This is a genomic window from Delftia sp. S65, assembly GCF_016516495.1.
Classification (GTDB): Bacteria; Pseudomonadota; Gammaproteobacteria; order Burkholderiales; family Burkholderiaceae_C; genus Comamonas; species Comamonas acidovorans.
The window spans coordinates 1-57142 of sequence record NZ_JACVUR010000014.1; the positions used below are offsets into that span (position 1 = coordinate 1).

Sequence of the window (57142 nt, forward strand, 5' to 3'; positions counted from 1 at the left end):
TACAGCCCAAGAAACCCCGTAGCCCAAAGCTACGGGGTTTTTTGCATTGGGATGCAGGAAACGGGGAAACAGGCTGAACAGCCAAAACGGACAGCCAAACGGACAGCCAAACGAACATCCAAAACGGACATCCCAGAAAAAGAGAGCGCTGACGCGCTCTCTTTTTATTCCTGCCGGGCTTCTTCGTCGCACCCGGATGCAACATCCGGCGCAGTTTCCTGGGGCCAATTCCGCTAGCATTGACGTTAACGTCAACGTCGCATTCCCATGGCCGCCGGCTGTGGATGCTGGCGGACTCTCCAGCCATGTCGACTACCTACACCATCAGCGATCTTGCCAAGGAGTTCGATCTCACGACCCGGGCCATCCGCTTCTATGAAGACATGGGCTTGCTTGAGCCCGAGCGCGCCGGGCCTGGCGGGCGCAATCGCGTCTACAGCGCGCGTGATCGCACACGTCTTCGCCTGACCTTGCGCGCCAAGCGTCTGGGGCTGTCTCTGAACGAAGCCAAGGAGATCATCGATCTCTACGACAGCCCCCGCGACACGGGCGTGCAACTGCGCAAATTCCTGGAAGTGCTGGCTGTGCATCGCCGCCAGCTCGAGGACCGCCTGGCCGATCTGCAGGCCAACCTGGCCGAGGTGCGAGAGCAGGAATCCGAGGCCCGCACTCTGTTGAAGCACCTGGATGGGAAAAATGCTTCATAATTGACGTTTACGTAAACGTAATTTGTGAGGCTTGCCTTGACCGTGCCCCGCCTGGAACCTGCCAACAGCGACTTTGCCCGCCGTGTGCGAGACAGTTTTGCACGCCAGGGCGCGATGCACACCCTGGGCGCCGAGCTGTCCCTGCTGGAGCCCGGCGCCGCCGATGTCTGCCTGGCCTGGGCCCCCGGGCTGACGCAGCAGCATGGCTTTTTGCATGCCGGCATGGTTTCCACGGCGCTGGATTCCGCCTGCGGCTATGCAGGGCTGACCCTGATGCCGGCCGATGCTGCCGTGCTCACCATCGAATTCAAGATCAATCTGCTGGCCCCCGCCAAGGGCCAGCGCTTTCGCATGGAAGGCCGGGTGATCAAGCCGGGCCGCACGATCATCGTGACCGAGGGGCGCGCCTATGCCATCGACGAAGGCCGCGAGAAACTGATTGCCACCATGGGCTGCACGCTGATGTGCGTGCAGGGCCGCGATCTGGCCGACTGAGCCGGGCGGCGTTCTTTCACCAAATTTCCACAGGAGACACGAGATGAGCCTTTCCAACCTGCCGGGCCTGAACTTCCAACTGGGCGAGGACATCGACGCGCTGCGCGATGCCGTGCGCGAGTTCGCACAGGCCGAGATTGCACCGCGCGCCGGCGAGATCGACCGCGACGACCAGTTCCCCATGGACCTGTGGCGCAAGTTTGGCGATCTGGGCGTGCTGGGTATCACCGTGTCCGAGCAGTACGGCGGCGCCAACATGGGCTACCTGGCCCACATGGTGGCGATGGAGGAAATCTCGCGTGCCAGTGCCTCGGTGGGCCTGTCCTATGGCGCGCACAGCAATCTTTGCGTGAACCAGATCAACCGCAACGGCAACGAGGCGCAAAAGGCCAAGTACCTGCCCAAGCTGATCAGCGGCGAGCACGTGGGCGCGCTGGCCATGAGCGAGCCCGGCGCCGGCTCGGACGTGATCAGCATGAAGCTCAAGGCCGAGGATAAGGGCGGCTACTTCCTGCTCAACGGCACCAAGATGTGGATCACCAATGGTCCCGATGCCGACACCCTGGTGGTCTACGCCAAGACCGAGCCCGAGCTGAACGCCCGCGGCGTGACCGCCTTCCTGATCGAGAAGGGCATGAAGGGCTTTTCCATTGCCCAGAAGCTGGACAAGCTGGGCATGCGTGGCAGCCACACGGGCGAGCTGGTGTTCGAGAACGTCGAGGTGCCGGCCGAGAACGTGCTGGGCGGCCTGAACAACGGCGCCAAGGTGCTGATGAGCGGCCTGGACTACGAGCGTGCCGTGCTGACCGGCGGGCCGCTGGGCATCATGCAGTCAGTGATGGACAACGTCGTGCCCTACATCCATGACCGCAAGCAGTTCGGCCAGAGCATTGGCGAGTTCCAGCTCATCCAGGGCAAGGTGGCGGACATGTACACCGTGCTGCAAGCGGGCCGCTCATTTGCCTATACGGTCGCCAAAAACCTCGATCTGCTGGGAACGGAGCATGTTCGCCAGGTCCGCAAGGACTGTGCCAGCGTCATTTTGTGGTGCGCCGAGAAGGCGACATGGATGGCCGGCGAAGGCGTTCAAATCTATGGAGGTAATGGGTATATCAACGAATACCCACTGGGTCGCCTCTGGCGGGATGCGAAACTCTACGAGATCGGCGCCGGCACCAGCGAGATCCGTCGCATGCTGATCGGCCGCGAGCTGTTCGCAGAGACCTGCTGATCCCGCACCCGCCTGCCGCGCCGTTCTTGAGTTTGACCCAACAAAAGGATTGCTTATGAGCACAACCTCCATCGAAGAACTGTTTGTCCATAACCGCGAATGGGCCCAGCAGATGGAGCGTGACCGGCCCGGTTTCTTCACCGGGCTGTTGTCGCAGCAAAAACCCCGCTACATGTGGATCGGCTGTTCCGACAGCCGCGTCCCTGCGAACCAGATCACGGGCCTGGAGCCCGGCGAGGTGTTCGTGCACCGCAACGTGGCCAACGTGGTCGTGCCCAGCGACCTGAACTGCCTGTCCACCATCCAGTACGCGGTGGACCAGCTCAAGGTCGAGCACCTGATGGTCGTGGGCCACTATGGCTGCGGCGGCGTGCTGGCGGCACTGGAAGATGTGCGCGTGGGCCTGGCCGACAACTGGATCCGCCATGTGAAGGATGTGCGCGACAAGCACCAGGCGCTGCTGGCCAGCCTGTCCCCGCAATGGCGCCACGATGCGCTGTGCGAACTCAATGCCATCGAGCAGGTCATCAATGTGGCGCAGAGCACGGTGATGCAGGATGCCTGGGCGCGCGGCCAGAAGGTCACGCTGCACGGCTGGTGCTATGGCCTCAAGGACGGCCTGATCACCAATCTGCAGATGACCGTGCCCGGTGTCGGCGGCATCGCCAACATCCATGCCGAGGCTGTCGAGCTGGTCGCCAGCCGCCAGCGCGACTGAGCGGCCGTGGCAGGCGGGACCCCGGGAGACTTCATGCCGATGCCTGCCCAGGACACCCTGCTTGCCCATGACATCGCGCGGGCGATGATGGATGGCTTCAATCGCCATTACCGCCTGTTCCGCGCCGAATCCGCCCGCGCCAAGCACCGCTTCGAAACCGCCGACTGGCTGGGTCAGCAGCGTGCCCAGCGCGAGCGCATCGAGTTCTACGACCTGCGCGTGCGCGAATGCGTGCGCCGGCTTGAAAAGGAATTTGCGGCCGGCGCACAGCCCATGCCGGTCTGGCAGCAGATCAAGCGCCACTACATCGGGCTCATGGTCAACCACCTGCAGCCGGAGCTGGCCGAGACCTTCTTCAACTCGGTCACCACCAAGATCCTGCACCGCACGCATTTCCACAACGACTTCATCTTCGTGCGGCCCGCCGTCAGCACGGAATACATAGAGAACCAGGAGCCGGCTGCGCGCCCGGCCTACCTGGCCTTCTACCCCACGCGCGAGACGCTGCCGCAGACGCTGCGCGAAGTCGTGGAGCAATTCGCGCTGCAGCGCCCCTTCGAGGACCTGGAGCGCGACATCGCCCGCCTGGCCGAGCGCCTGGAGCCGCAGCTGCAGGCCATGCGCCTGTACGCCAACTTCCAGATCCAGGTGCTGTCCAGCCTGTTTTTCCGCAACAAGGGCGCTTACATCGTCGGCAAGATCATCAACGGCTTTGCCGAGCTGTCCTGGGCCGTGCCCATCCTGCACGGCGACAACGGCCGGCTGGTGCTGCATGCGGCCCTTTTCGGCGAGAAGGACTTCCACGGCCTGTTCAGCTTTGCGCGCGCCTACTTCATGGTCGATACCGACGTGCCCAGCGCCTACGTGCAGTTCCTGCGCAGCCTCATGCCGCGCAAGCCGCGCGCCGAGCTGTACAACGCCCTGGGCCTGGCCAAGCAGGGCAAGACGCTGTTCTACCGCGACTTCCTGCACCACCTGCGCCATTCGCGCGACCAGTTCCGCATCGCACCCGGCATCAAGGGCATGGTCATGCTGGTGTTCGACCTGCCCAGCTTTCCCTATGTGTTCAAGCTCATCAAGGACCGCTTCGCCGCGCCCAAGGAGATCACGCGCGAGCAGGTCAAGGCCAAGTACCGCCTGGTCAAGCAGCACGACCGCGTGGGGCGCATGGCCGACACGCTGGAGTACAGCCTGGTCGCCTTCCCGCGCGAGCGCTTTTCGGATGCGCTGATCGCAGAGATCCTGGAGCATGCGCCCAGCCAGGTCGAGATCAGCGACCGCGACGGCGATGGCCGGCAGGAGGTCATCATCTCCCACCTCTACATAGAGCGGCGCATGGTGCCGCTGAACATGCTGCTGCAGGAGTGCTTCGATGACGGGCTGGACCTGCCGGCACCGCGGCAGCGCCTGGAGAGCGCCGTGATCGAGTACGGCAATGCCATCAAGGATCTGGTCGCGGCCAACATCTTCCCGGGCGACATGCTGTGGAAGAACTTCGGCATCACGCGCGGCGGCAAGGTGGTGTTCTACGACTACGACGAGATCGAATACCTGACCGACTGCCACTTCCGCCAGGTGCCCGCGCCGCGCAACGAGGAGGACGAGCTCAGCGGCGAGGTCTGGTACCCCGTGGGCCTGCGCGATGTGTTCCCGGAAACCTTCGCGCCCTTTCTGCTGGGCAACCCGGCCGTGCGCGAAGTCTTCATGCGCCACCATGCCGACCTGCTCGACCCCGCCTTCTGGCAGGCGCACCAGCAGCGCATCCGCGAAGGCCATGTCCACGATGTCTTCCCCTACGAGCGCAGCCGCTGGCTGGCCTGACCCGTTTTCCCTTTCTTTCACCATCACGACAACCCAGGAGACAAGCATGCAAGACCCCATCGTCATCGTCGGCGCAGCCCGCACCCCCATGGGCGCCTTCCAGGGCGACTTCGCCGACCTCGCGGCCCATGATCTGGGCGGCGCCGCCATCAAGGCGGCCGTGCAGCGCGCGGGCGTGGCGCCCGAGAAAGTGGACGAAGTGCTGTTCGGCAACTGCCTGATGGCGGGCCAGGGCCAGGCGCCTGCGCGCCAGGCCGGATTCAAGGGCGGCCTGCCGCGCAGCACGGGCGCCGTGACCCTGTCCAAGATGTGCGGCGCCGGCATGGAGGCCACCATCCTGGCGCACGACCAGCTGGTCGCAGGCAGCCGCGATGTGGTGGTCTCCGGCGGCATGGAAAGCATGACCAATGCGCCCTACCTGCTCAAGAAGGGGCGTGGCGGCTACCGCATGGGTCACGACAAGGTCTATGACCACATGATGCTCGACGGCCTGGAGGACGCCTACGAGCCTGGCCGCTCCATGGGCACTTTTGGCGAGGACTGCGCCGCCAAATACCACTTCACGCGCGAGCAGCAGGACGCCTACGCCATCGAAAGCGTCAAGCGCGCCCAGGCGGCCACTGAAAGCGGCGCCTTCGCCGCCGAGATCACGCCCGTCACCGTCTCCACGCGCAAGGGCGACGTCACCGTCAGCATCGACGAAGGCCCGGCCAAGGCCAAGCTGGACAAGATTTCCAGCCTCAAGCCCGCCTTCAAGAAGGACGGCACGATCACGGCCGCATCGAGCTCCAGCATCAACGACGGCGCCGCCGCCCTGGTGCTGATGCGCGAGTCCACGGCCAAGGAACTGGGCTGCAAGCCGCTGGCGCGCATCGTTGCCCATGCCACGCATGCCCAGGAGCCCGAATGGTTCACCACGGCCCCCGTGGGCGCCACGCAGAAGGCCCTCAAGAAGGCTGGCTGGACGGCGGCGGACGTGGACCTGTGGGAAGTCAACGAAGCCTTTGCCGTCGTGCCCATGGCCCTGATGGCCGAGCTGGGCGTGCCGCGCGACAAGGTCAACGTCAACGGCGGCGCCTGTGCGCTGGGCCACCCCATTGGCGCCAGCGGTGCGCGCATCCTGGTCACGCTGCTGCACGCCCTGCAGGCGCGTGGCGGCAAGCGCGGCCTGGCCACGCTGTGCATAGGCGGCGGCGAGGGAACAGCCATGGCGATAGAAATGGTCACCCCCTGAGGCGCTGCGCGCCCTCCCCCTGAAAGGGGGACGACACCTTCGGTGCGGGGCGGCCCTTCCTCGGTGTCTCTGATTTGCATTGCGCCAGTTTTATGGGCAGCGCCACAGACGTCCAGAGAGCTAGACTTGGATCGGCCGATCCGCTATTACTTTGACCTCTCGACCATGATCACCAGCGAAGAACAGTTGCGCAGCCTGTATGCCATGCCGGCCGAAAGGGCCTTGCTCAAGCAGCAGGTGGACCTGGACCGGCACTGCCTGCGCTTCATCGCGCTGTCGCCGCTGTGCATCGTGGCCACGGGGGGCGGGGCGGGCGCGATGATGGATGCCTCGCCGCGCGGCGGCAAGCCGGGCTTCATCAAGGCGCCCGACAACCAGACGCTGCTGATTCCCGATTCGGGCGGCAACAACCGTCTGGACAGCTTCAGCAACCTGATCGCCGATCCGCGCATCGGCCTGCTGTTCATGGTGCCGGGTTTCGACGAGACCCTGCGCGTCAACGGCGTGGCCAAGCTGCGCGACGAGGCCCACTATACGGCGCTGTTCGCCAGCGAAGGCTTCCGGCCCAAGATCGTTCTGGAGATCCAGGTGCACGAGGCCTATCTGCACTGTGCCAAGGCCCTGATGCGCGCCCGGCTCTGGAAGCCAGAGTCCCAGGTGTCGCGCAACGTCATGCCCTCGGTGAACCAGATGGTCCACCAGCAGATCGGCCTGCCTGCGCCCACCGAGACGCAGGAGGCCATGGTCGAGCGCTACGAAAAACAGATCGCGGACGAGCAGGGCCGCTGACCGCATTCCATTTGAAAGGACGAAAGACATGGCAGTCACTCTGGTGTTGGGCGCCTCGCGCGGGCTTGGTTTTGCCTTGGTGGAGGCCTATGCGGCCCAGGGCCGCAGCGTGGTCGCCACGGTGCGCAGCGAGGCCGACCGCGAGCGCGTCGAGGCCACGGGCGCCAAGGTGCTGCTGGTGGATGTGGCCGACCCGGCCAGCGTCAGCGGCCTGGCCTGGCAGCTCGATGGCGAGAAGATCGAGCTGGCGCTGTACGTGGCCGGAGTGTGGGATGCCCACAGCTCGGCCACGCCGCCCACGCGCGAGCAGTTCGACCGCGTCATGCACACCAATGTGCTGGGCGCCATGCAGGTGCTGCCCCAGGTGGCGCCGCTGGTCGAGGCGGCGGGCGGCGTATTCGGCCTGTTCTCCAGCCAGATGTCGCTGCTGGCCGACGCCGAATCCGACGCCTGGCTCTACCGCGTCAGCAAGGCTGCGCTCAACATGGTCGTGGCCAGCGCCCAGCCGCAATGGCCGGGCGCCACCGTGGTCGCGCTGGACCCGGGCTGGGTGCAGACCGACATGGGTGGCGCGGCTGCCACCTTCACCGTGGAGCAAAGCGTGCAGGGCCTGGTGCGCACGCTGGCCGGCGTCACGCCGGCCGACCGGGGCCGCATGCTGCGCCACGACGGGCAACGCATCGCCTGGTAGATCCGACGGCAGATCCGACCAGCGCAACGGACAACGAACAACGAAACAAGAATCAGGAGACAAGACATGCTGCTCAACGCAGACCAGGAAATGATCCGTGACGCGGTGCGCGACTTCGTGCGCACCGAAATCACGCCCCATGCCGCACGCTGGGACAAGGAACACCACTTTCCCAAGAACGTGCACCAGGGCCTGGCGGCGCTGGGCGCCTACGGCATCTGCGTGCCCGAGGAATACGGTGGCGCCGGCCTTGACTACCTGAGCCTGGCCCTGGTGCTGGAGGAAATCGCAGCCGGCGACGGCGGCACCAGCACGGTGATCAGCGTCACCAACTGCCCCGTCAACGCCATCCTCATGCGCTACGGCAGCGAGGCGCAAAAGCAGCAATGGCTGGCGCCGCTGGCGCGCGGCGAGATGCTGGGCGCCTTCTGCCTGACCGAGCCGCATGTGGGCTCGGATGCCTCGGCGCTGCGCACCACGGCCACGCGCGACGGCAGCGACTACGTGATCAACGGCGTCAAGCAGTTCATCACCAGTGGCAAGAACGGCGACGTGGCCATCGTCATCGCCGTCACCGACAAGGCGGCGGGCAAGCGCGGCATGAGCGCCTTCATCGTTCCGACCTCCGCACCCGGCTACCAGGTGCTGCGGCTGGAGGACAAGCTGGGCCAGCACAGTTCGGACACGGCCCAGATCCAGTTCGAGGGCTGCCGCATCCCCGCCGCCAACCTCATCGGCGCCGAGGGCGAGGGCTACAAGATTGCGCTGTCGGCGCTGGAAGGAGGGCGCATCGGCATTGCCGCGCAAAGCGTGGGCATGGCGCGTGCGGCCTTCGATTGCGCGCTGCAGTACTCCAAGGAGCGCGAGAGCTTCGGCCAGCCCATCTTCAACCACCAGGCCGTGGGCTTTCGCCTGGCCGACTGCGCCACGCAGATCGAGGCCGCGCGCCAGCTGATCTGGCATGCGGCCAGCCTGCGCGATGCCGGCCTGCCCTGCCTCAAGGAAGCGGCCATGGCCAAGCTCTTTGCCAGCGAAATGGCCGAGCGCGTGTGCAGCGCCGCCATCCAGACCCTGGGCGGCTATGGTGTGGTCAGCGACTTCCCCGTGGAACGCATCTACCGCGACGTGCGCGTCTGCCAGATCTACGAAGGCACGAGCGACGTGCAGAAAATTCTCATCCAGCGCGCCCTGGCCTGAGGCCAATCCCCCACGCTGCGGGTCGGGCCGGATGGCCCTGACACCCGCAGGGCTTAGCATGGAGCATCGCCGGCACGGCGCCCGAGAGAGGCGGGCGGCCGTTTCCGGCAGGTTTGTGACCACCTTCGCAGGAGATCCCGACATGCCCATCGCTTCCGTCAACGGCCAGAACCTGTACTACGAGGACACGGGCGGGAGAGGCCCGGCCCTGGTGTTTTCGCACGGGCTGCTCATGGACCACACCATGTTCGCCCCCCAGGTCCAGGCACTGCAGGGGCGCTTTCGCTGCATCAGCTGGGACGAGCGCGGCCATGGCCAGACGGCAGACCCCGCGCAGTGCGCACCCTTCGACTACTACGACTCGGCCGACGACCTGGCCGCCCTGCTTGAGCACCTGGGCGTGGAGCGCGCGGTGCTGGTGGGCATGTCGCAGGGCGGCTACCTGTCGCTGCGCTGCGCGCTCATCCACCCCGAGATCGTGCGCGCGCTGGTGCTGATCGACACCCAGGCCATGCTGGAAGACCCCGAGCAGATGCCCCACCACGAAGCCTTGCTGCGCGCCTGGATGGAGCATGGCCTCAGCGACGACATGGCGACCACGGTGGAGCGCACCATCCTGGGCCAGGGCTGGAGCGGCGCGGCGGCCTGGCGTGCCAAATGGAAGAAGGCCACGCCCATCAACCTGGGGCAGAGCTTTCTGGCGCTGGCCCAGCGCGATGACATCAGCCCACGCCTGCCCGACATCCATGTGCCGGCCCTGGTCATCCATGGCACGGACGACACCGCCATCGCGCCCGACCGTGCACGCGCCATGGCCAAGGCCTTGCCCAGGGCGCAGTGGGTGGAGGTGCCGGGTGCCGGCCATGCGGCCAACCTCACGCATCCGCAGCCCGTGAACCTGGCCATCGAGCGCTTCCTGGAGCAGCTCGACTGACAGGGCCTGCCGGGCAGGGGGTCAGACCGGCGGATCGCCGTCGTTCTCGCTGTCGCGGCGGCGCAGGACGACGGTGATGCTGCCGTCGGTCTCCAGCGTGGCGCGCTCCACCTCTCTGAGGTGCAGGCAGCCGCCCGCACGAAGCGCGGCCTCGATATCGTCGCGCGTGATGCGTTCCTCGCGCATCAGGTCCTTGTTCAGGTGTCCGTCCCTGATCAGGGCCTTGGCCTTGCCGTCGATGAGTCGCTCCAGCGCGGGAAAGCGAAAGGTCAGCCAGGACAGCAGCAGATGGCACAGGATCAGCGTGGAGGCCGAGACCATGCCACCGATCAGCGAGTTGTCCCCGGCATTCATGGAGTTCTGCACCGCATTCGACAGGATGAGCAGCAGCACCAGGTCAAATGGCGCGTACTGCCCCGTCTGGCGCCGCCCGGTCAGCCGAAGGAACACCAGCAAAAACAGGTAGACGGCCACGCCGCGCACCACGAACTCCCACCACGGGACCGACATTGAAAACATGGGCTCTCCTTACAGGCCCGAGGGCCCGCGGTCAGTATCATGGCCCGCCTGTCCTCCATCAAGAACCCGGTCGCAGCAAGGCGGCCGTGACTGACATGCATTCCTGCTCCCGCGCCGTCCTCTCCCAAGTTCCGCAAGTTCCGCAAGTTCCGCAGGGCCAGCCGCTATGAGCGCTGCCGCCACCTCCCCGGCCTGTCCCTGCGGCCAGCACGATGCCAAGGGCCGTCCCCTGGCATTCGATGCCTGCTGCGGCCGCTACCTGGACCACTTCGACGACTGCCCTGCGCCCGACGCCCAGGCGTTGATGCGCTCGCGCTACAGCGCCTTCGTGCGCGAGGATGCCGCCTATCTGCTGGCCACTTGGCACGCCAGCCAGCGGCCCGCCACGCTGGACTTCGAGCCTTCAGCACGCTGGCTGGGGCTGGCGGTCAAGGACTTCCGAAGCACCGGCGAGGACAGCGCCGAGGTGGAATTCGTCGCGCGCTACCGCGTGGGCGGCCGCGCCGTGCGCCTGCATGAGCGCAGCCGTTTCGTGCGCGAAGCCGGGCGCTGGCTCTACGTGGATGGCGACCAGTTCTGAACACGACGGCGGCCCTGCGGAGCCGCTGTGGAAACTGCAGCAGCGCCAGCGGCTGCTGCTGTCCATCGCATCGCGGGGCTCGTCCGAGGCGGCGGCCCTCATCATCCCCGGCATCGTGGTCTGGCTGCAGCGGCACGAAACGGGTGCCTTCCAGGCGCCGCTGCTGCTGTGGTGGCTGGGCATGGCGTTCATGGCCTGCGTCTTTGTCGGGTTGCGGCGCCAGTTGCGCCGGGACCTGGGTGCTGCCGTGCCATCGGCCGAGTTGCCAACGCGGCTGCAGCGCTGGGAGCGCGTGATGGGCCGCATGGCCCTGCTCAACGCCGGTTCCTGGGCGCTGGCGATACCGCTGACCCATGGCAGCGGCCATGAATTCCGGCTTTTCATCTACTTGGTGCTGTGCGGCGTCGTGGCCTCGGCCGCCACCTTTCTGGCGCCGGCGGCTGCCGTGTTCAAGCGCTTCTTCGGCGTGCTGTACGGCGCCATGCTGCTGGCCGTGGTCTGGTACTTCCCGAACAGGGGCCTGTACCTGCTGCCGCTGCTCATGCTGTATGGCGCCACCATCGCGCGCCATGCCTGGGGGGCGCGTCAGCTCATGCTGCAGCAATGGGCGCAGGAGCGCGACCGCCAGCTGCTGGCCGAACGCTACCTGGCCGCCAAGGAGCAGGCCGAACAGGCGCTGGAGGCCAAGAGCCGCTTCCTGTCGGCCGCCAGCCATGACCTGCGCCAGCCGCTGCATGCCCTGGGCCTGCTGGTGGAAACCGCCCGCCAGCGCAATGCCGACGGCGCGCTGGCAGGCGTGCTTGACGATGCCCAGGCCTGTGCCCAGTCGCTGGGCACCATGTGCAACGACCTGCTGGACCTGTCGCGGCTGGAGAACGGCACCTGGGAGCTGCGCGCCCAGGTGATGGACCTGCGCATTCTGCTGGGCGATGCCACGCGCCTGTTCGCGGCCGAGGCGCGCCAGCGCGGGCTGGTGCTGCGCTGGCGCGTGGCGCGCGGCATGGACAGCCGGGTGCGTGCCGACGAGGCCCTGCTGCGCCAGATGGTGTTCAACCTGCTGCACAACGCCCTGCGCTACACCCAGCGCGGCGGGGTGCTGCTGGCCGCCCGCGTGCATGGCGGGGGCTGGCGCATCGAGGTGTGGGACACGGGCCTGGGCATTGCGGCCGAAGACCGGCCCCATGTCTTCGCACCGCACTTTCGCGCGCGCTCAGGCCAGGCGGCCCGGCGCGCGGCCCAGCCTGCGGCCGGCCCCCTGGCCGGCGTGAGCAGCCAGGGCCTGGGCCTGGCCGTCGTGGCCGCAGCCGCGCGGCGCATGGGCGTGGAGCACGGCCTGCTGTCCACGCCAGGGCGGGGGTCCTGCTTCTGGCTGCAACTGCCGTCCAGCCTGAATGTGCAGGCGGCCTTGCCGCAGTCCGAGGGACCGGCCGAGGGATCGCAGACGCAGGCGCAGGCCCGGCCGCCCCTGCTCCAGGGCCGGTGCTGGGTGGTCGATGACGATGCGCAGGTGGCGCGGGCTCTGGCTGGCCTGCTGCGCGATTGGGGGCTGCAGGTGGATGTGGCCGCCACAGGCCGCGAGGTGGCCGACTGGCTGGCGGCGGGACAGCATCCCGATTTCGTGCTGTGCGACCACCATCTGGCCCGGGGCGAGAACGGCTTTGCGCTGCTGCAGAACGTGCTGGCGCAAGCGCCGCAGGCGGCGGGCGCCCTGCTCAGTGGCGAGCCGTCACCGGCGCTGGAGCAGGAGGCGCAGGAACTGGGCTATCTGCTGCTGCGCAAGCCCGTGGACCCGCTGGCGCTGCTGGCCCTGCTTCAGCGCAGGCTGGCCGTGGCCGGCGCCTGAACCGTATCGGTCGGCGGGACGGAGGGCGGCAGCTCCAGCGCAATGCCCTGCATGCGCGTGATGGCGTCGATGCGGCTGTGCACGCCCAGGCGCTGCAGGGCGCCGGCCACATGCTCCTTGACCGTGTGGGGCGACAGGTGCAGCAACTGGGCAATGCTGGGATTGGGCAGGCCGCGCAGCACCAGGTCCAGCACCTGGGCCTGGCGCGGGGTGAGGCCCAGCTCGGCCGCCGTCATGCGGATGGCATGGGCGCCGCCGGGCGCCTGTGGCGCCAGCGGGGCGGCGGGGAACCAGGTCTCGCCGCGCAGCAGGGCCGCCACGGCCTGCTGCAGCACCTGCGGCGGCTGCGACTTGAGCACAAAGCCATGGGCCCCGGCCGCGCGTGCCTTCAGGGCAATCGCGCCATGCGTGTCGCCGCTGGTCATGAGCACGCGGCAGGCGGGCGCCAGCGTGCGGATTTCGCGCACCACGTCCGTGCCCGCGCTGGCACCCAGCCAGAAATCCACGATGGCCAGATGCGGCGATCCCCTGCCGGCCATGCACTGCAGGCCTTCGCCCGCATCGGCCACGGCATGGACTTCGGACAGGCCGAATTGTTTCAGGAACTCGGACACGCCCATGGCCGTCAGCGGGTGGTCGTCGATCACCAGGGCATAGCGCCCCGATTGGAGACAGGAGGAATCGGTCAGGAGGGGATGGCTGTGCATGGTCCGCGCGAAGGCATGTCGAAAGGGCTGGAGCGCCAGGGCGCGCCCGGATACACCTTGCGCACATCGTAACGATTACCCCCCGGCCGGGGGGTGACCGGATGTCGGCCAACTCCCCAAAATCGCCGCCGATGCCCTGAGATTCCGCATGGAACGGGCACGTATTCAACGAGAAGGGGAGATAGTCATGAAGATGGTACAGCTCACGCGCCGCAGTGCGGCATTGATGCTTCTGGGAACCTTGGCCGCCTGTGGCGGCGGCGGTGGTGGTGGATTGGGAGAACCGGGCGGCGGAGATCCCGGCAATGGCGGAAATCCCGGCAACCCCGGCACGCCCGGCAACCCCGGCGGCGGCACGACGACCCCGGTGACCGGCCAGTACCGCATGGAGACGGCTGCCGAAAACTTCGACGCGGCCCTGTCCGCCATGAACACGCTGGGGGCGCAAGGCTATGCCTTCACCTACAGCCTGGCCTCGGGCGGCACGACCTTTCCCGTTCCCATCGGTGACTTCTACGTCACCGACACGGCCCACACCGGCACGCGCCTGGACTACCGCATGGTGGCCGACGTGGCGGGCGTCTCGGCCCTGGTGGCCCAGCTCAATGCGCAGGGTGCGCAGGGCTACCTGTACAAGTCGGGCATGGCGTTCCCCAGCAGCACGCAGGACCTGCGCAACCTCTATGTGCGCAGCAGCAGCGCCGCCGCCACCTACAGCTACGAGACGCGCCCCGCCGTGGGTGCGCTGGACACGTCCGGCTTCACGCAGCAACTGGCCGAGATGAGCGGCCGGGGTTTCCGCTACACGGGTCCGCTGATCTCGGGCGACGAGATGTTCAACCTCTACGTCAAGGACTCCAAGGCACCGGCCTTCGAGTACGCGGTGTTCGCCCTGGCCACGCCCTTCGGCATGGCCAACGGCGCGGCGCTGAAGCAGCGCCTGGACGAGATGGGTGCCAAGGGCCACCTGCTGCGTGGCGCCCTGGTGCTGCGCGGCAATACCGAAGGCGTGCAGCTGTACGAAAAGAGCGGCGACCAGCAGGGCGCCATCGAGTACCGCCTCGAATCCGTGTCCAACAACGCCAGCCTCGCGCAGCGCCTGGAGCAGTTCAACCGCAACGCGGCCGAAGGCTTTTTCGCCTTCGGCGATGTGGTCACGGACGATGGCCAGTTCCATTCCATCTCGGTGCGCAACGTCAAGCGCATGGTGCATCCGCTGGCCGGTGCCTCCTTCCCCTGAGCAGGGCACAGGCATGCGCGGCCGGCGCATAATCCGGCCATTTTCCGCAGCAAGGGCGCCCCAGGGCGCCCTTGCTCAGTTTGTTTCGAGAATCCATCCATGACTGCTTTCGAGGCCGTGCTCTTCGACTGTGACGGCGTGCTCGTCGACAGTGAATCCATCACCAACCGCGTGCTGTGCACCATGCTCAATGAATCGGGCTGGCCCATCAGCACCGAGGAATGCCTGCGCGAATTCATCGGCAAGACCGTGCGCAGCCAGGCCGCGCTGATCGAGGCGCGCACCGGCAAGCCGCTGACCGACGCATGGATGGCCGCCTTCTACGAGCGCCGCAACGCCGCGCTGCGCGCCGAGCTGGTGGCCATAGACGGCGCGCTGTCCGCCGTCAGCGAATCCCATGCGCTGTGCGCTGGCCGCATCGCCTGCGCCTCGGGCGCGGACCGCGCCAAGGTGGAGATGCAGCTGGCCCAGGTCGGCATGGCCCCGTATTTCGAGGGCCGCGTCTTCAGCGGCCATGAGCTGCCGCGCAGCAAGCCCTTTCCCGATGTGTACCTGGCCGCCGCCGCCGCCCTGGGCGTGGAGCCGGCGCGCTGCCTGGTCATCGAGGACACGGTGACCGGCGTCACCGCCGGCGTGGCCGCAGGCGCCACGGTCTGGGGCTACTTCCCGGCCGACCAGGGCCACGCATCGGCCGAGCAACTGCTCGAAGCCGGCGCCAGCTGCGTGTTCGGCGACATGGGCGAGCTGCCCGCCATGCTGCGCGCCATCGGGCAGGCCAGCGCCAGCGCCAGCGCCAGCGCTTGAGCCTGAGCCGGCCCTAGCGCAGCCGCGGCGAAGGCGTCTCGTCCACGGCCTGCGCACGCGCGGCCTGCTGCTCGGCCTGCAGCGCCCGCTGGAAGGCGGGCCGCTGCTGCAGGCGCTGCCAGTAGGCCTGGGTGGCAGGCCCCCATTGCGGCTCCATCTCCAGGTGCGCCGACAGCATCAGCGCATAGCCCACGGCCACGTCGGCAGCGGTGAAGCGGTCTGCCGTGAGCCAGTCGCGCTGTTCCACGGCCTGCTCCACGGCGCGCAGCCGCGCGAGGAACCAGCGCTGGTAGTCCTGGGCGACCTGGGGCTGGCGCCGTTCGGCTGGCTCGAAGTGCGCATAGCGCAGCACCAGGGTCTGCGGGAAGGTCAGCGTGGCATCGCTCATGTGCAGCCAGTTGAGGTAGGCCGCAAAGCCCACCTCCTGCGGCTGCACGGACAGACCCGCCCCGGGGTGCAGGGCGGCCAGGTATTCGCAGATGGCGGCTGACTCGGTCAGCCTGGCCTCGCCGTGGCGCAGCAGCGGCACCGTGCCCAGCGGGTTGAGCTCCAGGTAGCTGCGCTGCAGCGCGCGCGGCGGAAACGGCAGCATGTGCAGCGTGTAGGGAAGCTGCAGTTCTTCGAGCATCCACAGCGCGCGGAAGGAGCGCGCGCTGACGCAGTGGTGGAGATGGTGCATGCGCAAAGCCTAGGCCAGATGCGCGGACGGCGGCTGTCGCGCAGGATGCAAATCGCGCCAGGATGCGCGCGGCACTCATTCGGGCCGGGCTCGCGCGCTCTTGCGGAATTCGGAAGGCGACAGCCCCGTCCACAGCCTGAAGGCGCGGATGAAGCTCTTGTCGTTGAGAAAGCCACAGGACTGCGCGATGCGCTTGATGGGCCGGCTGGTGCGCAGCAGCAGCGCCACGGCACGCTCGCGCCGCACCTCGTCCTTGAGCGCTTGCAGCGAGGCGCCTTCTTCCTTGAGCTGGCGATGCAGGCTGCGCTGGGACAGGTGCAGCTGGCGCGCCAGCGTGTCGGCCGTCTGCAGGCATTCGGCGTCGGCGGCCAGCAGCTGGCGCACGCGCTGCACCAGCTGGCGCTCGCGCCGGTAGGGGCGCACCTGCAGCGGCAGGGCGCGCTGCAGCATGCGCTGCAGCGCAGGCTCGTCGCGCGTCAGCGGCATATCCAGAAAACGCGCGTCGAACTGTAGGCAGGCCCGGGCCGCGCCAAACTCCACCTCGCCCGGCGGGAACAGCAGCGCATACACGCCCGCATGCGGCGGGGGATCGAAGGGAAAGCAGGCGCGCCGCAGCGGCAGCGGCTCATCGATGAACCAGCTGGCCAGGCCGTGGATATTGCGCAGCACCGACAGCAGGCAGAACTCGCGCATGGCGCCCAGCGTGGACAGCTCCTCGATGGCCAGCGTGGCCAAGCCGTCTTCCTGCGTCAGCGTGAGCCGGATGTCATCGGCCAGCAGGCCATGGTGGCGGCACCAGCGCGCCAGCGCCAGGCCCAGCTGCTCGCTGCCCATGCTGGCGCGTGCCAGCATGCCGTAGCTGCCCCAGGGCAGGCGCCGGGAGAACCAGCCCAGGGCCTCGTCGTCGAGTTCGCGCATGGCGGCATCGGACAGTGCCTCCATCTGCAGCGCCGTGATGCACTCGTTGCGCTCTTTGGCGGAGTCTGGCGCGATTTGTGCCTTCTCCAGGGCGGACAGTGCGCTGATGCCCCGGCGTTCGTAGGCCAGCATAATGGCCTGCACAAAGGCCATGGGCGTGACTGCAGGGTGTGCGGAGGCCATGGTGGCGGCCGCCTGGGGCAGGGGGGTCTTGACCAGCGAGGGGGTGAACATGCTGGCAATTATTGCAACCTTCGTGGCCTGTTCTGCTCGGGGTTGGCCCTTATGCTGCCACGCAATAGCTGCCGTGACGGGGCAGGCCACTGCATTTGCCCGTCCCAGGCGCCGCCGACGACACAGGAGACAACGCATGCCCGCCCAGAACGCCCCGCTCGCTTCCAGCCATGCCCAAGGCCGCACCGATGTGCCGCTGATCGAGCAGACCATCGGCGATTTCTTTGCCGACATGGCGGCCCGCCAGCCCGATCGCGAGGCCCTGGTCAGCCGCCACCAGGGCCTGCGCTACAGCTATGCCGGCCTGCACACCGAGGCGCGCCGCCTGGCCAGCGCGCTGCTGGGCCTGGGGCTGGACAAGGGCGATCGCGTCGGCATCTGGTCGCACAACAACGCCGAATGGGTGCTGATGCAGCTGGCCACGGCCCAGGTCGGCTTGGTGCTGGTCAACATCAACCCGGCCTACCGCACCTCCGAGGTGGAGTACGCGCTCAACAAGGTCGGCTGCAAGGCGCTGGTGACCATGGCGCAGTTCAAGACCAGCGACTACCTGGGCATGCTGCGCGAACTGGCACCCGAGCTGGCCACGGCCGAGCCCGGCCGCCTGCATTGCGCGCGCCTGCCCCAGCTGCGCAGCGTGGTCTGGATCGACGTGGCAGGGCAGGGCGAAGAGCAGCCCGGCATGCTGCGCTTTTCCAGCCTGCTGGCGCGCGGTGATGCGCAGGATGCGCGCATCGACACCGTGGCCGCCACGCTGAAGAACACCGACCCCATCAACATCCAGTTCACCAGCGGCACGACGGGCTTTCCCAAGGGCGCCACGCTGACCCACCGCAACATCCTGAACAACGGCTTTTTCATCGGCGAGTGCATGCGGCTGACGCCCGAGGACCGGCTGTGCATTCCCGTGCCGCTGTACCACTGCTTCGGAATGGTGCTGGGCAATCTGGCCTGCTTCACGCATGGCTCGGCCATCGTCTACCCGAATGACGGATTCGATCCGCTGCTGGTGCTGGAGACCGTGCAGGCCGAGCGCTGCACGGGCCTGCACGGCGTGCCCACGATGTTCATCGCCGAGCTGGACCACCCGCGCTTCAAGGAGTTCGACCTGAGCACGCTGCGCACCGGCATCATGGCCGGCTCGCCCTGCCCCATCGAGGTGATGAAGCGCGTGGTCAGCGACATGCACCTGTCCGAGATCACCATCGCCTACGGCATGACCGAGACCAGCCCCGTCAGCTGCCAGAGCGATGCCGACACGCCGCTGGAGCGCCGCGTGTCCACCGTGGGCAAGGTGCAGCCGCACCTGGAGGTGAAGATCGTCGACCCGGCCACGGGCGAGGTGGTGGCGCCCGGCGTCTCGGGCGAGCTGTGCACGCGCGGCTACTCGGTCATGCACGGCTACTGGGGGGACGAGGCCCGCACGCGCGAGGCCATCGACGACGATGCCTGGATGCACACGGGCGACCTGGCCACCATGGATGAGCAGGGCTACGTGAACATCGTCGGCCGCATCAAGGACATGGTGATCCGCGGCGGCGAGAACATCTACCCGCGCGAGATCGAGGAATTCCTCTACCGCCATCCCCAGGTGCAGGACGTGCAGGTGGTCGGCGTGCCCGACGCGCGCTACGGCGAGGAGCTGTGCGCCTGGATCATCGTCAAGCCCGGCCAGACGCTGACCGAAGACGGCGTGCGCGACTTCTGCAAGGGCCAGATCGCCCACTACAAGGTGCCGCGCTACATCCGCTTCGTCGAGGCCTTCCCGATGACGGTGACCGGCAAGATCCAGAAGTTCAAGATCCGCGACGAGATGATCGCCATGCTGGATCTTCGCCCGGCCAGGACCGCCTGAGGGCTGCTTTCATGCGCTGCCGCCAGCTGTCCACCGCGTGCCGCCTAGTGCGTGCCGCCCTCGGGCGCGGCCACGGCCGAGGCTGCAGCGCGGCGCGCCACCACCAGGCGCTTGCGCAGCGAGATCTCCTGCATGTCCAGCTCGCTGACCAGGCGGCGCAGCGACTCGTCGTTGATGCGGTGGGCCTGGCGCTCGGCGTAGAGCGCGTCGCGCTCCTGGTGGATGCAGCGCAGGCGCAGCTCGATCTCCAGCAGGTAGCGCAGCTTGCGCTGGCGCACGACTTCGGGCGCCTCGCGCTGGATCTCGATGCTGGAGGCCGTGCCGCTGCCGTCGTCCAGCAGCTGGACGCGGTTGCGGTACTCCTGCGTCAGGTGGCCCATGACCTCCTGGTGCATGGCCACCCATTCGGGCGTGTGGCCCTGGATCTCTTCCTCGCTCAGCGTCAGCCCGCCAATGGCGGACTGGCAGGCGGCCACGCGCGCCAGGCGCTCCTCGCGCACCGTGGGCGATTCGCCGGGCTGGGGCATGCGGCGCAGGATCAGCGGCAGCGCGATGCTGCCCAGAACCAGGGTGAACAAGATGGTGCCGGTGGCCAGGAAGATCAGCATCTCGCGGCCCGGAAAGGGCTGGCCGTTGTTCAGCAGCATGGGCACGGACAGCGCGCCGGCCAGCGTCACGGCGCCGCGTATGCCGGCCATGGTGGTGGCCAGGTTCAGCAGGTGCGAGGGGCGCTCTGCCATCTTTCCCTGGAAGTGGGCGCGAGCCAGGCTGCGCTGCACGCCCAGGGTCAGCCAGATCCAGCGCATCAGCAGCAGCGCGCTGGAGATGATCACCACATAGCCCACCAGCACCCACCATTCGCTGCCCGCATCGTGCAGCGTCACGCCGATGATGGAGGGCAGCTGCAGGCCCAGCAGCAGGAAGATGGCGCCGTTGAACGAGGCTTCCACCATGCTCCAGGTGCCCTCGGTCTGCAGCCGCTCGCTGATGTAGCTGCTGCGCTCCAGGTCGGCGAAGTTGGTGGCAATGCCCGCGGCCACGGCCGACAGGATGCCCGACACGCCGATCTTTTCGCCCACGATGTAGGCGGCGAAGGGCAGCAGGATCAGCAGCAGCACCATCTGCGTGGCCGCCACGTCGCCCAGGCGGCGCGTGATGGTGCTGCGCGCATAGGAAAAGCCCCAGCCGATCAGCGTGCCCACGCCCAGGCCGCCCAGGGCCATCCACATGAATTCCTTGGCCACCTCGGTCCACGAGAACAGGCCGGTCAGCGTGGCGGCAATGGCGAACTTCAGCGCCACCAGGCCCGAGGCATCGTTGAGCAGGGACTCGCCTTCGAGGATGTGCATGGTCTTCTCGGGCATGCCCAGGTTGCGCGTGATGGCCGAGACGGCCACGGCATCGGTGGGCGAGACCACGGCGGCCAGCGCGAAGGCCACGGTCAGCGGCATGCCGGGCACCAGCCAGTGGATCAGCCAGCCCAGCCCCACCACCGTGAACAGCACCAGGCCCAGCGCCAGGCGCAGGATGGGGCGGTACAGCGAAAAGAACTCGCGCTTGGGGATGCGCCAGCCGTCGGCGAACAGCAGCGGCGGGATGAACAGCAGCAGGAACAGCTCGGGATCGAAGGCGATGTGCAGGCCCTTTTGCGGCCAGGCGATCAGCGCTCCCAGGGCGATCTGTATCAGCGGCAGCGGGATGGCGCGCACATAGCGCGCGGCAATGCCGGTCAGTGCCCCCAGCAGCAAAACGAGCAAGACGATTTCAACGGTGTGCATACGGCATTTTCCCCAGCCCGGGCCGCCGTTCTTTGCAGCACATTCGAAAAAACCAAGCGCCCGCATCGGGCAAACACAAGAAGAGGCCACACATGAGCATTCTGGGCACCCAACTCAATCCGCGTTCGGCGGACTTCCTGGCCAATGCCGCCGCCATGCGCGCCGTGGTCGAAGACCTGCAGGCCCAGGTGGCCAAGGTCGCCGAGGGCGGCGGCGAGGCCGCGCGCGCCAAGCACGTGGCGCGCGGCAAGCTGCTGCCGCGCGACCGCGTGGCCATGCTGCTGGACCCGGGCACGCCCTTTCTGGAGATCGCGCCGCTGGCCGCGCTCAACATGTACCGCAACGACGCGCCCGGCGCGGGCCTGATCGCCGGCATCGGCCGCGTCAGCGGCGTGGACTGCATGATCGTGTGCAACGACGCCACGGTGAAGGGCGGCACCTACTACCCGATGACGGTGAAGAAGCACCTGCGCGCCCAGGAGATCGCCGCGCAGAACCGGCTGCCCTGCATCTACCTGGTGGACTCGGGCGGTGCCAACCTGCCCAACCAGGACGATGTGTTTCCCGACCGCGAGCACTTCGGCCGCATCTTCTTCAACCAGGCCAACATGAGCGCCGAGGGCATTGCCCAGATCGCCGTGGTCATGGGCTCGTGCACGGCCGGCGGCGCCTATGTGCCGGCCATGAGCGACGAGTCCATCATCGTCAAGAACCAGGGCACCATCTTCCTGGGCGGCCCGCCGCTGGTGAAGGCCGCCACGGGCGAGGTGGTCAGCGCCGAGGACCTGGGCGGTGGCGACGTGCACACGCGCCTGTCGGGCGTGGCCGACCACCTGGCCCACAACGACACCCACGCGCTGGCGCTGGCGCGCCAGTCCGTGGCCAACCTCAACCATGCCAAGCAGCCTTCGGTTGGCGACCTGCCCCCCGAGGCGCCGCTGTTCGACGGCGGCGAGCTGTACGGCGTGATCCCCGTGGACACGCGCAAGCCCTTCGATGTGCGCGAGATCATCGCCCGCGTGGTGGACGGCAGCCGCTTCGACGAGTTCAAGGCCCGCTTCGGCGCCACCCTGGTCTGCGGCTTTGCGCGCATCGAGGGCATGCAGGTGGGCATCATCGCCAACAACGGCATCCTGTTCAGCGAATCGGCCGTCAAGGGCGCGCACTTCATCGAGCTGTGCTGCCAGCGCAAGATCCCGCTGGTCTTCCTGCAGAACATCACGGGCTTCATGGTGGGCCGCAAGTACGAGAACGAAGGCATTGCCCGCCACGGCGCCAAGCTGGTCACGGCCGTGGCCACGGCGGCCGTGCCGAAGTTCACCATCATCATCGGCGGCTCCTTCGGCGCGGGCAACTACGGCATGTGCGGCCGCGCCTATTCGCCGCGCTTCCTGTGGATGTGGCCCAACGCGCGCATCTCGGTCATGGGCGGCGAGCAGGCGGCTAGCGTGCTGGCCACCGTCAAGCGCGACGGCATCGAGGCCAAGGGCGGCCAGTGGACGGCCGAGGAGGAAGAGGCCTTCAAGGCCCCCATCCGCCAGCAGTACGAGGATCAGGGCCACCCCTATTACGCGACGGCGCGCCTGTGGGACGATGGCGTCATCGACCCCGCCGACACGCGCCGCGTGCTGGCGCTGGGCCTGGCGGCCACGCGCAACGCTCCCATAGAGGACACGCGCTTCGGCGTATTCCGCATGTGACGGCGGCCCCTCTTTCCTTGCAGCGAGGTACTTCATGAAAACCACCGCACTGACCCTCGAATTCCAGGGCCCCCTGGCCACCATCACGCTGACCCAGCCCGAAGTGCGCAATGCCTTCAGCGACGAGGTCATCGCCGACATCACCCAGGCCTTCCACTCCGTGGGCAAGCGCAGCGACGTGCGCGCCGTGGTGCTGGCCGCCGAGGGCCCGGCCTTTTGCGCAGGCGCCAACCTCAACTGGATGCGCCGCATGGCCGACTACTCGCGCGACGAGAACCGCGAGGACGCCGGCCTGCTGGCCGAAATGCTGCGCGTGATCTACGAATGCCCGCAGCCCACCATCGCGCGCGTGCAGGGCGATGTCTACGCGGGCGGCATGGGCCTGGTCGCTGCCTGCGACATGGCCGTGGCCGCCGAGGGCGCGGGCTTTTGCCTGTCCGAGGTGAAGATCGGCCTGATCCCCGCCACCATCAGCCCCTACGTGATCCGCGCCATGGGCGCGCGCGCTGCCCACCGCTACTTCCTGACCGGTGAGCGCTTCGACGCGGCCGAGGCGCTGCGCATCGGCTTCGTGCACCGCGTGGTGGCGGCAGACGAGCTGGACAACGCCGTGGACGGCCTGCTCAAGCACCTGGTCAGCGCCGGTCCCGCCGCCGCCCGTGCCTGCAAGCGCCTGGTGATCGACGTGGCCGAGCGCGAGATCAATGAGCAGCTGATCGCCGCCACCGTCGAAGGCATCGCCGACATCCGCGCCAGCGCCGAGGGCAAGGAGGGCGTGCAGGCCTTCCTGCAAAAGCGCAAGCCGGCCTGGCTGGCCTGACACGCGCGGGCCGCCCATTCATCGCGCCACCACCGAGCAACGCCGAGCCAACGCCGAGCCAACACCATGAGCACCCTGACCGACTCCCTCGTCCAGTGGCTGCAGTCCGTGGGCCTGTACCCGGGCCCGGCCGTGCACCACACGGTCAGCGAGGCGGCTGGCGAAGTGGCCGAGCGCGTGGGCCAGGCCACCAGCGGCATGGACATGGCGGGCCTGCTGGCGTTGGCCGCCGCACTGGGCTGGGCCAGCGGCTTTAGGCTCTACGCCGTGGTCTTCGTGACCGGGCTGCTGGGGGCGCTGGGCTGGGTGGCGCTGCCTGGCGGGCTGCATGTGCTGGAGCATCCGGCCTTGCTGTTCGCCAGCGGCGCGCTGCTGTTCGTGGAGTTCTTCGCCGACAAGATCCCCGGCGTGGACTCGGTCTGGGACCTGCTGCAAAGCGTGATCCGCATCCCGGCGGGCGCGGCGCTGGCGGCCGGCGTCTTCGGCGCCGACAGCGCGACCATGGCCACCATGGCGGCCCTGATGGGCGGCTCGCTGGCCCTGTCCAGCCAGGTGGCAAAGAGCACGGCGCGCGCGGCCATCAACACCTCGCCCGAGCCGTTTTCCAACGTGGGCGCGAGCCTGGTGGAGGACGGTGCCTCGGTGGGCGCGATCTGGCTGGCGCTCACGCATCCGCTGGCCTTCGCCGCCGTGCTGCTGGTCGTGGTCATCGCCCTGTGGCTGTTGACCTGGGCGCTGTGGCGCTTTCTCAAGGCCGTGGTGCAGCGCCTGCGCTCGCTGTTGGGCGGGTCTCCCGCGATGAATCAAAAACCATAGCCGCCGGTCGCCGAATGACCGGGGCTGCAGAGAAAACACTGGAGATAACGCATGTTCAAGAAGATCCTGATCGCCAACCGCGGTGAAATCGCCTGCCGCGTCGCGGCTTCCGCCCGCCGCATGGGCGTGCGCACCGTGGCCGTGTACTCGGACGCCGATGCCCGCGCCAAGCATGTGCAGGCCTGCGACGAGGCCGTGCACATCGGCGGCAGCGCCCCCAAGGACAGCTATCTGCGCTGGGAACGCATCCTGGAGGCCGCCAAGGCCACGGGCGCCCAGGCCATCCACCCCGGCTACGGCTTTCTCAGCGAGAACGAGGAATTCGCCCAGGCCTGCGCCGATGCCGGCCTGGTCTTCATCGGCCCGCCGCCCTCGGCCATCCGCGCCATGGGCCTGAAGGCGGCCTCCAAGCAGCTCATGGAAAAGGCCGGCGTGCCCCTGGTGCCCGGCTACCACGGGGCCGACCAGGACCCGCAGCTGCTGCAGCGCGAGGCCGACCGCATCGGCTACCCGGTGCTGATCAAGGCCAGCGCCGGCGGCGGCGGCAAGGGCATGCGCCTGGTCGAGCGCAGCGAGGACTTTGCCGCCGCCCTGGCCAGCTGCCAGCGCGAGGCCATCAACAGCTTCGGCGACGATGCCGTGCTGGTCGAGAAATACGTGCTGCGCCCGCGCCACATCGAAATCCAGGTCTTTGGCGACACCCAGGGCAACTGCGTCTACCTGTTCGAGCGCGACTGCTCGGTGCAGCGCCGCCACCAGAAGGTGCTGGAGGAGTCCCCCGCGCCCGGCATGACGCCTGCGCTGCGCCAGAAGATGGGCGAGGCCGCCGTGGCCGCCGCCCAGGCCGTGAACTACGTGGGCGCGGGCACGGTGGAATTCATCGTCGAGCAGCCCGGCGGCTACGACCAGCCCGAGGCCATGAAGTTCTACTTCATGGAAATGAACACCCGCCTGCAGGTCGAGCACCCGGTGACCGAGGCCATCACGGGCGAGGACCTGGTGGACTGGCAGCTGCGCGTGGCCAGCGGCCTGCCCCTGCCCAAGCGGCAGGACGAGCTGCGCATCACCGGCCACGCCATCGAGGCGCGCATCTGCGCAGAAAACCCCGACAACGGCTTCCTGCCCGCCACCGGCACCCTGCACGTCTACCGCAAGCCCGACTGCGCCAGCTTCCATGTCGGCGACGTGCGCGTGGACGATGGCGTGCGCGAGGGCGATGCCATCAGCCCCTTCTACGACTCCATGATCGCCAAGCTCATCGTGCATGGCGACACGCGCGAACAGGCGCTGGCGCGGCTCGATGCCGCCCTGGCCGAGACACGCATCGTGGGCCTGGCCACCAATGTGCAGTTCCTGCGCCTGGTCATCGCCAGCGATGCCTTTGCAACCGCCAAGCTGGACACGGCGCTGATCGAGCGCGAGAAGCAGCATCTGTTCCACCAGCAGCGCCTGCCGCAGGCCCAGGCCGTGGCCGCCGCCGTGGCCCAGGTGCTGCAGGCCGAGCGCGCCCAGGAAACCGCCGACCCCTTCAGCCGCCGCGACGGCTGGCGCTCGCACGGCGTGGCCGAGCGGCGCTGGGACTTCCGCCAGGGCGAGGCCGCCGTGCCCGCGCGCCTGCGCTACCTGCATGACGGCGCGCTGCAACTGGCCGTGGGCGAGGGCGAGTCCCTCGCCGAGGGCCTGCTGTCCTGGCAACAGGCCGGGGACGGCGCCTTCGACGTGCAGTTCGCGGGCCAGCGCCTGCGCGCCCAGGTCCATGTGCTGGGCGAGCAATGCCATGTGTTCGCCCCCCAGGGCGCGGCCGTGCTGGGCCTTGCCGATCCGCTGGCCCATGCGGGCGAGGTGCAGTCCGAAGGCGGCCGCCTGACGGCGCCCATGCCGGGAAAGGTGGTCTCCTTTGCCGTCAAGGCCGGCGACAAGGTCAGCAAGGGCCAGCCGCTGGCCGTGATGGAGGCCATGAAGATGGAGCACACCATCGCCGCGCCCGGCGACGGCGTGGTGGCCGAGCTGCTGTATGCGCCCGGCGACCAGGTGACCGAAGGCTCCGAGCTGCTGCGCCTGGAAAGCTGAGCCCGCAGGCAAGACAGTTTTGCGCAAAAGTCGCGCGTGGGCGTCGCCAGGCCGTTAGGCTTGTCCCCCTATGCGAGTGACTTTCTGCTGCGAAGACACCAGGCCCGACGCCTGGCTGCAAGGACTGCGCGCGGCCCTGCCGGGCGCCGAGGTGGACATCTGGTCGCCGGGCGCGCCGCAGGCCGACTACGCCCTGGTCTGGGCGCCACCCCAGCGCTTCATCGACGAGCAGCCCGGCCTCAAGGCCGTGTTCAACATCGGCGCCGGCGTCGATGCGCTGCTGCCGCTGCGCCTGCCACCCGACCTTCCCGTCTACCGCCTGGAGGACGCCGGCATGGCCGTGCAGATGGCCGAATATGTCAGCCAGGCCGTGATCCGCTTCTTCCGGGGCCTGGACGGCTACGAGGCCGACATGGCCGCCGGCCTGTGGCAGCACCGGCCCAATCCTCGGCGCGTGGACTACCCCGTGGGCGTCATGGGGCTGGGCCGCATGGGCGAGCGCGTGGCGCGCGCGCTGACGGTGTTCGATTTCCCCGTCAACGGCTGGAGCCGTACGCCGCATGCCATCGACGGCGTGCGGGGCTTCTGCGGCCCGCAGGACTTCGACGCCTTTCTGCGCGCCACCCGCATCCTCGTCAACCTGCTGCCGCTGACACCCGAGACGGACAGCATCATCGACGCGCGCAGCCTGGCCCTGCTGCAGCCGGGCGCCTATGTCATCAACGTGGGACGCGGCGGCCATGTGGCGGACGAGGACCTCATCGCCGCCATCGACGGGGGCCATGTGTCCGGCGCGTTGCTCGACGTGTTCCGCACCGAGCCGCTGCCCGACGGCCATGCTTTCTGGCGGCATCCGCGCATCACGCTCACGCCCCACACCTCGGCCCGCACCCTGGCGCGCGACAGCGTGGAGCAGATCGTGGGCAAGGTCGCGGCGCTGAGCCGGGGCGAGGCCGTGAGCGGCCGCGTGGACCTGCGGCGCGGCTACTGACCGGCGCGCTCAGTCCAGCGTCACGCCGGTGCTGCGCACCAGGGCACCCAGGCGCTGGGAGTCGCTATTGATCAAGGCGCCGAATTCGGCCGCCGTGCCGCCCACGGCCGGCGTGCCGATGGCCTCCCAGCGCGTGCGAAAGGCCGGGTCCTTGAAGATGGCGTTGACCGTGGCATTGAGTTTGTCGATGGCGGCGGGCGGCGTGCCTGCGCGCACGGCAATGCCATGCCAGCCCGTGATCTGGTAGCCGGGCACGCCGGCCTGGGCCATGGTGGGCACGTCGGGCAGCACCTTGCTGCGCTCGGCCGAGGTGACGGCCAGCGGGATCAGGCGCCCGCCCTGGATGTGCTGCAGCGAGCTGCCCACGATGTCGAACATCACGCCCACCTGGCCGCCGATCAGGTCGTTGAGTGCCGGTCCCGCACCCCGGTAGGGGACATGGCCCAGCTTGACCTGCTCCATGGAGTTGAACAGCTCGCCCGCCAGGTGCTGGGGCGTGCCGTTGCCGGCCGAGGCAAAGCTCAGCGTCTTGCCCGTTTTGGCCAGGGCCAGCAGCTCGGCCACGGTCTTGACGCCCAGCGAGGGATGGACCTCCAGCACCAGCGGGAAGGCCGACAGCTGCACCACGGGCTCCAGGTCCTTGAGCGGGTTGAAGGGCATGCTCTTGTACAGCGAGGAATTCACGGCCATGGGGCCGCTGGCGGCCAGCAGCAGGGTGTGGCCGTCGGGCGGTGCCTGGCGGGCCACCTCGGCGCTGCCCAGGTTGCCGCCCGCGCCGCTCTTGTTCTCCACGATGACGGTCACGCCCAGGCGCTGCTGCAGCTCGGGCTGCAGCATGCGTGCCATCAGGTCGGTGGGGCCGCCGGGCGGGTAGGGCACGACGAAGCGGATGGTCTTGCTGGGGAACGCCGGCGACGGGGTCTGGGCCGAGGCCTGGCCCGCCAGGCCCAGGGCCATGAAGGCCAGGGGAAGCGCCGTGAATGCGGTGGCTGCCTTGATTTTGGCGATGGCGTCACGCCGCGTGCCGTGGGTGGGCTGTTGCATGGTTGTGTCTCCTGCCTGTGGTTGGAATGGAAGGCCCGTCTTGTGCGGGCTCATGGGCTTATCGGCTTATCGGCCTGTAAGGCGCCTGGTGCTCAGCCCGGTGTGAAGCGCCGGCGTATGTCGTCGGCCGTGGCCAGGGGGCGGCCCAGCGCCTGGGCGGACACCACGGCCTGGCGGACCAGGGCGGCGTTGTCGGGCGCGGTATGGCCGTCCTTGGCCAGCAGGTTGTTCTCGAAGCCCACGCGCGCATGGCCGCCAAGCGCGGCGGCTGCCGCGATGCAGGTGTTTTCCGTGGCGCCGAAGGCGCACACGGCCCAGGGCTCGCCGCCGTCATGCGCCGCAAGAAAGGACAGCAGGTCCTGGGGCCGCGAGGTCTGGCCCGCGCTGTAGCGGCCCAGCACGAAGAGCAGGAACCAGGGCGCCTCGGGCACCACGCCCTGGGCGCGCAGCGCCTGCCAGCGGCGCAGGTCGGCCACGTCGTAGAGGATGACCTGCACCATGACCTGGTCGCGCACCAGGCCCGTGAAAAAGTGCGCCAGTCCTGCATCGCCGATCTCGGGCTGGTCGATCTCGCGCAGGCCGATGGAGACGGCCTCGGGCCGCAGCGCCTGCACCATGGCGATCTGCTCGGGCGCGCGGTAGACGCCGGCGGCCTCGCTGGTGATCTGCACCACCATGTCCGTGCCCACGGTCTCGCGCACCACGCGCCAGGCTTCGCGGTAGCCGTCCACATCCAGGCTGTGGCGCCCCTGGGCGTCGCGGATGTGCATGTGGATCATGGCCGCGCCGGCATCCAGGCAGGCGCGTGCCGTGGCGGCCAGCGCCTGAGGTGTGACCGGCAGGGCTTGGTGGTCGGCCGGCTGCTTGTAGGCGCCATTGGGGGCCACGGTGATGATCAGCGGGTCGCTCCACTGCGACGTGGTTGACGTGGGCGATGTGGGCGACGCGGTTGACGTGGGGACCGGCGTGCTCATGGCGTGTCCTGTGCCTGCTCCGGCACCGGCAGCTCGCTGGCCAGCAGGGCCAGGCCCTGGCGCAGCAGCGCGTCGTAGCGGGCACGCTCGGCCAGGCGGCGGTCCTCGGGCCAGTCGAAGAAGCCCTTGCCGGTCTTCATGCCCAGATCGCCACGCGCCACGCGATCGCGCAGGGCCTGGGCCGGCACATCGGTGTTGGACAGCGTGGGGTACATGGTGGCGGCGGCCGCGCAGTGCACCTCGATGCCCGCATGGTCGCGCTGCAGCACGGGGCCGGCTGCCAGGAAGCGAAAGCCGAAGCCGAAGCGCACGGCGGCATCCACATCCTCGGGCGAGGCAATGCCCTCGTCGATGAGGGCGAAGGCCTCGCGCGACAGCGCATGCTGCATGCGGTTGGCCAGAAAGCCGGGCTTGTCCTTCTTCACCAGCACCGGCACGCTGCCGCAGCCGCGCATGAAGCCGTGCAGCCACTGGCCCAGGGCCGGGTCGCTGCGTTCTCCCAGCACCACTTCCACCAGTGGCACCAAATGGGCGGGCATGAAGAAGTGCAGGCCCAGCATGCGCTGCGCCGTGGGCAGGCCGCTGGCGATGGCGCTGATGGGAAAGCCCGAGCTGTTGCTGGCCAGCACGGCGTCGGCCGGCGCATGCGCCTCAAGTTCGGCGAACAGCGCCTGCTTGGCATCCAGCCGCTCGGTGATGCATTCCACCACCAGGGCCACGCCATCCCAGGCCACATCCTCCAGCGCCGCGCAGACCGAGACCTGGGACGCGCACCGGGCAAAGCCGGCCGTGGCCAGCTCGATGGCAATGTGCTGCAGCAGCAGCTCGCGCCGTGCCGCGCCGGGGTCGACCACGGTCACCAGGGCGCCGCCCCGGGCCAGGACCACGGCCACATCGGCACCCATGGTGCCTCCCCCGACGACCACCGTGCGCGCGTTGCGCGGCGAACTGCTGTGCATGCTGTCTCCTGCTGATTTCATGGATTTGAGGCGCAGTCTAGGCAGCCGTCATTGAACGGTAAAGACGCATTTTTCGATAAACTGATCGGCCATGAAGATCAATTGGTCGGCCCGCGAGGTCGATGTCTTTCTGGCGCTGGCCGATTCGCTGAGCTTTCGGCGCACGGCGCTGCAGATGCACCTGTCGCAGTCGGCCGTCTCGGGCACGCTGGCGCGGCTGGAAGAGATGCTGGGCGCGCGCCTGTTCGAGCGCACCACGCGAGCCGTGGAACTGACACAGGCCGGCGAGGTCTTCGCCGAGCAGGCGCGCATCCTGCGCCACCAGATGGACGAGACCGTGCGCCGCGTGCAGGAGGTGGCCCAGGTGCAGGTGGGCCGGCTGGCGCTGGCGGCCCTGCCTTCGCTGGCCGCGGGCCTGCTGCCCCGCGTGCTGGCGCGCTTCGCGGCCGAGCATCCGGGCGTGCACCTGGAGCTGTTCGACAGCCTGGCCGGGCCGGCCTTCGACATGGTGCGCGCGGGCCGCGTGGACTTTGCGCTCACGGCGGCCAACCCCGCCTATGCCGACCTGGACTACCTGCCCCTGGCCTCCGACCGCTTCGTGCTGCTGCTGGGCCGCGGCCATGCGCTGGCGCGCGGGCGCGGCGATCTGGGCTGGGCCGACGTGGCCCATCTGCCTCACATCTCCATGCCGGCCGGCACCAGCGTGCGGCAGTACGCCGACGAGGCCCTGCTGACCCACGGCATACGCTTTGCGCCCCAGTACGCCGTGGAGCACCTGGCCACCATCGCGGCCATGGTGGCCGCCGATCTGGGCGTGAGCGCGCTGCCGCTGCTGGCCGCGCAGGTGGTGCAGCGGCTGGAGGTGGTGGCGCGCCCGCTGGCACGGCCGGTGCTGCGCCGCCCCATCGGCCTGGTGCGCCTGAGCGGCCGCCGCCTGTCGCCGGCTGCCGCGCGCATGGTGGAGATGCTGCGCGAGGAAATGGCGGCCCTGCCGGGCTGAAGGGGGCGCTGGCAGCCGTTGTGCATGGCCCGGCAGGATATGGGGTGGTGCCCGGACCTGCAAGCCTGGACAATAGGGGCCGTACCCGTCATCCCGGTGAGAACACCCCATGAGCATTCCTTCCCGCGTCAAACTCGTCGATGTAGGCCCCCGCGACGGCCTGCAGAATGAAAAACAGCCCGTGCCCGCCGCCGTCAAGATCGAGCTGGTGCACCGCCTGCAGGAAGCCGGCCTCAAGGAAATCGAGGTCACCAGCTACGTCAGCCCCAAATGGGTGCCGCAGATGGCCGACAACGCCGAAGTCATGGCCGGCATCGTCCGCCGCCCCGGCGTGCGCTACAGCGTGCTCACGCCCAACATGAAGGGTCTGGAGGCCGCGCTGTCGGCGCCGCGCGAACTGTGGCCCGACGAGATCGTGGTCTTCGGCGCAGCCAGCGAGGCCTTCAGCCAGAAGAACATCAACTGCTCCATTGCCGAAAGCATCGAGCGCTTCGCTCCCGTGGCCGAGGCCGCCCGCGCCCAGGGCATCTACGTGCGCGGCGCCATGAGCTGCACCGTGGGCTGCCCCTACGAAGGCGAGATCGCCCCCGAGCGCGTGGCCTACCTGGCCGGCCTCATGAAGGGCATCGGCGTGCAGCATGTGGGCGTGGCCGACACCATCGGCGTGGGCACGCCCGTCAAGGTGCGCAAGGCCATCGAGGCCACGCTGCAGCACTTCGCCATCGACGATGTGTCGGGCCACTTCCACGACACCTACGGCCAGGCCGTGTCCAACACGCTGGCCGCGCTGTCGCTGGGCGTGTGGCAGTTCGACACCTCGGTGGCGGGCCTGGGCGGCTGCCCCTACGCCAAGGGCGCCACGGGCAATGTGGCCACGGAGGACGTGGTCTACATGCTGCAGGGCATGGGCATCGAGACCGGCATCGACCTGGACAAGCTGATTGACGCCGGCCAGTTCATCAGCGACCACCTGGGCCGCCCCACGCAATCGCGCGTGGCCAAGGCACTGCTCACCAAGCGCGCCAGCGCGGCTGCATGCGAGGCGGTGTGAGCATGTGCGGATCTGAACTCCACCATCTTCCCGAAGGCGTGCAGCGCGTGGCGGCCTTCCTGCAGCAGGCCGGCCACGGCGATGGCCCGCGCATGCTGGACGGCGCCGCGCGCACGGCCCAGGAAGCGGCCGACCAGCTGGGGATCCTCGTGGGCCAGGTGGCCAAGAGCATCATCTTCCGCCGCCGCAGCGACGGCGTGGCCGTGCTGGTCGTGGCCTCGGGCGACCGCCGCGTGGATGAGAAGAAAGTCGCCGCCCTGGTCGGCCCCGTGGGCCGTGCCGACGCCGATTTCGTCAAGGCGCAGACGGGCTTTTCCATCGGCGGCGTCAGCCCCGTGGCCCATGCCAACACGCCCGTGACCCTGGTGGACCGGGAGCTGCAGCGTTTCGACACGGTCTGGGCTGCCGCCGGCCATCCGCATGCGGTGTTCGCGGCCACGCCGGCCGCGCTGCAACTGCTGGCCGGCGCGCCCTGGGCCGACGTGGTGCAGGAGGTGGCGGCATGATGGGCCCCAAGGAAATGCTGGCCCAGAAGGCCCGCGCCGCATACGCTCCGCGTGCCGAAGAGGAGCCCGTGCTCTCGCCCTGCATCTCGGTCTGCCGCATGACGCCCGACCGCAGCCATTGCGAAGGGTGCTTTCGCACCATCGACGAGATCCGCGCCTGGTCCAAGTCCGATGCGCCGCAGCGCCTGGCGATCTGGAACGCGCTGCTGGAGCGCGCAGGCATCGCGGCCACCGCACCCTAGATCCCCATCACGACGCACCCGCCATGAAGCAGATCACCTTCCATCTCGACTTCATCTCGCCCTATGCCTGGCTGGCGTTCGCGCAACTGCCGCAGGCGCTGCAGGGCATCAGCCACCACATGCAGTACCGCCCCGTGCTGCTGGGCGCGCTGCTGCAGCGCCACGCCAACCCGGGACCGGCCGGCATCGCGGGCAAGCGCGAATGGACCTACCGCCATGTGAGCTGGCTGGGCCATGCCACGGGCGTGGGGCTGGACATGCCGGCCCGCCATCCGTTCAACCCGCTGCCGCTGCTGCGCCTGGCGCTGGAGTGCAGCGATGACGGCAGCATCAACCGCTTTGTGGCGGACGCCGTGCTGCGCCATGTCTGGCTGGGCGGCGCCGACGCGCTGGACCCCGCGCGGCTCGATGCACTGCGCGCCACGCTGGCGCCGCAGCTGCGCACGGATGCGGCGGACAACGCCAAGCGCCTGCTGCGCGAGAACACCGACGCCGCAGCCGCGCAAGGCCTGTTCGGCGTGCCGGCCTGGGAGGTCGATGGCCGCCTCTTCTGGGGCCTGGACAGCCTGCCCATGCTGCGCGCCTACCTGGAAGGCGACAGCTGGTTCGACAGCGGCTGGGACGCGGCTGCAAGCGTGGAGCAAGGCCTGAAGGTTTGAATGGCGGGGCTGGAACAACGGCCCCGCCCCATGCCCAACGCCTTCAACTTCGCCGCCTCTCCCTTCGACTGCCTCACGCCCGACGAGCAGGCGCTGGTGCGCGATGGCGTGGACATCGCCTACTTTCCCGAGGGCGCCGTGGTGCTGGACGCCGGCTCGGTGCCCACCCACCTCTTCGTCATCATCAAGGGCCATGTGGTGCAGACCGAGGGCGACGAGGTGCTGGCCAGCTACGGTCCTGACGACAGCTTCGACGGCCGCGCCCTGGTGGCCGGCCGCACGGGCAGCCGCTTCACCGTGGCCGAGGAGCTCATCGCCTACCAGCTTGCGCGCGAAACCGTGGGCGAGCTGATCGCGCGCAACACGGCCTTTGGCGCACTGCTGTTCTCCGACCTGGGTCACAAGCTGGGCACATTGGCCCAGCGCGCCGACCGGCACGAATTGCAGTCGCTGACGCTGGCGCGCGTGGACCAGGCCTATCTGCGTGCCGCCCATGTGGTGGATGCGGCCACCGACATCGTCTCCGTGGTGCGCCTGTTCCATGCAGAGCGCACAACCTGCGTGCTGGTCTCGGGACTGCCGCAGGGCGGCCTGGGCATCTTCACGGGCACCACGCTGCAGCGCGCCATCCTTGACGGCCGCCCGCTGGACCGGCTGGCCGTGGGCGAATTCGCCAGCCAGCCCGTGTTCACCGTGCGCGCCGACGACCAGCTGGGCGATGCCCTGGTCGTGCTGCTGCGTGCACGCGTGCACCGGCTGGCCGTGCTGGATGCACAGGGCCAGGTGCTGGGCATCCTGGAGGCGCTGGACCTGTTCAGCTTCCTGGCCAACCACTCCCACCTGATCACCGTGCAGATCGAGCAGGCCGCCGACCTGCAGGCGCTGGAGCAGGCCGCCGCCCAGATCACGCGCCTGGTGGCCGCCCTGCACCGGGGCGGCACGCGGGTGGCCCTGATGGCGCGGCTGGTGCAGCAGCTCAATGCGCGCCTGTTCGAGCGTGCCTGGCAGATGCTGGCGCCGCCGGACCTGGTGGCACACAGCTGCCTCTTCGTCATGGGCAGCGAGGGGCGCGGCGAGCAATTGCTCAAGACCGACCAGGACAACGGCCTGCTGCTGCGCGACGGCTATGCGCCGCCCCAGGACCTCGATGCCATCTGCGCGCGCTTTTCCGCGCAGCTGCAGCGCTTCGGCTACCCCGAATGCCCGGGCGGCATCATGCTCAGCAATCCGCAATGGCGCGGCACGGTGGCCAGCTTCGGCAGGCAGGTGCGCGAATGGCTGATCCTGCCCGGCCCCGAGGGCCTCATGCACCTGGCGATCTTCCTGGACGCCCATGCCGTGGCGGGCGATGCCGCGCTGCTGGCCACGGTGCGGCGCGACCTGATGGCGCTGTCCCTGGACAGCGATGCCCAGGTGGCGCGCTTCGCCTCGGCCGTCGATGCCTTCGCGCACGAGCCGGGCAGCTGGTGGGAGCGGCTGCTGGGGCGCGGCGGCGAGGGCGCGCCCGTGCACCTCAAGAAGGCCGGCATCTTCCCCATCGTGCATGGCGTGCGCAGCTTGGCGCTGTCCCAGCGCATCGCCGCCACCGGCACGGCCGAGCGCATCGCGGCCCTGGTGGACAAGGGCGTGCTCGACGGCGCCCAGGGCCAGGAGCTGCTCCAGGGCCTGCATTTCCTCATGGGCCTGCGCCTGCAGGCGGGGCTGGCCGAGATCGACCTGGGCCGCCCCGTCACCGGCCATGTGGACCCGGCGCGCCTGAGCAGCCTGGAGCGCGACCTGCTCAAGGACACGCTGGCCGTGGTGCGGCGCTTCCGCGAACTGCTGCGCCTGCGCCTGCGGCTGGACGCCGTATGAGCGCGGCGCCCTTGCAGCGCTGGGTGGCGGGCCTGCGGCGCAACTGGCAGCGGCGCAGGCTGGCGGACCCGGCCTATGCCTTTCTCTTCGACGCGCCGCCGCCCGGCGAATGGGTGGCGCTGGACTGCGAGACCACGGGCCTGGATGTGCGCTGCGACCAGATCATCTCCATCGGCGCCGTGCGCATCGTGGGCGAGCGCATCCTGTCCAGCGAACGCCTGGAACTGCTGGTGCGCCCCTCGCGCAGCGTGCCTGGCGACAGCGTGCGCATCCACCGCCTGCGCGAGCGGGACCTGGCCCGGGGCCTGGCCATCGAGGACGCGCTGGCGCAGCTGCTGCGCTTCATCGGCAGCCGCCCGCTGGTCGGCTACTACCTGGAATTCGACGTGGCCATGATCGAGCGCGTGCTGCGCCCCTGGCTGGGCACGGGCCTGCCCAACGAGCGCATCGAGGTCTCGGCCCTGTACTACGACCACCGCTTCCGGCAACTGCTGCCCTGGCAGCAGCAGGCGCCCGAGATCGACCTGCGCTTTGCCACGCTGATGGCCGACCTGGGCCTGCCGCAGCGCGAGGCCCACGACGCGCTCAACGACGCCGTGATGGCGGCGCTGGCCTTCATCAAGCTGCGCAGGCTGGCCGGCGCGACGTAGGGCGCCCGGAAAGGCGTTCGCTCAACCGGCGGAGACCGCAGGGTTCAGGCTGTACAGGCCGGTGATGCTGGCCTTGCCCAGCACCTGCCCGGCTTGCAGCGCCGCGCGCACATTGGCGCCGGTCAGCTCGCCGGAGACCGCCAGCGTGGGCGTGGCCAGCGCATAGACGGTGAAGACATAGTGGTGGACGATGCTGTCGTTCCACGGAGGGCAGGGGCCGTCGTAGCCGAAGTATTCGCCCTTCATCTGCTCGTCGCCCGCGAACCAGCCCGTGTAGTCGTTGATGCCGTGGCGCAGGCCGCCGGGGGCGGCCGGGCCGCTCTTGCCGCGCGGCGTGACGCCGTCGGACTGGGCGCCTGCCGCGATCTCGGTGGTGGCGGCCGGAATGTCCAGCAGCAGCCAGTGGAAGAAGTCCACGCGCGGCAGGCTGGCGGGCACTTCGCGGCCTTCCTGGTTCACATCGTCGCCGCGGCTGGGCACGTCGGGGTCATGGCAGACCACGACGAAGGACTGCGTGCCCGCAGGCGCGCCGCTCCAGGCCAGGTGCGGGTTGCGGTTGGACGACAGCGCCACGTGCGAGGCCGCATCGGGCACCGCGAACGCGAATTCGCCGGGAATCGCCTGGCCGTCCTGGAAGCTTTGGCTGATGAGTTGCATGTCGGATCTGTCCTGTGCGTTGAAGAGGGAATCGGTGCTGCACAGGCGAAGCTGCGCAGACCCCGCAAGTCTAGAGGCCTGGACGGCGCCGGCCATCGCAGATCCGATCAGGCGCCTTCTCCAGCCGATCAATCTGAGGGCGGCTGCTGCCGGGCCAACGAAAAAGCCGGGCGCTGGGCCCGGCTTTTCATGGTGGGTGCCTGAGGGGCTCGATGGCTCAGTGGCCCGAAGCTCCCGAGGCGCCAAGGCCTGTTTCCGAGCGCACCTGCTGCGCGGGGAAGATGGCGCGTTCCTTGGCGGCCTGGGCGCTCTTGTCGAGCACCGAGAACAGCCACACGCCCACGAAGCCGATGGTCATGGAGAACAGCGCGGGCGAGGCGTAGGGGAACCAGGCCGAGCCTGCGGGGTTGCCCAGCGTGGCCTCCCACACCGGGGGCGAGACCACGGTCAGGCCCACGGAGGAGATCAGCCCCATGAAGCCGCCGATCACCGCGCCCTTGGTGGTGCAGTCCTTCCACAGCACCGACAGCAGCAGCGGGGGGAAGTTGGCCGAGGCCGCGACCGCGAAGGCCAGCGACACCATGAAGGCGATGTTCTGCTTCTCGAACACGATGCCCAGCAGTACGGCGATGGCGCCCAGCGTCAGCGTGGTGATGCGCGAGACGCGCAGCTCGGCGGCGCTGTCGGCCTTGCCCTTCTTGATCACGGTGGCGTACAGGTCATGCGACACGGCCGAGGCGCCCGACAGCGTCAGGCCCGCGACAACGGCCAGGATGGTGGCGAAGGCCACGGCCGAGATGAAGCCGTAGAACACGTCGCCGCCCACGCTCTTGGCCACCAGCACGGCCGCCATGTTGGCCGTGCCCGCGCCGCCGTGGATCACGCCCTTGACCGTATCGGCCATCTCGGGGTTGGTCAGCACCAGGGTGATGGCGCCGAAGCCGATGATGAAGATCAGCACGTAGAAGTAGCCGATCCAGGTCGTGGCCCAGAACACGCTCTTGCGTGCTTCCTTGGCGTCTGGCACGGTGAAGAAGCGCATCAGGATGTGGGGCAGGCCCAGCGTGCCGAACATCAGCGCCATGCCGAAGCTGATGGCCGAGATCGGGTCCTTGATGAAGCCGCCCGGGCCCATGATGGCCAGGCCCGCCTTGGCGGCGGCCGAGGGGTCGGCGCCGTTGTTGGCAGCGATCTCGGAGCGCACGCGCACGCCTTCGGCGAACAGCGCCTCGGGGCTGAAGCCGTACTTGGCCAGCACCATGAAGCCCATGAAGGTCACGCCGGCCAGCAGCATGCAGGCCTTGATGATCTGCACCCAGGTCGTGGCCGTCATGCCGCCGAACAGCACATAGATCATCATCAGGCCGCCCACCAGCACCACGGCGATCCAGTAGTCCAGGCCGAACAGCAGCTTGATCAGCTGGCCCGCGCCCACCATCTGCGCGATCAGGTAGAAGGCCACCACCACCAGCGTGCCGCTGGCCGCGAAGGCGCGGAACGGCGTCTGGGAGAAGCGGTAGCCGGCCACGTCGGCGAAGGTGAACTTGCCCAGGTTGCGCAGGCGCTCGGCCAGCAGGAAGGTCAGGATGGGCCAGCCCACCAGGAAGCCGATGGAGTAGATCAGGCCGTCATAGCCGCTGGCCATGACCGAGGCTGAGATGCCCAGGAAGGAGGCGGCCGACATGTAGTCGCCCGCAATCGCCAGGCCGTTCTGAAAGCCCGTGATGCCGCCACCGGCCGTGTAGAAATCGGCGGCCGACTTGGTGCGGCCCGCAGCCCACTTGGTGATCCACAGCGTGGCCACGACGAAGGCCGTGAAGAGAATGATGGCGGTCCAGTTGGTGGCCTGCTTGGCGGCCACGCCGACATCTCCGCCGGCGGCCAGCACGGGCCCTGTCAGGGCCAGCGCCACGGCGGGCGCCAGCAGCATGCGTTGTGCGGAATTCTTCATTTCGTGGCGTCCTTCAGGATGTCCTGGGTGAGCTTGTCGTACTCGCCATTGGCGCGGCGCACGTAGAGGCCGGTGATGATCACCGAGAAGACGATCACGCCCATGGCGATCGGGATGCCCAGCGAGGTCACGCCCGCGCCAATGGGCTGGGCCAGAAATGATTTGTCGAAGGCAATCAGCGCGATATAGCCGTAATAAACGACCAGCATCAGCAGCGTCAGAAAAAGGCCCAGGCGATTGCGTCTGGATCGCAACTCCTGGTATTTGGGATGGCGCTGTATTTTGTCTACCACCGGATCGGTCATGGTTTGTCTCCTGAAGTTGGAATCGCGGCGGCAGCCCCATGGATCTGCAGCCTTGCGGCGCATTCTGGAAAGCGCTTCTGACCGAGTGCTTACGCAGTGCAGCATGGTTTGGCAGGGTTTTTACGGTGCTTTTCACATGGAAAAAGACGGCATCAGGGTTGCTGCTGAGTTAGTAAGAAATCGTTCAGTTCGCCGTCAATTTCTGTAAGAGGTGAGTCAGATTCGCGTCAGCAGGCAGGCGGATAGTGAATTGGCGGGCCAATGTCAAACCCGCTGCAAATTCAATAAATCAAGGAGACAGACATGGCTATCAACGCATCGCAAGGCGCGGGGGTCAAGGCGACCCCGCGGCCCATGACTCCGGAAGAACGCAAGGTGATCTTTGCCTCGTCGCTAGGCACGGTTTTCGAGTGGTACGACTTCTATCTCTACGGATCGCTGGCGGCCATCATCGCCAAGCAATTCTTCAGCGGGCTCGATGCGGGATCGGCCTTCATCTTCGCGCTGCTGGCCTTCGCGGCCGGCTTCATCGTGCGGCCCTTCGGCGCACTGGTGTTCGGGCGGCTGGGCGACATGATCGGGCGCAAGTACACCTTCCTCGTGACCATCCTGATCATGGGCCTGTCGACCTTCATCGTCGGCATCCTGCCCACCTACGCCAGCATCGGCGTGGCGGCGCCGGTGATCCTCATCGGCCTGCGCATGCTGCAGGGCCTGGCCCTGGGCGGCGAGTACGGCGGTGCGGCCACCTATGTGGCCGAGCATGCGCCGCACGGCAAGCGCGGCGCCTACACCTCATGGATCCAGACCACGGCAACGCTGGGCCTGTTCCTGTCGCTGCTGGTGATCCTGGGCGTGCGCACCTCCATCGGCGAGCAGGCCTTTGCGGACTGGGGCTGGCGCATCCCCTTCCTGCTGTCCATCGTGCTGCTGGGCATCTCGGTGTGGATCCGCATGACGCTGTCCGAGTCGCCGGCCTTCCAGAAGATGAAGGCCGAGGGCAAGGTCTCCAAGTCCCCGCTGACCGAGTCCTTCGGCCAATGGCGCAACCTCAAGATCGTGATCCTGGCGCTGATCGGCCTGACCGCCGGCCAGGCCGTGGTCTGGTATACGGGGCAGTTCTATGCGCTGTTCTTCCTGACGCAGCAGCTCAAGGTCGATGCGGTGACGGCCAATCTGCTGATCGCGGCGGCGCTGATCATCGGCACGCCGTTCTTCGTGATCTTCGGTTCGCTGTCCGACAAGATAGGCCGCAAGCCCATCATCATGCTGGGCTGCGTGCTGGCCGTGGTGACCTACTTCCCCGTGTTCAAGGCGCTGACCGAAGCGGCCAACCCCGACCTGGCTGCGGCACAGGCCAAGAACAAGGTGGTCATCGTCGCCGATCCCAAGGAATGCTCGTTCCAGTTCAATCCCACGGGCACCTCCAAGTTCACCAGCTCCTGCGACGTGGCCAAGCAGTTGCTGGCCGCAGGCTCGGTCAGCTATGACTCCGAGGACGCAGCGCCCGGCAAGACGGCCTTCATCCGCATCGGCAGCACCGAGATCCCCTCGTTCTCCATCAAGGGCCTGAGCCCCGAGGAAGCCAAGGCCAAGGACGCCGAGTTCAAGAAGACCGTGGCCAAGGTGCTGGCCGAGGACGGCTACCCCACCAAGGCCGACCCCGCGAAGATGAACAAGGTCATGATGGTCGCCATCCTGACCTACCTGGTCATCCTCGTGACCATGGTCTACGGGCCCATCGCCGCCATGCTGGTGGAGCTGTTCCCCACGCGCATCCGCTATACCTCCATGAGCCTGCCGTATCACATCGGCAATGGGTGGTTCGGCGGCCTGCTGCCCACCATGTCGTTCGCCATCGTGGCCCAGACCGGCAATATGTACAGCGGCCTCTGGTATCCCATCGTCATCGCGGGCGCCACGGCCATCATCGGCACGCTGTTCCTGCGCGAGACCAAGGATGTGGATATCTACGCGAATGATTGAGGGCTCCCCCTGAGGCGCTGACGCGCCTTCCCCCTCTCTCGCTTCGCGGGAGGGGGACGACGCCCTCGCCGCGAGGCGGCTCTTGCTCGGCGTCTCTGAGTTGGGCCGCGCCGGTTGTATGCGGTGTGCGCAGTATCCGACTGTGTTTTGTGGCGCTGCATTGACGAAAGCCCATGGCGGTTTGCCGTGGGCTTTTTCTTTGGGTGCTTCTAATGGGGGTGCTTCTAATGGTTTTCCATGTCATGCCTGTGGCAGCAAAGCATCAGATGGCGCATTTTCAGAGGCGGGCATACATTTTTTGACATGCCCGCACCTAGAATCCGCAGCAGCCGCAAATGGCACTGATCTAGAGCCGGAGTCGGCCCTGAGATTTCAAGAATACCCACTCAACAATCCCAAGGAGATGCCGAGATGATCAAGATGAACCGCGTTGCCCTGGCCGTGCTGGCCGTGCTGGGTTCCACCACCGTGATGGCGCAAAGCAGCGTCACGATCTATGGCCGTATCAACACCACGATCGAGCGCCAGAAGATCGGTGACGAAAGCGTCAGCAAGATGGAGAACAACTCCTCGCGTTGGGGCATGCGCGGTGTCGAAGATCTGGGCGGCGGCCTGAAGGCCGGCTTCGTGCTGGAAAGCGGCTTCGCTTCCGACACCGGCATGGGCTCCTCCTCCACCGGCGCGCTGACCTTCGGCCGCCAGAGCGAAGTGAACCTGTCGGGCAACTTCGGTATGCTGCGCCTGGGCAACTTCTTCCCCGGCTCGTACTTCGCCACGGCCGACTACGTGAGCATGCACAACCATGACACGGGTTCGTCCTCCGACGCGCTGTACTTCGATCCCGTCTGGTTCGCCAGCGGCCTGGGCACCGCCAACAAGATCTCCTACACCACGCCCAACTTCGGCGGCCTGACGGTGGAAGGCTCGGTCTCCATGCACGAGAAGGCCACCGCCCTGGCCAAGAAGAAGAACGGCTACGACCTGGCCGCCAACTACAACGTGGGCCCCCTGGCCCTGGGCGCCGGCTACAGCCAGTTCGACGAAGACAAGCAGCTGGCCTTCCGCGCTGCCTACACTCTCGGCCAGTTCGTGCTGGGCGGCTACTACCAGCGCAACGACGAAGAAATCCGCGGCACGCGCAACAACTTCCGTCTGTCGGGCATGTACACCCTGGGCGCTTCCGAGTTCCACGTGAACCTGGGCCACGCCAACAAGTGGAGCAACATTGCCGACTCCGGCGCCAACCAGTGGACCCTGGGCTACAACTACAACCTGAGCAAGCGCACCAAGGTCTACGGCTACTACACCAAGGTGGACAACAAGGCCGGCGCCAACTACATGACCGGCGTGAAGGGCGCGGACTTCTCGTCCTTCGCCGTCGGCGTGCGCCACGCATTCTGATCGCCGCGCGGCGTAAGCCGCGAGCAAAGCAGGTCTGTTCCAATCAGCACCTGCCTGCCATCAGGCCTCGTACCGAAAGGTGCGGGGCCTTTTTGTCTGGGCTCGTCTTTTCAAAGCCTGATCAAGGAAAAAACCATGAGGATCATCGCGGCCGGTTGCCTGGCCTTTGTCGTCGTCTCGCTGCTGGCCGTCACCCAGGTGAAGGGTGTGCCGGGTGAGCAGGCCATGCCTGCCTCCGTGCAGATGGCCAAGTAAGCCCTCGGCAAGAGGCACGAGCCCCGGACTGGTTCCGGGGTTTTTTTATGGTCGCGCGGATGCGTCGAGGCGGTGTCTTTTTGTTTAACCTGTATGAAAATACAGGTATTGAGAAGCGTCTGATGCCTGACGCATGGACTGCCTAGAATGTTTGGCTCCCACTGACCACAGAACACCCATGACGCACGGTCTGATTCGAATTCGCGGCGCACGCCAGCACAATCTCCAGAACCTGGATCTCGACATCCGTACCGGCGAGCTGACCGTGGTCACGGGGCCCAGCGGCTCGGGCAAGTCCAGCCTGGTGTTCGATACCCTGTATGCCGAAGGCCAGCGCCGCTATGTCGAGACCTTCTCGGCCTATGCGCGCCAGTTCCTGGACCGCATGGACAAGCCGGCCGTGGACCGTGTGGAGGGGGTGCCGCCGGCCATCGCCATCGACCAGACCAATCCCGTCCGCAACTCGCGCTCCACCGTGGGCACGATGACCGAGCTCAACGATCACCTGAAGCTGCTGTTCGCGCGTGCGGCCCAGCTGTTCGACCGCGACACCGCCGTGCCCGTGCGCCACGACACGCCCGACAGCGTGCTGGAGGAGCTGGCCGAGCGTTGCCGGCAGGCCGGTGATCCGCGCATCGCCATCACCTTCCCCGTCGAGCTGCCCGCCAACACCACGGCCGCCGAGGTGGAGCAATGGCTGTCGGCCAGCGGCTTCACCAAGGTCCAGGCCGAGCGCGAGGCGGAGAAGGCGGGCGCCGTGGAGCCCGCTGCAGACGCCAAGGGCAAGAAGGCCAAGGCGGCGGCGCCGCTCAAGGTCAAGATGCTGGACGTGGTGGCCGACCGCTTCCGCCTGGGCAATGTGGAGCGTGCGCGTGTCTACGAGGCCATCGAGGTCGCACTCAAGCGCGGCAGCGGCCACATGACGGTCTATGTGCTGCCTGAATCCGCCGTGGAAGCCGCAGGTGCCCAGCCCACCGAGCCCCAGCTGTGGAAGTTCTCGCTGGGCCTGCATTGCCCCGAAAGCGGCCTGAGCTACCAGGAGCCGATTCCCTCGCTGTTCTCCTTCAACTCCGCCGTGGGTGCCTGCGAGGCCTGCCGTGGCTTTGGCCGCGTGATCGGCGTGGACTGGGGGCTGGTCATTCCCAACGACAAGCTCACCCTGCGCACGGGCGCCATCAAGCCCGTGCAGACGCCGGCCTGGAAGGAGATCCAGGACGACCTGATGCGCCACGCCGAGGCCGAAGGCATCCCGCGCGACACGGCCTGGGCCAAGCTCACCGACGCGCAAAAGAGCTGGGTGCTGGACGGCTCGCCCAACTGGAACGGCAAGTGGACCCAGACCTGGTACGGCATCAAGCGCTTCTTCGAATACCTGGAGAGCAAGGCCTACAAGATGCACATCCGGGTGCTGCTGTCCAAGTACCGCAGCTATACCGAATGCCCCACCTGCGGCGGCGCGCGCCTGAAGACCGAAAGCCTGCTGTGGCGCCTGGGCGGCAAGCAGGCCGCCGATGCCGTGCTGCCGCCCGGCGACGAAGGCCGCTACCGCCGCTTCATGCCAAAGGGCGTGGCCTGGAGCCGCGAGCAGCTGGACGCGCTGCCGGGCCTTTGCCTGCACGACCTGATGCAGCTGCCCCTGGTGCGGCTGCGCGACTTCTTCCAGCAGCTGGCGCCGGCAGTCGATGCCCCATTGCATGACGGCGAGGCCCAGGCGCTCAAGATGCTGCACGCCGAAATCATGGCGCGCGTGCAGTACCTGTGCGACGTGGGCATCGGCTACCTCACGCTGGACCGCCAGAGCCGCACGCTGTCGGGCGGCGAGGTGCAGCGCATCAACCTGACCACGGCCCTGGGCACCTCGCTGGTCAACACCCTGTTCGTGCTCGACGAGCCGAGCATCGGCCTGCACCCGCGCGACATGGAACGCATCACCGAGGCCATGCAGCGCCTGCGCGATGCGGGCAACACCCTGGTCGTGGTCGAGCATGACCCGGCCGTGATGTTCGCGGCCGACCGCATGATCGACATGGGCCCCGGCCCCGGCGCGCGCGGCGGCCAGATCGTGTTCGACGGCACGCCCGAGGACCTGCGCCATGCCGACACGCTGACCGGCGCCTACCTGGGCGGCCGCAAGCAGGTGGGCTTCGGCCTCAAGCGCATGGTGACCGAGTCCACGCCACGCCTCATCCTCGAAGGCGCGCGCGAGCACAACCTGCGCAGCATCGACGTGGACTTTCCGCTGCAGCGACTGGTCACCATCACCGGCGTCAGCGGCTCGGGCAAGTCCACGCTGATCCAGGACGTGCTGGTGCCCGCGCTGATGCGCCACTTCGGCAAGCCCACGGATGCGGCCGGCGCCTTCGAGCGCCTGCTGGGCGCCGACCACCTGAGCGACGTGATGTTCGTGGACCAGTCGCCCATCGGCAAGACGGCTCGCTCCAACCCGGCCAGCTACGTGGGCGCCTGGGACTCCATCCGCGAGCTGTTCGCCATTGCGCCGCTGTCGCGCCAGCGCGGCTACACGGCCGCCAAGTTCAGCTTCAACAGCGGCGACGGCCGCTGCCCCACCTGCGGCGGCTCGGGCTTCGAGCATGTGGAGATGCAGTTCCTCTCCGATGTCTACCTGCGCTGCCCCGACTGCAACGGGACGCGCTACCGCCCCGAGATCCTGGAAGTCACGATCGAGCGCCACGCGGCCGGCGAGCTGCAGCCGCGCAAGCTCAACGTGGCCGATGTGCTGGAACTCACCGTGGCCGAAGCGGCCCTGCTGTTCGCGCAGGACCGCGAGGTCATCCGCGCCCTGCAGCCCATCGTCGATGTGGGCCTTGAATACGTGAAGCTGGGCCAGCCCGTGCCCACGCTGTCGGGCGGCGAGGCCCAGCGCCTCAAGCTCGCGGGCTTCCTGGCCGAGGCCGCCAAGTCCCAGGCCAAGTCGAAGCAGGCGCTGGCCAAGAAGGGCACATTGTTCCTGTTCGACGAGCCCACCACGGGCCTGCACTTCGACGACATCGCCAAGCTCATGCGCGCGCTGCGCAAGCTGCTGGAGGCCGGGCACTCGCTGATCGTCATCGAGCACAACCTCGACGTGATCCGCGCCAGCGACTGGCTGATCGACCTCGGCCCCGAAGGCGGCGACGGCGGCGGCGCCATCGTGGCCCAGGGCACGCCCGAGGAAGTGCGCCAGATTCCCGGCTCGCACACGGCCCAGGCGCTGCGCGAGTACGACCTGGCCATGGGCGTGGGCGGCGAGGCGGTGCGCGAGGTCGCCCCCATGCTCTACAACAGCCAGCGCAAGGCGCATGCCATGTCGGGCGCCGCGGCCAGGAATGCCATCGAGATCGTCAACGCCAAGGAGCACAACCTCAAGCAGCTGTCGGTGGAGATCCCGCGCGGCAAGTTCAACGTGGTGACGGGTGTCTCGGGCTCGGGCAAGTCCACGCTGGCCTTCGACATCCTGTTCAACGAAGGGCAGCGCCGCTACCTGGAGTCGCTCAACGCCTATGCGCGCTCCATCGTCCAGCCTGCGGGCCGGCCCGAGGTGGACGCGGTCTACGGCATTCCGCCCACCGTGGCCATCGAGCAGCGCCTGTCGCGCGGCGGGCGCAAGTCCACCGTGGGCACGACCACCGAGGTATGGCACTTCCTGCGCCTGCTCTACGTCAAGCTGGGCACGCAGCACTGCATCCACGACGGCGCCGCCGTGCAGCCGCAGACGGCGGAAAGCATCGCGGCCCAATTGCTCACGCAGTTCAGGGGCCAGACCATCGGCCTGCTGGCGCCGCTGGTGGTCAACCGCAAGGGCGTCTACACCGAGCTGGCCGACTGGGCACGGCCGCGCGGCTACACCCATCTGCGCGTGGACGGCGAATTCCTGCCCACCACGGGATTCCCGCGCATCGACCGCTTCAAGGAGCACACCATCGAACTGCCCGTGGCCAGCGTCACCGTCACGGCGGCCAACGAGCGCGAACTGCGCGGCCACCTGGCGCAGGCGCTGGAAACAGGCAAGGGCGTGCTGCATGTGCTGTCCGGCCTGGACAACCTGGCCGATGCCATGGCCGGCGGCCGGAGCACGGCCGGCATCGGCAGCCTGCAGGTGTTCTCCACCCAGCGCGCCTGCCCGGTCTGCGCCACCAGCTATGCCGAGCTGGACCCGCGCCTGTTTTCCTACAACAGCAAGCACGGCTGGTGCCCCGACTGCGTGGGCACGGGCGTCAAGCTCACCAAGGACCAGCGCAAGGTCTATGACGACACCCTGCTGGTCGAGGACAACCGGGGCCGGGAGGTCAAGTTCGAAGGCCAGGAAATCGAAGACCTGGCCGAAGTGACCTGCCCCACCTGCCAGGGCACACGCCTGAACGCCACGGCGCGCGCCGTGCGCTTCCATGGCGTGGGCATTGCCGAGATCGCCCAGCTGTCGGTCAACGACGTGCGCAAATGGGTGCAGGCGCTGGCGATGTCGGGCCGCGAGGCCGATATTGCCCGCGACCTCATCCCCGAGATCCAGAGCCGCCTCGAATTCCTCGAGGAGGTGGGCCTGGGCTACCTGACGCTGGACCGTGGCGCGCCCACGCTGTCGGGCGGCGAGGCCCAGCGCATCCGCCTGGCCGCGCAGCTGGGCAGCAACCTGCAGGGCGTGTGCTATGTGCTGGACGAACCCACCATCGGCCTGCATGCACGCGACAACCAGATCCTGCTCAACGCCCTGCACAAGCTGGGCGACAAGGGCAACACCCTGGTCGTGGTCGAGCATGACGAAGACACCATCCGCCGCGCCGACCACATCATCGACATCGGTCCCAGCGCCGGCATACGCGGCGGCCGCCTGGTGGCCCAGGGCACGGCGGCCGACATCATGGCGGCCGAGGACTCCATCACGGGCCGCTACCTGCTGCACGCCATGCGCCACCCGTTCCAGCCGCGCCGCTGGGTGGGCGAAGGCCAGCCGCCGCAGGCGGCCGCCGAGCTTGCAGCAGTGGCCGAACCGGTGCCGGAACCCGCGCCTGTCAAGGTATCCAAATCCAAAAAGAAGGCCGCGCCTGTCGTTGTCGACGCCGAACCCGCCTCCGACGCACTGGGCTGGCTGACCGTGCGCGGCGCCCATTTGCACAACCTGCAGAACGTGGATGCGCGCGTGCCGCTCAAGCGCCTGGTGGCCGTCACCGGCGTCAGCGGCTCGGGCAAGTCCACGCTGGCGCGCGACGTGATGCTGGCCAATGTGGCCGCCTGGGTGGGCCAGCGCGCCACCAAGGCCGGGCGCGATGCCATGGACGCGGGCAAGGCGCCGCCGCTGTCCGGCTGCAAGGGCCTGCAGGGCTTCGAGGGCATTGACCGCGTGCTGGAAGTGGACCAGACCCCCATCGGCAAGACGCCGCGCAGCTGCCCGGCCACCTACATCGGCTTCTGGGACACTATCCGCAAGCTCTATGCCGAAACGCTGGAGGCCAAGGCCCGCGGCTACGCGGCCGGCCGCTTCTCGTTCAACACCGGCGAAGGCCGCTGCCCGGCCTGCGAGGGTCAGGGCATGCGCACCATCGAGATGAGCTTCCTGCCCGACGTCAAGGTGCCCTGCGAGGTCTGCCATGGCGCGCGCTTCAACCCCGAGACCCTGGCCGTATCCTGGCGCGGCAAGAGCATTGGCGACGTGCTGCAGATGGAGGTGGACGAGGCCGTCGAGTTCTTCGCCAGCATGCCCAGCATCGCCCACCCGCTGCAGTTGCTGAAGGACGTGGGCCTGGGCTATCTCACGCTGGGCCAGCCCTCGCCCACGCTGTCGGGCGGCGAGGCCCAGCGCATCAAGCTCGTCACCGAGCTGACCAAGGTGCGCGACGACGTGACCCGGCGCGGCAACAAGGCGCCCCACACGCTCTATGTGCTGGACGAACCCACGGTGGGCCTGCACATGGCCGACGTGGACAAGCTCATTCGCGTGCTGCACCGCCTGGTGGATGCGGGCCACAGCGTGGTCGTCATCGAGCATGACCTGGACGTGATCGCCGAGGCCGACTGGATCATCGACCTCGGCCCCGAAGGCGGAAAGGACGGCGGCCGCATCATTGCGGCCGGCACGCCCGAGGATCTGGTGGCTGCGGGCACGCACACGGGCAAGGCGCTCAAGCCCGTGCTGGCCCGTTGAGCCTCAGGCGCAGGCCACGCCTGCGCTGCGTGCGGAGCCTGCGGACAGGCGGCTGCTCCAGAAGACCAGCACCAGGCCCACGGCCGTCAGCGCGGCGGCGGCCCAGCCCAGGTTGACCAGGCCCAGGCCACCGGCCAGGGCCAGGCCGCCGACCCAGGCACCCAGGGCATTGCCCAGGTTGAAGGCCGCAATGTTCAGGCTGGAGACCAGGTTGGCGCCCTGGGGGCCGGCCTGGTCCAGCACGCGCATCTGCATGGGAGCCACCGTGGCGAAGGCCACGACGCCCAGCACGATCACATAGGTCATGGCAACGGCCTGGTTCCCGAAGGCCCAGCGGCCTGCCGCCAGCACCACCATCAGCGCCGCAATGCTCCACACCAGGGCGCGCATCACGCCCCGGTCGGCCAGCTTGCCGCCCAGCAGATTGCCTGCGGCCAGGCCCGCGCCGAACAGCAGCAGGGTCAGTGCCACCAGGCTGTCGCCCATGCGGGTCACCTGGGTCAGCAGCGGCTCCACATAGGTGTAGAGCGCAAACACGCCCGCAAAGCCGAAGGCCGTGATGCCCAGGCCCAGCCAGACCTGGCCGTTGGCCAGCACGGCAAGCTCCTGCGCCAGCGGCGTGACCTCGGGGCGGCCCTGGTCGCGCGGCACGAAGGCGGCCAGGATTGCAAAGGCCAGAACGCCGATCGCGGCCACGGCCAGGAAGGCGCTGCGCCAGCCGAACATCTGGCCGATCCAGGCGCCGGCAGGCACGCCCAGCAGGGTGGCCAGGGTCAGGCCCGAGAACATCAGCGCAATCGCCGACGCCTTCTTGTCCACCGGCACCAGGCCCGTGGCCACCACGGCGCCCACGCCGAAGAAGGTGCCGTGGGTCAGCGAGGTCAGCACGCGCGCCGACATCAGCCATTCATAGCTGGGCGCGAACGCGGCGGCCAGGTTGCCGGCGATGAAGATCAGCATCAGCGCCAGCAGCAGGCGCTTGCGCGGCCATTGGCGCGTCAGCAGCGTGAGCACGGGCGCGCCCACGGCCACGCCGATGGCGTAGCCCGAAATCAGCGAGCCCGCCGTGGGAATGCTGATGTGAAGATCCTGGCTGACCTGTGTCAGCAGGCCCATGATGATGAATTCCGTGGTGCCGATGCCAAAGGCACCGGCCGCCAGGGCGAGTAGGGAAAGAGGCATGGACGGATTCCTTGTGATCCTTGGTGTGATGTCCATTAATGTCGCACTGCAACATACCTTTGTGTAGATGGAATAATGGAAACGTATCTGTTCCTGTATGGAATAGATGACCTCTTTTCAGGAGACGCCATGCCCGCACTTGCCCCACCCACGGCCACCGACACAGGCAACGCCGATGCCAACCGCTTTGCCGAGCTGGAAATGCTGATCCTGGTGGCCGAGCGCGGCAGCCTATCAGCCGCTGCACGCCACCTAGGCATCTCGCCCTCGGCCGTCAGCAAGAGCATGTCGCGGCTGGAGGCGCGCCTGGGCGTGCAGCTGCTGCAGCGCAGCACGCGGCGGCTGCATCTCACGCCCGAAGGCTGCCAGCTGTTCGAGCGCGGCAAGCGCGTGCTGGCCGACCTGGAGGAACTGGAGGCCTGCGTGGCCGTGCGCAGCGAACCACGCGGCCTGGTGCGCATCAACACCAGCTCATCGACCGGAAAAATGCTGCTCGTGCCCCTGGTGCCGCAATTGCTGCAGCGCCATCCCGGGCTGAGCCTGGAACTGAGCTTCACGGACCAGATCGTGGACCTGGTCGAGGCCGGCACGGACATCGCCGTGCGCTGGGGCCAGCTTCCACCCTCGGACATGGTGGCGCGGCTGCTGGGCCACACGCGGCAGGTCATCCTCGCCTCACCGCAGTACCTGGCCCGCATGGGCAGGCCCCTGCATCCAGACGAGCTGGGCCACCATGTGCGCCTGGGCTGGAGCTACCAGCGCGCCATACCGCACTGGCCATTTCTGGTGGACGGCCAGCGCGTGGCCGTCGATATCGGGGAGGTGGTGCGCGTCAACGACGGCGATGTGATGCGCGAGCTGGCGCTGCACGGCACGGGCCTGGCCCGCCTGTCGCTGTACCACGCCTGGGCCGACGTGCTCGCCGGCCGGCTGGTGCCCGTGCTGGAGGAATTCAACACGGGCGACCTGGAACCCATCCACGCCGTCTACCTGGGCAAGCCAGACCGCCTGCCCCCGCGTACGCGCGCCGTGCTCGACTTCCTGCAGGCGCATGTGGACCTGCGGCATGCGGAGCAACTGCCGGCGCTGCCCTGAGGAGTAGCCGGCAGCGGGGGCGTCACTCCTGCCCGGAGGGCAGAGGGGTGGCGTTCATCGACAGGCTTTCGATGTGCTCGTGCAGCGCCGTGTACACAGGTTCTGCAGGCGCCGAATTTTCGTAGACGATGCCCGTGCCCACGTCCTGGGGGGTGGTAAGCCGCTTGACGACCAGGCGCTGGTTGGGACGGTTGCCATAGGTGCTGGACGTGCCTTCGCCGTCATTGACGCTGTAGACAAAGCGATAGCTGCGCTGGACCTGGCCCGAGCCGTTGATCCAGACACACAGCGTTTCACCCGCCATCGGTCCGCGGATCTGGTGCTCGCAGCCGAACAGGCCGTCGCCGCTGGTCATGAGGCCGTTGCCGTTGGATGTGGCACTGGTCTGGCGCGTCAACTCCGCCGCCAGAGTCTGAAGGCCTTCCGAGCCTAGCGAGGTCATGCTCCAGACGCCCCTCAGGCTGGATGCCACGGCGGGATAACCGAAGTTGAAACGCGAAATCGCCACTTCCTGCTCACCGGGCAGCGTGATGAAACCCGAAACGCCGCTGGTGAAGCGCATGCTGACCTGGCCCATGTTCCGGTCTTCGGAGCCCGACATCGGGCCGCTGCCCAGATAGCGGCCACCCTGGTAGCGGATCAGCGGCGCGGCAAAGCGGTTGTTGGTCAGCGCGCCCGAGGTCATGTAGAAGGTGGGCTGGCCGCTGGGTTCGTAGGCATACATTTGCAGAACCAGCGTGCCGTTCTGTGCATCGATGGCCAGCCCGCGGCCCGGCTTTCCGTTGAGTTCGGAGGTCACGACCCAGGTGCCATTGCTGGGCATGAATGCGTGCGCCAAGCCGCAGCCCAGCAAGGTGGCCGCAGCCAGTATTTTTTTGAACATGGTCTCTCTATTGAGATGTGAAAATCCATGCGCATTTTATCTAACGTATTTACAAAAAGAAGCAATGCGCTGAATGCCGGGTAGTTTCTGCCGGCGTCCCTGGAATGGATTTGCACGCCAGTGATTTGATTTTCTGGCGTACAGGATTGAGCCTTCCTGAAATCGCATGGAATCCATCGGTTCACAGGCTGGCCCTGGCATTCTCGACAGGTTGATAGATACGGGCGCTGCTTCCATCCCTCCCGATCGCCCAGGCACACCAGGCCGATACCGCTCCCGCAAACACCACATACAGGCACACCAGCCACGGGCTGCCACCGGCCGTCTTGACCAGCGCCGTCGCAATGATGGGCGTGATGCCGGACGCGAAAATGCCAGAGAACTGGTAGACGAAGGAAATGCCGGTGTAGCGCACCTTGGCGTCGAACAGGTCGCAGAAGAGGGCGGCCTCGGGACCGTAGACCGCCGCGTAGAGAATGCCGAAGGGCACGACGATGGCGATCCATATCAGCAGCACATTGCCGCCGCTGTGGGCCATGAGCCAGAAGGCCGGGAAGGCAGAGACCGCGGTGATCAGCGATCCCCACAGATACACGCGGCTGCGGCCCAGGCGGTCGGACAGGCGGCCGAACAGTGGAATCGTGAAGCACATCACCATGGCGGCGACCATCACGCCGATCAATGCGTCGGTGCGGCTGATCTGCAGGGTGGAGGTCAGGTAGCTGATCGAGAACACGCCGAAGACGTTGAAGAAAACGCCGTCGATATAGCGTGCGCCCATGCCCTTGAGCACATTGCCCGGATAGCGCCGCATCATGTCCATGAAGGGAATCGCGGTCTCGGCATTGCGTGCCTTGACGGCCGCGAATTCGGGCGTCTCCTTCACATGCAGGCGGATGTACATGCCCACGGCCACCATGAGTCCCGAGATCAGGAACGCGACGCGCCAGCCCCAGGCCATGAATTGCTCCTCGGTACACAGCCAGGACAGCAGGGCCACCACGCCCGAGGCCATGAACAGGCCGATGGCCAGGCCCACCTGGGGCAGGGAGGCGTAGAAGCCCCGCTTTTCCTTGGGCGCGTATTCGTAGGCCATGAGCACGGCGCCGCCCCATTCGCCGCCCAGGCCTATGCCCTGGGCCACGCGCAACAGCAGCAGCAGGATGGGGGCGGCCACGCCGATCTGCGCATGCGTGGGCAGCAGGCCGATCAGGAAGGTGGACACGCCCATGATCATCAGCGTGACCACCAGGATGCTCTTGCGCCCCACGCGGTCGCCGAAGTGCCCGAAGATCACCCCGCCCAGCGGCCGCGTGACAAAGCCCACGGCAAAGGTGGTGTAGGCCAGCAGCGTGGAGATCAGCGGATCATCACTGGGAAAGTACAGCTTGCTGAACACGATGCCGGCGACCACGCCGTACAGGAAGAAGTCATACCACTCGATGGTTGCGCCGATGAGCGCGGAGGTCACCACCTTGCGGATGACCCTGGGATCGGTTGCCGTCGTCATGCTGTCTCCTGGTTGTCTGTCGCATTGCCGGGATGCAGGAACGGGCAGTCATGCGACCTTGAGCTGCCCTGTCTCTCCGTGCCTGTCTTCGCGAACCATGTCGGCGGCCTTCTCGGCCATCATCACCACGGGCGCGTTGGTGTTGCCCGAGACCAGGGTGGGCATGACCGAGCAATCGACCACGCGCAGGCCGGCCATGCCGTGCACGCGCAGGCGCGCATCGACCACGGCCAGGGCGTCGCTGCCCATGCGGCAGGTACCGCTGGGGTGGAAGATGGTGGCGCCGTGGTTGCGGCAGAACTCCAGCAGCTCCGCATCGCTGTGCGCATCGGGGCCGGGCTTGACCTCCCGCTTCACGAAGGGGCGCATGGCCGGCGTGTCGGCAATGGCGCGTGCCGCGCGCACGGCCGCCACGTTGGTGCGGCGGTCCAGGTCGGTGGCCAGGTAGTTGGGCTGGATGGAAGGCGGCTCGAAGGCATCGCGCGAGCGGATGCGCAACTGCCCGCGTGACTCGGGCCGCAGCTGGCAGACCGACATGGTGAAGCCCGAGTACGGATGGACCTGCCCGCCTGCCATGTCGGCCGACAGCGTGGAGACGTGGAACTGGATGTCGGGCGTGGCCGCCACGGGCCGGCCCTGCCCGTCCCTGAGCGCACGCATGAAGCAGCCGCCCTGGTTGATGCCCACGGCCAGCGCGCCCGAGCGGAACAGCAGCCATTCCAGCCCCAGCTTGGTCCTGCCCACCCAGGAATTGAGCTGGTCATTGGTGGTGATGGGCTGGCTGCATTCGTAGCCCAGGCGGATCTGAAGATGGTCCTGCAAGTTCTCGCCCACGCCCGGCAGATCGTGCACCACGGGAATCCCCAGGGACTGCGACAGCGCGGCCGGGCCTATGCCCGACAGTTGCAGCAGCTGCGGCGACTGGATGGCGCCTGCCGACAGAATCACCTCGGCCCGCGCCTGGGCCTGGCGCTCCTGCCCGCCTTGCCGGTAGCGGATGCCGGTGGCGCGCCGGCCGCGCAGCACCAGCTGCGTGGCCATGGCGTCGGTCTCTATGCGCAGATTGGGGCGGCGCCGGGCCTCGCCCAGATAGGCCTTGGCCGTGCTGCAGCGCAGGCCCTTGTGGGTGGTGAGCTGGTAGTAGCCCGCGCCCTCCTGGTCGCGGCCGTTGAAGTCCTCGGTGCGGGGCACGCCGACCTGGCCTGCACCGGCAATGAAGGCCTCGATCAGCGGATGCTGTGCGCCGATGTCCGAGACCTTGAGCGGCCCGTCCGCGCCATGGCCCGGGAAGGCGCCGCGCGCATTGCCTTCGGACTTCACAAAGTAGGGCAGCACCTCCTCATACGACCAGCCCGCATTGCCCAGCGCCGCCCAGTGGTCGTAGTCCTCGCGCTGGCCGCGCACGTAGATCAGGCCGTTGATGGAGCTGCTGCCGCCCAGCGTGCGGCCGCGCGGCCAGTAGATGCGCCGGCCGTTCATGTTGGGGTCTGGGTCGGTCTCGAACTTCCAGTTGTAGACGGGGCTCCACATGGTCTTGCCGTAGCCGATGGGCAGGTGGATCCAGGGCGAGCGGTCCGGCGGGCCGGCCTCCAGCAGCAGCACCCGCGTGGCCGGGTCCTCGGACAGGCGCGCGGCCAGCACGCAGCCGGCCGAGCCTGCTCCCACGATCACGTAGTCATAGCTGTCGATGGGGTCCGGCATGCAGTGGCTCCTTCTGAGTTTCTTTTGAAGGAACAATTTGTTCCTTTGAGTGAAACTTATTCGTTGCCGCCGTGGACTGCAACCCCGCGCAAACCCTTGCCGCCTCCTGGCGATCAGGCATGATCGAAAGCGTTTCCGGCCTTCCACACGACACGACACCGCCCCATGCCGCCATCCCTTGCCAGCGCTGCCCCGGACCCCACCCCTGCACGGCAGGACGAAGCGAACTCGGTCTCCGATCGCTCCCTGGCCGTGCTCGATTTCGTGACCCAGGCCGAGGCCCCGCCGGGCCTCATGGACATCGCAGCCGCGCTCAACCTGCCCAAGGCCACGGCCTCGCGCCTGTGCTCCCACCTGGAGGCGCGGCAATGGCTGTTGCGCCATGAGGGTGACCGCAGCTTCTCCCCGGGCCCCAAGCTGCTGAGCCTGGCCGTGCGCGCCCTGCAAGCCGACCCGCGCCAGGCCCTGCGCCATGAGCTGCTGTCCCAGCTGGTGGCCCGTCTGGGCGAGACCTGCAACCTCACCGTGCTGGACGGTACGCGCGTGCGCTACCTGGACCGTGTCGAGACCCACTGGCCGCTGCGCATCCAGCTGGAGGCCGGATCGATGGTGCCCATCCACGCCACGGCCAGCGGCAAGCTGTTCCTGGCCCATATGCCTGCGGCCCGGCGCGCCGCCATTCTGGACAGCGTGGAACTCACCGCTTGCACGGCCAACACGCTGACCACGCCCGAGGCGCTGGCACAGGAATGCGCGCGCATCGTGCGTGAAGGCCACTCCTGCGACCGCGAGGAATTCATGCGCGGCATGATCGCCGTGGCCGTGCCCGTGCGCGATGCCAAGGGCCAGTGCCGCGCCACGCTGGCCGTGCATGCGCCCGAGGCGCGCATGCCGCTGGCGCAGGCGCTGGAGGGTCTGCCGCACCTGAAGGAAACGGCCCAGCGCATGGCCGGCCTGCTCTTCTGAGGCGCTGGGCACCCCAGAAAAAAGGCCCCCGCGCTACCCTTGCTGCGCAAGGTCCGCTGCCCCCCCAAGGGGGCCGCTTTTTGCCTTGGGGCGGCCCGGCGGCAAAAAAAAGGGCCTCACTCGGAGGCCCTTGTCGTCACTGGAAGCCCAGCGTATGCGGCAACCAGGTGGACAGCGCAGGGATGAAGGTCAGCAGGCACAGCACCACGAAGTGGGCCAGCAGGAACAGCGGCATCTCGCGCGTGAGATCGGTGATGGACACGCGCGTGGCCACCGAGGTCACGAACAGCAGTCCGCCCACGGGCGGCGTGATCATGCCCAGCGTCAGGTTCACGATCACCACCATGGCGAAGTGCGTGGGATCGATGCCCAGGCTGAACGCAATGGGCGCCAGGATGGGCACCAGGATCATCACGCCGGGCAGCGGCTCCATGAAGATGCCGAACACCAGCAGCAGGATGTTCACCGCCACCAGGAACAGGGGGGGCGACAGCTCCCAGCTCACGATCAGCTCGGACAGGTACTGCGGAATGCCCTCCACCGTCAGCACCCAGGCAAAGGCGGCCGAAGTCGCCATCACCAGCAGCACCGAGGCCGTCAGCATGGCCGAGCGCGCCGCAATGCCCGGCAGCGCCGACCATTGCAGCGTGCGGTACACCCACTTGCCGCAGACCAGGGCGTAGAACACGGCCACCACCGACGCCTCGGTGGGCGTGAAGATGCCGAAGCGGATGCCCACCACGATGAGCACGATCAGCATCAGCGCGGGAATCGCCTTGAAGCTGTTGATCCACATCGTGCGGC

48 protein-coding genes (1 of these 48 cut by a window edge) are annotated in these 57142 nt (G+C 67.9%); 32 read left to right on the top strand and 16 right to left on the bottom strand.

Annotated elements, in window-relative coordinates; translation table 11 throughout:
• Positions 1-305: 305 nt before the first annotated feature.
• The 10 genes from IAE24_RS13995 (at position 306) to IAE24_RS14040 (ending at position 9817) form a co-directional block, all read left to right on the top strand.
• Entirely contained in the window at positions 306-707 is a 402-nt protein-coding gene (locus IAE24_RS13995) for a MerR family transcriptional regulator (RefSeq protein WP_013800379.1), read from the top strand.
• 36 nt (positions 708-743) lie between these two features.
• A complete protein-coding gene (locus IAE24_RS14000) occupies positions 744-1202 on the top strand; it encodes a PaaI family thioesterase (RefSeq protein WP_065346939.1) in 459 nt (152 codons plus the stop codon).
• Between the two features lie 43 nt (positions 1203-1245).
• Positions 1246-2433, top strand: a complete 1188-nt coding sequence (locus IAE24_RS14005) for an isovaleryl-CoA dehydrogenase (RefSeq protein WP_034397421.1) — start codon at positions 1246-1248, stop codon at positions 2431-2433.
• A gap of 55 nt (positions 2434-2488) precedes the next feature.
• Entirely contained in the window at positions 2489-3151 is a 663-nt protein-coding gene (gene can, locus IAE24_RS14010; protein WP_012207787.1) for a carbonate dehydratase, read from the top strand.
• Positions 3152-3184: 33 nt separating this feature from the next.
• A complete protein-coding gene (aceK, locus tag IAE24_RS14015) occupies positions 3185-4972 on the top strand; it encodes a bifunctional isocitrate dehydrogenase kinase/phosphatase (RefSeq protein ID WP_199960186.1) in 1788 nt (595 codons plus the stop codon).
• A gap of 46 nt (positions 4973-5018) precedes the next feature.
• Entirely contained in the window at positions 5019-6206 is a 1188-nt protein-coding gene (locus IAE24_RS14020; protein ID WP_013800383.1) for an acetyl-CoA C-acyltransferase, read from the top strand.
• Positions 6207-6371: 165 nt separating this feature from the next.
• Complete coding sequence (locus IAE24_RS14025; RefSeq protein WP_013800384.1) at positions 6372-6995, top strand: pyridoxamine 5'-phosphate oxidase family protein; 624 nt, start codon at positions 6372-6374, stop codon at positions 6993-6995.
• A gap of 28 nt (positions 6996-7023) precedes the next feature.
• Positions 7024-7686: an SDR family oxidoreductase gene (locus tag IAE24_RS14030; RefSeq protein ID WP_013800385.1), complete on the top strand. Its 663-nt coding sequence runs from the start codon at positions 7024-7026 to the stop codon at positions 7684-7686.
• A gap of 66 nt (positions 7687-7752) precedes the next feature.
• Complete coding sequence (locus IAE24_RS14035) at positions 7753-8883, top strand: acyl-CoA dehydrogenase family protein (protein ID WP_034397414.1); 1131 nt, start codon at positions 7753-7755, stop codon at positions 8881-8883.
• 142 nt (positions 8884-9025) lie between these two features.
• Entirely contained in the window at positions 9026-9817 is a 792-nt protein-coding gene (locus IAE24_RS14040) for an alpha/beta fold hydrolase (protein WP_199960187.1), read from the top strand.
• A gap of 21 nt (positions 9818-9838) precedes the next feature.
• Here the strand turns inward: IAE24_RS14040 and IAE24_RS14045 are convergent, their stop codons facing one another.
• A complete protein-coding gene (locus tag IAE24_RS14045; RefSeq protein ID WP_012207780.1) occupies positions 9839-10336 on the bottom strand; it encodes a DUF421 domain-containing protein in 498 nt (165 codons plus the stop codon).
• A 166-nt stretch (positions 10337-10502) separates the two neighbouring features.
• Between IAE24_RS14045 and IAE24_RS14050 the strand changes: the two genes are divergently transcribed.
• On the top strand, positions 10503-10916 hold the full coding sequence (locus tag IAE24_RS14050; RefSeq protein ID WP_199136480.1) for a YchJ family protein: 414 nt from the start codon (positions 10503-10505) through the stop codon (positions 10914-10916).
• A complete protein-coding gene (locus tag IAE24_RS14055) occupies positions 10900-12759 on the top strand; it encodes a hybrid sensor histidine kinase/response regulator (RefSeq protein ID WP_199960188.1) in 1860 nt (619 codons plus the stop codon). Before IAE24_RS14050 ends, IAE24_RS14055 begins: the two co-directional genes overlap by 17 nt.
• Here IAE24_RS14055 and IAE24_RS14060 read toward each other — a convergent pair.
• On the bottom strand, positions 12729-13466 hold the full coding sequence (locus IAE24_RS14060; RefSeq protein ID WP_013800389.1) for a response regulator: 738 nt from the start codon (positions 13464-13466) through the stop codon (positions 12729-12731). The two genes, IAE24_RS14055 and IAE24_RS14060, sit on opposite strands and share 31 nt — an antisense overlap.
• Before the next feature lie 187 nt (positions 13467-13653).
• Here IAE24_RS14060 and IAE24_RS14065 point away from each other — a divergent pair, with 187 nt between their 5' ends.
• Together IAE24_RS14065 and IAE24_RS14070 are read left to right on the top strand one after the other, a co-directional pair.
• Positions 13654-14706, top strand: a complete 1053-nt coding sequence (locus tag IAE24_RS14065; RefSeq protein WP_199960189.1) for a hypothetical protein — start codon at positions 13654-13656, stop codon at positions 14704-14706.
• 99 nt (positions 14707-14805) lie between these two features.
• Positions 14806-15510: an HAD family hydrolase gene (locus IAE24_RS14070; RefSeq protein WP_065346945.1), complete on the top strand. Its 705-nt coding sequence runs from the start codon at positions 14806-14808 to the stop codon at positions 15508-15510.
• Positions 15511-15523: 13 nt separating this feature from the next.
• Here IAE24_RS14070 and IAE24_RS14075 read toward each other — a convergent pair whose 3' ends face one another.
• Positions 15524-16189: a glutathione S-transferase family protein gene (locus IAE24_RS14075; protein WP_199960190.1), complete on the bottom strand. Its 666-nt coding sequence runs from the start codon at positions 16187-16189 to the stop codon at positions 15524-15526.
• A gap of 75 nt (positions 16190-16264) precedes the next feature.
• Positions 16265-17341, bottom strand: coding sequence for an AraC family transcriptional regulator (locus IAE24_RS14080; RefSeq protein WP_199960191.1), 1077 nt, complete (start codon positions 17339-17341; stop codon positions 16265-16267).
• A gap of 136 nt (positions 17342-17477) precedes the next feature.
• Between IAE24_RS14080 and IAE24_RS14085 the strand changes: the two genes are divergently transcribed.
• Positions 17478-19196, top strand: coding sequence for an AMP-binding protein (locus tag IAE24_RS14085; RefSeq protein WP_199960192.1), 1719 nt, complete (start codon positions 17478-17480; stop codon positions 19194-19196).
• Positions 19197-19240: 44 nt separating this feature from the next.
• Here the strand turns inward: IAE24_RS14085 and IAE24_RS14090 are convergent, their stop codons facing one another.
• The gene (locus tag IAE24_RS14090; protein ID WP_013800394.1) at positions 19241-20974 is read right to left on the bottom strand and encodes a Na+/H+ antiporter; all 1734 of its coding nucleotides are present in this window, start codon (positions 20972-20974) and stop codon (positions 19241-19243) included.
• A gap of 92 nt (positions 20975-21066) precedes the next feature.
• On the opposite strand from IAE24_RS14090, the gene IAE24_RS14095 reads away from it, so the two are divergent.
• The 5 genes from IAE24_RS14095 to IAE24_RS14115 all read left to right on the top strand — a co-directional run bounded on the left by IAE24_RS14095 (position 21067) and on the right by IAE24_RS14115 (position 27371).
• Positions 21067-22674, top strand: a complete 1608-nt coding sequence (locus tag IAE24_RS14095; protein WP_199960193.1) for a carboxyl transferase domain-containing protein — start codon at positions 21067-21069, stop codon at positions 22672-22674.
• A gap of 34 nt (positions 22675-22708) precedes the next feature.
• A complete protein-coding gene (locus tag IAE24_RS14100) occupies positions 22709-23494 on the top strand; it encodes an enoyl-CoA hydratase/isomerase family protein (protein ID WP_012207769.1) in 786 nt (261 codons plus the stop codon).
• A 66-nt stretch (positions 23495-23560) separates the two neighbouring features.
• Positions 23561-24310 (top strand): DUF4126 domain-containing protein, encoded by a 750-nt coding sequence (locus IAE24_RS14105; protein ID WP_043820273.1) that lies wholly within the window; start codon positions 23561-23563, stop codon positions 24308-24310.
• Between the two features lie 51 nt (positions 24311-24361).
• On the top strand, positions 24362-26380 hold the full coding sequence (locus IAE24_RS14110) for an acetyl/propionyl/methylcrotonyl-CoA carboxylase subunit alpha (protein ID WP_099751274.1): 2019 nt from the start codon (positions 24362-24364) through the stop codon (positions 26378-26380).
• A 70-nt stretch (positions 26381-26450) separates the two neighbouring features.
• A complete protein-coding gene (locus IAE24_RS14115) occupies positions 26451-27371 on the top strand; it encodes a 2-hydroxyacid dehydrogenase (protein WP_199960194.1) in 921 nt (306 codons plus the stop codon).
• 9 nt (positions 27372-27380) lie between these two features.
• Here IAE24_RS14115 and IAE24_RS14120 read toward each other — a convergent pair whose 3' ends face one another.
• The 3 genes from IAE24_RS14120 to IAE24_RS14130 form a co-directional block, all read right to left on the bottom strand.
• A complete protein-coding gene (locus tag IAE24_RS14120; protein WP_199960195.1) occupies positions 27381-28415 on the bottom strand; it encodes a Bug family tripartite tricarboxylate transporter substrate binding protein in 1035 nt (344 codons plus the stop codon).
• 92 nt (positions 28416-28507) lie between these two features.
• Entirely contained in the window at positions 28508-29389 is an 882-nt protein-coding gene (locus IAE24_RS14125; protein ID WP_199960196.1) for a 3-keto-5-aminohexanoate cleavage protein, read from the bottom strand.
• Positions 29386-30348, bottom strand: a complete 963-nt coding sequence (locus IAE24_RS14130) for a 3-hydroxyacyl-CoA dehydrogenase family protein (RefSeq protein WP_034397384.1) — start codon at positions 30346-30348, stop codon at positions 29386-29388. The genes IAE24_RS14125 and IAE24_RS14130 overlap by 4 nt, the downstream gene beginning before the upstream one ends.
• 91 nt (positions 30349-30439) lie before the next feature.
• Between IAE24_RS14130 and IAE24_RS14135 the strand changes: the two genes are divergently transcribed.
• The 7 genes from IAE24_RS14135 (at position 30440) to IAE24_RS14165 (ending at position 36310) form a co-directional block, all read left to right on the top strand.
• A complete protein-coding gene (locus IAE24_RS14135; RefSeq protein ID WP_088165659.1) occupies positions 30440-31348 on the top strand; it encodes a LysR family transcriptional regulator in 909 nt (302 codons plus the stop codon).
• Between the two features lie 109 nt (positions 31349-31457).
• Positions 31458-32399 (top strand): hydroxymethylglutaryl-CoA lyase, encoded by a 942-nt coding sequence (locus IAE24_RS14140; protein WP_043820259.1) that lies wholly within the window; start codon positions 31458-31460, stop codon positions 32397-32399.
• Between the two features lie 2 nt (positions 32400-32401).
• A complete protein-coding gene (locus tag IAE24_RS14145) occupies positions 32402-32905 on the top strand; it encodes a YbaK/EbsC family protein (protein ID WP_013800403.1) in 504 nt (167 codons plus the stop codon).
• Positions 32905-33147: a DUF1289 domain-containing protein gene (locus tag IAE24_RS14150; RefSeq protein WP_049801477.1), complete on the top strand. Its 243-nt coding sequence runs from the start codon at positions 32905-32907 to the stop codon at positions 33145-33147. The genes IAE24_RS14145 and IAE24_RS14150 overlap by 1 nt, the downstream gene beginning before the upstream one ends.
• 23 nt (positions 33148-33170) lie before the next feature.
• Positions 33171-33806: a DsbA family protein gene (locus IAE24_RS14155; RefSeq protein WP_013800404.1), complete on the top strand. Its 636-nt coding sequence runs from the start codon at positions 33171-33173 to the stop codon at positions 33804-33806.
• A complete protein-coding gene (locus IAE24_RS14160; RefSeq protein WP_199960197.1) occupies positions 33807-35660 on the top strand; it encodes a DUF294 nucleotidyltransferase-like domain-containing protein in 1854 nt (617 codons plus the stop codon).
• Positions 35657-36310: a 3'-5' exonuclease gene (locus IAE24_RS14165; protein WP_123695513.1), complete on the top strand. Its 654-nt coding sequence runs from the start codon at positions 35657-35659 to the stop codon at positions 36308-36310. The genes IAE24_RS14160 and IAE24_RS14165 overlap by 4 nt, the downstream gene beginning before the upstream one ends.
• 21 nt (positions 36311-36331) lie before the next feature.
• On the opposite strand, the gene IAE24_RS14170 is transcribed toward IAE24_RS14165, so the two are convergent.
• The 3 genes from IAE24_RS14170 to IAE24_RS14180 all read right to left on the bottom strand — a co-directional run bounded on the left by IAE24_RS14170 (position 36332) and on the right by IAE24_RS14180 (position 39223).
• Positions 36332-36967: a YbhB/YbcL family Raf kinase inhibitor-like protein gene (locus IAE24_RS14170; protein WP_199960198.1), complete on the bottom strand. Its 636-nt coding sequence runs from the start codon at positions 36965-36967 to the stop codon at positions 36332-36334.
• Positions 36968-37184: 217 nt separating this feature from the next.
• Positions 37185-38918 carry a cation acetate symporter gene (locus tag IAE24_RS14175; RefSeq protein ID WP_012207754.1) on the bottom strand — a complete coding sequence of 578 codons (1734 nt, stop codon included), beginning with the start codon at positions 38916-38918 and terminating at the stop codon, positions 37185-37187.
• Positions 38915-39223, bottom strand: a complete 309-nt coding sequence (locus IAE24_RS14180) for a DUF485 domain-containing protein (protein ID WP_013800408.1) — start codon at positions 39221-39223, stop codon at positions 38915-38917. Before IAE24_RS14180 ends, IAE24_RS14175 begins: the two co-directional genes overlap by 4 nt.
• Before the next feature lie 303 nt (positions 39224-39526).
• Here IAE24_RS14180 and IAE24_RS14185 point away from each other — a divergent pair, with 303 nt between their 5' ends.
• From IAE24_RS14185 to uvrA, 3 genes are all read left to right on the top strand, one after another.
• Positions 39527-41209 (top strand): MFS transporter, encoded by a 1683-nt coding sequence (locus IAE24_RS14185; RefSeq protein ID WP_013800409.1) that lies wholly within the window; start codon positions 39527-39529, stop codon positions 41207-41209.
• Positions 41210-41620: 411 nt separating this feature from the next.
• Positions 41621-42610 (top strand): porin, encoded by a 990-nt coding sequence (locus IAE24_RS14190; RefSeq protein ID WP_016450048.1) that lies wholly within the window; start codon positions 41621-41623, stop codon positions 42608-42610.
• Positions 42611-43043: 433 nt separating this feature from the next.
• Positions 43044-49001 (top strand): excinuclease ABC subunit UvrA, encoded by a 5958-nt coding sequence (gene uvrA, locus IAE24_RS14195; RefSeq protein ID WP_199960199.1) that lies wholly within the window; start codon positions 43044-43046, stop codon positions 48999-49001.
• Positions 49002-49004: 3 nt separating this feature from the next.
• On the opposite strand, the gene IAE24_RS14200 is transcribed toward uvrA, so the two are convergent.
• Complete coding sequence (locus IAE24_RS14200) at positions 49005-50183, bottom strand: MFS transporter (protein WP_199960200.1); 1179 nt, start codon at positions 50181-50183, stop codon at positions 49005-49007.
• A 129-nt stretch (positions 50184-50312) separates the two neighbouring features.
• Between IAE24_RS14200 and IAE24_RS14205 the strand changes: the two genes are divergently transcribed.
• Positions 50313-51278, top strand: coding sequence for a LysR family transcriptional regulator (locus tag IAE24_RS14205; protein ID WP_034397367.1), 966 nt, complete (start codon positions 50313-50315; stop codon positions 51276-51278).
• Positions 51279-51300: 22 nt separating this feature from the next.
• On the opposite strand, the gene IAE24_RS14210 is transcribed toward IAE24_RS14205, so the two are convergent.
• The 3 genes from IAE24_RS14210 to IAE24_RS14220 all read right to left on the bottom strand — a co-directional run bounded on the left by IAE24_RS14210 (position 51301) and on the right by IAE24_RS14220 (position 55372).
• Positions 51301-52161, bottom strand: coding sequence for a hypothetical protein (locus IAE24_RS14210; RefSeq protein ID WP_180318654.1), 861 nt, complete (start codon positions 52159-52161; stop codon positions 51301-51303).
• Positions 52162-52342: 181 nt separating this feature from the next.
• Complete coding sequence (locus IAE24_RS14215; protein WP_199960201.1) at positions 52343-53671, bottom strand: MFS transporter; 1329 nt, start codon at positions 53669-53671, stop codon at positions 52343-52345.
• 48 nt (positions 53672-53719) lie between these two features.
• Positions 53720-55372, bottom strand: coding sequence for a GMC family oxidoreductase (locus IAE24_RS14220; RefSeq protein ID WP_199960202.1), 1653 nt, complete (start codon positions 55370-55372; stop codon positions 53720-53722).
• 165 nt (positions 55373-55537) lie between these two features.
• Here IAE24_RS14220 and IAE24_RS14225 point away from each other — a divergent pair, with 165 nt between their 5' ends.
• Positions 55538-56338: an IclR family transcriptional regulator gene (locus tag IAE24_RS14225; RefSeq protein WP_012207743.1), complete on the top strand. Its 801-nt coding sequence runs from the start codon at positions 55538-55540 to the stop codon at positions 56336-56338.
• A gap of 136 nt (positions 56339-56474) precedes the next feature.
• On the opposite strand, the gene IAE24_RS14230 is transcribed toward IAE24_RS14225, so the two are convergent.
• A protein-coding gene (locus IAE24_RS14230; protein WP_199960203.1) for a TRAP transporter large permease crosses the window boundary here: on the bottom strand, positions 56475-57142 show its 3' portion. The gene runs 619 nt beyond the window's last position; 668 of the gene's 1287 nt are visible here — the last part of the coding sequence; the start codon falls outside the window, past its right edge; the stop codon is at positions 56475-56477.

Coding starts and splice junctions, on each gene's coding strand:
- IAE24_RS13995 (WP_013800379.1), top strand. CDS start 306: ATGTCGACTACCTACACCATCAGCGATCTTGCCAAGGAGTTCGATCTC.
- IAE24_RS14005 (WP_034397421.1), top strand. CDS start 1,246: ATGAGCCTTTCCAACCTGCCGGGCCTGAACTTCCAACTGGGCGAGGAC.
- can (WP_012207787.1), top strand. CDS start 2,489: ATGAGCACAACCTCCATCGAAGAACTGTTTGTCCATAACCGCGAATGG.
- aceK (WP_199960186.1), top strand. CDS start 3,185: ATGCCGATGCCTGCCCAGGACACCCTGCTTGCCCATGACATCGCGCGG.
- IAE24_RS14020 (WP_013800383.1), top strand. CDS start 5,019: ATGCAAGACCCCATCGTCATCGTCGGCGCAGCCCGCACCCCCATGGGC.
- IAE24_RS14025 (WP_013800384.1), top strand. CDS start 6,372: ATGATCACCAGCGAAGAACAGTTGCGCAGCCTGTATGCCATGCCGGCC.
- IAE24_RS14030 (WP_013800385.1), top strand. CDS start 7,024: ATGGCAGTCACTCTGGTGTTGGGCGCCTCGCGCGGGCTTGGTTTTGCC.
- IAE24_RS14035 (WP_034397414.1), top strand. CDS start 7,753: ATGCTGCTCAACGCAGACCAGGAAATGATCCGTGACGCGGTGCGCGAC.
- IAE24_RS14040 (WP_199960187.1), top strand. CDS start 9,026: ATGCCCATCGCTTCCGTCAACGGCCAGAACCTGTACTACGAGGACACG.
- IAE24_RS14045 (WP_012207780.1), bottom strand. CDS start 10,336: ATGTTTTCAATGTCGGTCCCGTGGTGGGAGTTCGTGGTGCGCGGCGTG.
- IAE24_RS14050 (WP_199136480.1), top strand. CDS start 10,503: ATGAGCGCTGCCGCCACCTCCCCGGCCTGTCCCTGCGGCCAGCACGAT.
- IAE24_RS14055 (WP_199960188.1), top strand. CDS start 10,900: ATGGCGACCAGTTCTGAACACGACGGCGGCCCTGCGGAGCCGCTGTGG.
- IAE24_RS14060 (WP_013800389.1), bottom strand. CDS start 13,466: ATGCACAGCCATCCCCTCCTGACCGATTCCTCCTGTCTCCAATCGGGG.
- IAE24_RS14065 (WP_199960189.1), top strand. CDS start 13,654: ATGAAGATGGTACAGCTCACGCGCCGCAGTGCGGCATTGATGCTTCTG.
- IAE24_RS14070 (WP_065346945.1), top strand. CDS start 14,806: ATGACTGCTTTCGAGGCCGTGCTCTTCGACTGTGACGGCGTGCTCGTC.
- IAE24_RS14075 (WP_199960190.1), bottom strand. CDS start 16,189: ATGCACCATCTCCACCACTGCGTCAGCGCGCGCTCCTTCCGCGCGCTG.
- IAE24_RS14080 (WP_199960191.1), bottom strand. CDS start 17,341: ATGTTCACCCCCTCGCTGGTCAAGACCCCCCTGCCCCAGGCGGCCGCC.
- IAE24_RS14085 (WP_199960192.1), top strand. CDS start 17,478: ATGCCCGCCCAGAACGCCCCGCTCGCTTCCAGCCATGCCCAAGGCCGC.
- IAE24_RS14090 (WP_013800394.1), bottom strand. CDS start 20,974: ATGCACACCGTTGAAATCGTCTTGCTCGTTTTGCTGCTGGGGGCACTG.
- IAE24_RS14095 (WP_199960193.1), top strand. CDS start 21,067: ATGAGCATTCTGGGCACCCAACTCAATCCGCGTTCGGCGGACTTCCTG.
- IAE24_RS14100 (WP_012207769.1), top strand. CDS start 22,709: ATGAAAACCACCGCACTGACCCTCGAATTCCAGGGCCCCCTGGCCACC.
- IAE24_RS14105 (WP_043820273.1), top strand. CDS start 23,561: ATGAGCACCCTGACCGACTCCCTCGTCCAGTGGCTGCAGTCCGTGGGC.
- IAE24_RS14110 (WP_099751274.1), top strand. CDS start 24,362: ATGTTCAAGAAGATCCTGATCGCCAACCGCGGTGAAATCGCCTGCCGC.
- IAE24_RS14115 (WP_199960194.1), top strand. CDS start 26,451: ATGCGAGTGACTTTCTGCTGCGAAGACACCAGGCCCGACGCCTGGCTG.
- IAE24_RS14120 (WP_199960195.1), bottom strand. CDS start 28,415: ATGCAACAGCCCACCCACGGCACGCGGCGTGACGCCATCGCCAAAATC.
- IAE24_RS14125 (WP_199960196.1), bottom strand. CDS start 29,389: ATGAGCACGCCGGTCCCCACGTCAACCGCGTCGCCCACATCGCCCACG.
- IAE24_RS14130 (WP_034397384.1), bottom strand. CDS start 30,348: ATGCACAGCAGTTCGCCGCGCAACGCGCGCACGGTGGTCGTCGGGGGA.
- IAE24_RS14135 (WP_088165659.1), top strand. CDS start 30,440: ATGAAGATCAATTGGTCGGCCCGCGAGGTCGATGTCTTTCTGGCGCTG.
- IAE24_RS14140 (WP_043820259.1), top strand. CDS start 31,458: ATGAGCATTCCTTCCCGCGTCAAACTCGTCGATGTAGGCCCCCGCGAC.
- IAE24_RS14145 (WP_013800403.1), top strand. CDS start 32,402: ATGTGCGGATCTGAACTCCACCATCTTCCCGAAGGCGTGCAGCGCGTG.
- IAE24_RS14150 (WP_049801477.1), top strand. CDS start 32,905: ATGGGCCCCAAGGAAATGCTGGCCCAGAAGGCCCGCGCCGCATACGCT.
- IAE24_RS14155 (WP_013800404.1), top strand. CDS start 33,171: ATGAAGCAGATCACCTTCCATCTCGACTTCATCTCGCCCTATGCCTGG.
- IAE24_RS14160 (WP_199960197.1), top strand. CDS start 33,807: ATGGCGGGGCTGGAACAACGGCCCCGCCCCATGCCCAACGCCTTCAAC.
- IAE24_RS14165 (WP_123695513.1), top strand. CDS start 35,657: ATGAGCGCGGCGCCCTTGCAGCGCTGGGTGGCGGGCCTGCGGCGCAAC.
- IAE24_RS14170 (WP_199960198.1), bottom strand. CDS start 36,967: ATGCAACTCATCAGCCAAAGCTTCCAGGACGGCCAGGCGATTCCCGGC.
- IAE24_RS14175 (WP_012207754.1), bottom strand. CDS start 38,918: ATGAAGAATTCCGCACAACGCATGCTGCTGGCGCCCGCCGTGGCGCTG.
- IAE24_RS14180 (WP_013800408.1), bottom strand. CDS start 39,223: ATGACCGATCCGGTGGTAGACAAAATACAGCGCCATCCCAAATACCAG.
- IAE24_RS14185 (WP_013800409.1), top strand. CDS start 39,527: ATGGCTATCAACGCATCGCAAGGCGCGGGGGTCAAGGCGACCCCGCGG.
- IAE24_RS14190 (WP_016450048.1), top strand. CDS start 41,621: ATGATCAAGATGAACCGCGTTGCCCTGGCCGTGCTGGCCGTGCTGGGT.
- uvrA (WP_199960199.1), top strand. CDS start 43,044: ATGACGCACGGTCTGATTCGAATTCGCGGCGCACGCCAGCACAATCTC.
- IAE24_RS14200 (WP_199960200.1), bottom strand. CDS start 50,183: ATGCCTCTTTCCCTACTCGCCCTGGCGGCCGGTGCCTTTGGCATCGGC.
- IAE24_RS14205 (WP_034397367.1), top strand. CDS start 50,313: ATGCCCGCACTTGCCCCACCCACGGCCACCGACACAGGCAACGCCGAT.
- IAE24_RS14210 (WP_180318654.1), bottom strand. CDS start 52,161: ATGTTCAAAAAAATACTGGCTGCGGCCACCTTGCTGGGCTGCGGCTTG.
- IAE24_RS14215 (WP_199960201.1), bottom strand. CDS start 53,671: ATGACGACGGCAACCGATCCCAGGGTCATCCGCAAGGTGGTGACCTCC.
- IAE24_RS14220 (WP_199960202.1), bottom strand. CDS start 55,372: ATGCCGGACCCCATCGACAGCTATGACTACGTGATCGTGGGAGCAGGC.
- IAE24_RS14225 (WP_012207743.1), top strand. CDS start 55,538: ATGCCGCCATCCCTTGCCAGCGCTGCCCCGGACCCCACCCCTGCACGG.